This window comes from Phocaeicola oris (assembly GCF_021295095.1).
Taxonomy (GTDB): domain Bacteria; phylum Bacteroidota; class Bacteroidia; order Bacteroidales; family Bacteroidaceae; genus Phocaeicola; species Phocaeicola oris.
Genome location: NZ_JAJLQX010000018.1, coordinates 1 through 57,671, shown reverse-complemented (window position 1 = coordinate 57,671; position 57,671 = coordinate 1). Strand labels below are relative to the sequence as shown.

The 57,671-nt window shown below is 41.1% G+C and carries 56 protein-coding genes, 1 tRNA gene and 1 pseudogene (1 of these 58 running past the window's edge); 29 read left to right on the top strand and 29 right to left on the bottom strand.

Annotation, left to right across the window (positions count from 1 at the left end):
- The 3 genes from LO761_RS09715 to LO761_RS09705 all read left to right on the top strand — a co-directional run.
- Positions 1-148 carry the 3' portion of a DNA topoisomerase 3 gene (locus LO761_RS09715; RefSeq protein WP_272818089.1) on the top strand. The gene continues 1,985 nt to the left of window position 1, outside the view, so the window shows 148 of its 2,133 coding nt (coding positions 1,986-2,133); the start codon falls outside the window, past its left edge; its stop codon occupies positions 146-148.
- Between the two features lie 265 nt (positions 149-413).
- Complete coding sequence (locus LO761_RS09710) at positions 414-542, top strand: hypothetical protein (RefSeq protein ID WP_272818088.1); 129 nt, start codon at positions 414-416, stop codon at positions 540-542.
- A 26-nt stretch (positions 543-568) separates the two neighbouring features.
- Entirely contained in the window at positions 569-1,525 is a 957-nt protein-coding gene (locus LO761_RS09705) for a fimbrillin family protein (protein WP_272818087.1), read from the top strand.
- 52 nt (positions 1,526-1,577) lie between these two features.
- On the opposite strand, the gene LO761_RS09700 is transcribed toward LO761_RS09705, so the two are convergent.
- On the bottom strand, positions 1,578-2,984 hold the full coding sequence (locus tag LO761_RS09700; RefSeq protein WP_272818086.1) for a methyltransferase RsmF C-terminal domain-like protein: 1,407 nt from the start codon (positions 2,982-2,984) through the stop codon (positions 1,578-1,580).
- 423 nt (positions 2,985-3,407) lie between these two features.
- On the opposite strand from LO761_RS09700, the gene LO761_RS09695 reads away from it, so the two are divergent.
- Genes LO761_RS09695 through LO761_RS09685 form a run of 3 tightly spaced genes read left to right on the top strand, consistent with a single transcriptional unit; the run spans position 3,408 to position 6,045 of the window.
- Entirely contained in the window at positions 3,408-4,727 is a 1,320-nt protein-coding gene (locus LO761_RS09695) for an alpha-L-fucosidase (RefSeq protein WP_407951561.1), read from the top strand.
- 10 nt (positions 4,728-4,737) lie between these two features.
- The gene (locus LO761_RS09690) at positions 4,738-5,532 is read left to right on the top strand and encodes a thymidylate synthase (RefSeq protein WP_272818085.1); all 795 of its coding nucleotides are present in this window, start codon (positions 4,738-4,740) and stop codon (positions 5,530-5,532) included.
- Between the two features lie 15 nt (positions 5,533-5,547).
- Positions 5,548-6,045: a dihydrofolate reductase gene (locus LO761_RS09685; protein WP_272818084.1), complete on the top strand. Its 498-nt coding sequence runs from the start codon at positions 5,548-5,550 to the stop codon at positions 6,043-6,045.
- A gap of 49 nt (positions 6,046-6,094) precedes the next feature.
- Here the strand turns inward: LO761_RS09685 and LO761_RS09680 are convergent, their stop codons facing one another.
- Positions 6,095-6,568 (bottom strand): Lrp/AsnC family transcriptional regulator, encoded by a 474-nt coding sequence (locus LO761_RS09680; RefSeq protein ID WP_272818083.1) that lies wholly within the window; start codon positions 6,566-6,568, stop codon positions 6,095-6,097.
- 162 nt (positions 6,569-6,730) lie between these two features.
- Between LO761_RS09680 and LO761_RS09675 the strand changes: the two genes are divergently transcribed.
- Together LO761_RS09675 and LO761_RS09670 are read left to right on the top strand one after the other, a co-directional pair.
- Positions 6,731-8,020 carry a M64 family metallopeptidase gene (locus tag LO761_RS09675; RefSeq protein ID WP_272818082.1) on the top strand — a complete coding sequence of 430 codons (1,290 nt, stop codon included), beginning with the start codon at positions 6,731-6,733 and terminating at the stop codon, positions 8,018-8,020.
- A complete protein-coding gene (locus tag LO761_RS09670) occupies positions 8,020-8,547 on the top strand; it encodes a GNAT family N-acetyltransferase (protein ID WP_272818081.1) in 528 nt (175 codons plus the stop codon). The genes LO761_RS09675 and LO761_RS09670 overlap by 1 nt, the downstream gene beginning before the upstream one ends.
- 90 nt (positions 8,548-8,637) lie before the next feature.
- On the opposite strand, the gene LO761_RS09665 is transcribed toward LO761_RS09670, so the two are convergent.
- The 8 genes from LO761_RS09665 to LO761_RS09630 form a co-directional block, all read right to left on the bottom strand.
- Positions 8,638-9,102, bottom strand: coding sequence for an ExbD/TolR family protein (locus LO761_RS09665; RefSeq protein ID WP_272818080.1), 465 nt, complete (start codon positions 9,100-9,102; stop codon positions 8,638-8,640).
- A complete protein-coding gene (locus LO761_RS09660) occupies positions 9,102-9,698 on the bottom strand; it encodes an ExbD/TolR family protein (protein WP_272818079.1) in 597 nt (198 codons plus the stop codon). Before LO761_RS09660 ends, LO761_RS09665 begins: the two co-directional genes overlap by 1 nt.
- A gap of 20 nt (positions 9,699-9,718) precedes the next feature.
- Complete coding sequence (locus tag LO761_RS09655; protein ID WP_272818078.1) at positions 9,719-10,186, bottom strand: hypothetical protein; 468 nt, start codon at positions 10,184-10,186, stop codon at positions 9,719-9,721.
- A 9-nt stretch (positions 10,187-10,195) separates the two neighbouring features.
- Entirely contained in the window at positions 10,196-10,969 is a 774-nt protein-coding gene (locus LO761_RS09650; RefSeq protein WP_272818077.1) for a MotA/TolQ/ExbB proton channel family protein, read from the bottom strand.
- Positions 10,970-11,040: 71 nt separating this feature from the next.
- Positions 11,041-11,128: transfer RNA gene (locus LO761_RS09645), tRNA-Ser, on the bottom strand.
- Between the two features lie 176 nt (positions 11,129-11,304).
- Positions 11,305-12,078 carry a TatD family hydrolase gene (locus LO761_RS09640; RefSeq protein WP_272818076.1) on the bottom strand — a complete coding sequence of 258 codons (774 nt, stop codon included), beginning with the start codon at positions 12,076-12,078 and terminating at the stop codon, positions 11,305-11,307.
- Positions 12,078-13,055 (bottom strand): polyprenyl synthetase family protein, encoded by a 978-nt coding sequence (locus LO761_RS09635; protein ID WP_272818098.1) that lies wholly within the window; start codon positions 13,053-13,055, stop codon positions 12,078-12,080. Before LO761_RS09635 ends, LO761_RS09640 begins: the two co-directional genes overlap by 1 nt.
- Before the next feature lie 67 nt (positions 13,056-13,122).
- Positions 13,123-13,815 carry an energy transducer TonB gene (locus tag LO761_RS09630; protein WP_272818075.1) on the bottom strand — a complete coding sequence of 231 codons (693 nt, stop codon included), beginning with the start codon at positions 13,813-13,815 and terminating at the stop codon, positions 13,123-13,125.
- A 757-nt stretch (positions 13,816-14,572) separates the two neighbouring features.
- Here LO761_RS09630 and LO761_RS09625 point away from each other — a divergent pair.
- Genes LO761_RS09625 through LO761_RS09605 form a run of 5 tightly spaced genes read left to right on the top strand, consistent with a single transcriptional unit; the run spans position 14,573 to position 19,289 of the window.
- The gene (locus tag LO761_RS09625; protein WP_272818074.1) at positions 14,573-15,220 is read left to right on the top strand and encodes a carbohydrate-binding family 9-like protein; all 648 of its coding nucleotides are present in this window, start codon (positions 14,573-14,575) and stop codon (positions 15,218-15,220) included.
- 6 nt (positions 15,221-15,226) lie between these two features.
- On the top strand, positions 15,227-16,126 hold the full coding sequence (locus LO761_RS09620) for a glucosaminidase domain-containing protein (protein ID WP_272818073.1): 900 nt from the start codon (positions 15,227-15,229) through the stop codon (positions 16,124-16,126).
- 12 nt (positions 16,127-16,138) lie between these two features.
- On the top strand, positions 16,139-16,621 hold the full coding sequence (gene cdd, locus LO761_RS09615; RefSeq protein ID WP_272818072.1) for a cytidine deaminase: 483 nt from the start codon (positions 16,139-16,141) through the stop codon (positions 16,619-16,621).
- 50 nt (positions 16,622-16,671) lie between these two features.
- Positions 16,672-18,675 carry a tetratricopeptide repeat protein gene (locus LO761_RS09610; RefSeq protein ID WP_272818071.1) on the top strand — a complete coding sequence of 668 codons (2,004 nt, stop codon included), beginning with the start codon at positions 16,672-16,674 and terminating at the stop codon, positions 18,673-18,675.
- A 2-nt stretch (positions 18,676-18,677) separates the two neighbouring features.
- Positions 18,678-19,289 (top strand): L-threonylcarbamoyladenylate synthase, encoded by a 612-nt coding sequence (locus LO761_RS09605; protein ID WP_272818070.1) that lies wholly within the window; start codon positions 18,678-18,680, stop codon positions 19,287-19,289.
- Here the strand turns inward: LO761_RS09605 and LO761_RS09600 are convergent, their stop codons facing one another.
- The 5 genes from LO761_RS09600 to LO761_RS09580 all read right to left on the bottom strand — a co-directional run bounded on the left by LO761_RS09600 (position 19,290) and on the right by LO761_RS09580 (position 24,558).
- Positions 19,290-20,474, bottom strand: coding sequence for an FprA family A-type flavoprotein (locus LO761_RS09600; protein WP_272818069.1), 1,185 nt, complete (start codon positions 20,472-20,474; stop codon positions 19,290-19,292).
- Between the two features lie 38 nt (positions 20,475-20,512).
- Positions 20,513-21,145, bottom strand: a complete 633-nt coding sequence (locus tag LO761_RS09595; protein WP_272818068.1) for a cytidylate kinase-like family protein — start codon at positions 21,143-21,145, stop codon at positions 20,513-20,515.
- Positions 21,146-21,183: 38 nt separating this feature from the next.
- Entirely contained in the window at positions 21,184-21,759 is a 576-nt protein-coding gene (locus LO761_RS09590; RefSeq protein WP_272818067.1) for an HD domain-containing protein, read from the bottom strand.
- A 208-nt stretch (positions 21,760-21,967) separates the two neighbouring features.
- Complete coding sequence (locus tag LO761_RS09585; RefSeq protein WP_272818066.1) at positions 21,968-23,317, bottom strand: TIGR00341 family protein; 1,350 nt, start codon at positions 23,315-23,317, stop codon at positions 21,968-21,970.
- Between the two features lie 305 nt (positions 23,318-23,622).
- Positions 23,623-24,558 carry a TIGR01212 family radical SAM protein gene (locus tag LO761_RS09580; protein ID WP_272818065.1) on the bottom strand — a complete coding sequence of 312 codons (936 nt, stop codon included), beginning with the start codon at positions 24,556-24,558 and terminating at the stop codon, positions 23,623-23,625.
- A 78-nt stretch (positions 24,559-24,636) separates the two neighbouring features.
- On the opposite strand from LO761_RS09580, the gene LO761_RS09575 reads away from it, so the two are divergent.
- Together LO761_RS09575 and lipA are read left to right on the top strand one after the other, a co-directional pair.
- Complete coding sequence (locus LO761_RS09575) at positions 24,637-26,838, top strand: S9 family peptidase (RefSeq protein ID WP_272818064.1); 2,202 nt, start codon at positions 24,637-24,639, stop codon at positions 26,836-26,838.
- A gap of 5 nt (positions 26,839-26,843) precedes the next feature.
- The gene (gene lipA, locus LO761_RS09570; RefSeq protein WP_272818063.1) at positions 26,844-27,707 is read left to right on the top strand and encodes a lipoyl synthase; all 864 of its coding nucleotides are present in this window, start codon (positions 26,844-26,846) and stop codon (positions 27,705-27,707) included.
- On the opposite strand, the gene LO761_RS09565 is transcribed toward lipA, so the two are convergent.
- The 3 genes from LO761_RS09565 to LO761_RS09555 are packed head-to-tail and all read right to left on the bottom strand — an operon-like array spanning position 27,625 to position 30,064.
- A complete protein-coding gene (locus LO761_RS09565) occupies positions 27,625-28,344 on the bottom strand; it encodes a respiratory nitrate reductase subunit gamma (protein WP_272818062.1) in 720 nt (239 codons plus the stop codon). The two genes, lipA and LO761_RS09565, sit on opposite strands and share 83 nt — an antisense overlap.
- Positions 28,345-28,346: 2 nt before the next feature.
- Positions 28,347-29,051 (bottom strand): SAM-dependent methyltransferase, encoded by a 705-nt coding sequence (locus LO761_RS09560; protein WP_272818061.1) that lies wholly within the window; start codon positions 29,049-29,051, stop codon positions 28,347-28,349.
- Between the two features lie 14 nt (positions 29,052-29,065).
- Positions 29,066-30,064 carry a gliding motility protein GldB-related protein gene (locus LO761_RS09555; RefSeq protein WP_272818060.1) on the bottom strand — a complete coding sequence of 333 codons (999 nt, stop codon included), beginning with the start codon at positions 30,062-30,064 and terminating at the stop codon, positions 29,066-29,068.
- Between the two features lie 192 nt (positions 30,065-30,256).
- Here LO761_RS09555 and amrB point away from each other — a divergent pair, with 192 nt between their 5' ends.
- The 3 genes from amrB (at position 30,257) to LO761_RS09540 (ending at position 33,861) form a co-directional block, all read left to right on the top strand.
- A complete protein-coding gene (gene amrB, locus LO761_RS09550) occupies positions 30,257-31,735 on the top strand; it encodes an AmmeMemoRadiSam system protein B (RefSeq protein WP_272818059.1) in 1,479 nt (492 codons plus the stop codon).
- Positions 31,732-32,745, top strand: coding sequence for an AmmeMemoRadiSam system radical SAM enzyme (amrS, locus tag LO761_RS09545; RefSeq protein WP_272818058.1), 1,014 nt, complete (start codon positions 31,732-31,734; stop codon positions 32,743-32,745). Before amrB ends, amrS begins: the two co-directional genes overlap by 4 nt.
- Positions 32,746-32,925: 180 nt before the next feature.
- A complete protein-coding gene (locus tag LO761_RS09540; protein ID WP_272818057.1) occupies positions 32,926-33,861 on the top strand; it encodes a sugar phosphate isomerase/epimerase family protein in 936 nt (311 codons plus the stop codon).
- Positions 33,862-34,210: 349 nt separating this feature from the next.
- Here LO761_RS09540 and LO761_RS09535 read toward each other — a convergent pair whose 3' ends face one another.
- The 8 genes from LO761_RS09535 to LO761_RS09500 all read right to left on the bottom strand — a co-directional run bounded on the left by LO761_RS09535 (position 34,211) and on the right by LO761_RS09500 (position 41,817).
- The gene (locus LO761_RS09535; RefSeq protein WP_272818056.1) at positions 34,211-34,966 is read right to left on the bottom strand and encodes a type III pantothenate kinase; all 756 of its coding nucleotides are present in this window, start codon (positions 34,964-34,966) and stop codon (positions 34,211-34,213) included.
- A gap of 3 nt (positions 34,967-34,969) precedes the next feature.
- Complete coding sequence (coaBC, locus tag LO761_RS09530) at positions 34,970-36,169, bottom strand: bifunctional phosphopantothenoylcysteine decarboxylase/phosphopantothenate--cysteine ligase CoaBC (RefSeq protein ID WP_272818055.1); 1,200 nt, start codon at positions 36,167-36,169, stop codon at positions 34,970-34,972.
- Complete coding sequence (gene panD / locus LO761_RS09525) at positions 36,166-36,579, bottom strand: aspartate 1-decarboxylase (protein WP_272818054.1); 414 nt, start codon at positions 36,577-36,579, stop codon at positions 36,166-36,168. Before panD ends, coaBC begins: the two co-directional genes overlap by 4 nt.
- Positions 36,580-36,582: 3 nt before the next feature.
- Positions 36,583-37,437: a pantoate--beta-alanine ligase gene (panC, locus tag LO761_RS09520; RefSeq protein WP_272818053.1), complete on the bottom strand. Its 855-nt coding sequence runs from the start codon at positions 37,435-37,437 to the stop codon at positions 36,583-36,585.
- Between the two features lie 25 nt (positions 37,438-37,462).
- Positions 37,463-38,293: a 3-methyl-2-oxobutanoate hydroxymethyltransferase gene (gene panB, locus LO761_RS09515; protein ID WP_272818052.1), complete on the bottom strand. Its 831-nt coding sequence runs from the start codon at positions 38,291-38,293 to the stop codon at positions 37,463-37,465.
- Positions 38,293-39,132 carry a Rossmann-like and DUF2520 domain-containing protein gene (locus LO761_RS09510; RefSeq protein WP_272818051.1) on the bottom strand — a complete coding sequence of 280 codons (840 nt, stop codon included), beginning with the start codon at positions 39,130-39,132 and terminating at the stop codon, positions 38,293-38,295. Before LO761_RS09510 ends, panB begins: the two co-directional genes overlap by 1 nt.
- A 953-nt stretch (positions 39,133-40,085) precedes the next feature.
- Positions 40,086-41,651 carry a type I restriction enzyme HsdR N-terminal domain-containing protein gene (locus LO761_RS09505; protein WP_272818050.1) on the bottom strand — a complete coding sequence of 522 codons (1,566 nt, stop codon included), beginning with the start codon at positions 41,649-41,651 and terminating at the stop codon, positions 40,086-40,088.
- 10 nt (positions 41,652-41,661) lie between these two features.
- Positions 41,662-41,817, bottom strand: coding sequence for a hypothetical protein (locus LO761_RS09500; protein WP_272818049.1), 156 nt, complete (start codon positions 41,815-41,817; stop codon positions 41,662-41,664).
- Between the two features lie 270 nt (positions 41,818-42,087).
- Here LO761_RS09500 and LO761_RS09495 point away from each other — a divergent pair, with 270 nt between their 5' ends.
- The 11 genes and pseudogenes from LO761_RS09495 (at position 42,088) to LO761_RS09450 (ending at position 54,919) form a co-directional block, all read left to right on the top strand.
- On the top strand, positions 42,088-42,405 hold the full coding sequence (locus LO761_RS09495) for a helix-turn-helix domain-containing protein (RefSeq protein ID WP_272818048.1): 318 nt from the start codon (positions 42,088-42,090) through the stop codon (positions 42,403-42,405).
- A 258-nt stretch (positions 42,406-42,663) separates the two neighbouring features.
- Positions 42,664-43,212 carry a virulence RhuM family protein gene (locus LO761_RS12595; protein WP_407951560.1) on the top strand — a complete coding sequence of 183 codons (549 nt, stop codon included), beginning with the start codon at positions 42,664-42,666 and terminating at the stop codon, positions 43,210-43,212.
- Entirely contained in the window at positions 43,193-43,675 is a 483-nt protein-coding gene (locus tag LO761_RS12590; RefSeq protein ID WP_407951559.1) for a type II toxin-antitoxin system death-on-curing family toxin, read from the top strand. Before LO761_RS12595 ends, LO761_RS12590 begins: the two co-directional genes overlap by 20 nt.
- A gap of 81 nt (positions 43,676-43,756) precedes the next feature.
- A complete protein-coding gene (locus LO761_RS09485) occupies positions 43,757-44,287 on the top strand; it encodes a hypothetical protein (RefSeq protein ID WP_272818047.1) in 531 nt (176 codons plus the stop codon).
- A gap of 276 nt (positions 44,288-44,563) precedes the next feature.
- Positions 44,564-44,767, top strand: a pseudogene (locus LO761_RS09480) (helix-turn-helix transcriptional regulator).
- 21 nt (positions 44,768-44,788) lie between these two features.
- Complete coding sequence (locus LO761_RS09475; protein ID WP_272818046.1) at positions 44,789-47,671, top strand: type I restriction-modification system subunit M; 2,883 nt, start codon at positions 44,789-44,791, stop codon at positions 47,669-47,671.
- 1 nt (position 47,672) lies between these two features.
- Positions 47,673-48,887, top strand: a complete 1,215-nt coding sequence (locus LO761_RS09470) for a restriction endonuclease subunit S (RefSeq protein WP_272818045.1) — start codon at positions 47,673-47,675, stop codon at positions 48,885-48,887.
- A gap of 13 nt (positions 48,888-48,900) precedes the next feature.
- Positions 48,901-52,128 (top strand): type I restriction endonuclease subunit R, encoded by a 3,228-nt coding sequence (locus tag LO761_RS09465; RefSeq protein WP_272818044.1) that lies wholly within the window; start codon positions 48,901-48,903, stop codon positions 52,126-52,128.
- Positions 52,128-52,805, top strand: coding sequence for a M48 family metallopeptidase (locus tag LO761_RS09460; protein WP_272818043.1), 678 nt, complete (start codon positions 52,128-52,130; stop codon positions 52,803-52,805). The genes LO761_RS09465 and LO761_RS09460 overlap by 1 nt, the downstream gene beginning before the upstream one ends.
- Positions 52,806-52,813: 8 nt before the next feature.
- Positions 52,814-53,785, top strand: a complete 972-nt coding sequence (locus LO761_RS09455; RefSeq protein WP_272818042.1) for an AlbA family DNA-binding domain-containing protein — start codon at positions 52,814-52,816, stop codon at positions 53,783-53,785.
- A 153-nt stretch (positions 53,786-53,938) separates the two neighbouring features.
- Positions 53,939-54,919, top strand: a complete 981-nt coding sequence (locus LO761_RS09450) for a virulence RhuM family protein (RefSeq protein ID WP_272818041.1) — start codon at positions 53,939-53,941, stop codon at positions 54,917-54,919.
- Between the two features lie 121 nt (positions 54,920-55,040).
- Here LO761_RS09450 and LO761_RS09445 read toward each other — a convergent pair whose 3' ends face one another.
- The 3 genes from LO761_RS09445 to LO761_RS09435 are packed head-to-tail and all read right to left on the bottom strand — an operon-like array spanning position 55,041 to position 57,453.
- Positions 55,041-56,141 (bottom strand): hypothetical protein, encoded by a 1,101-nt coding sequence (locus LO761_RS09445; protein WP_272818040.1) that lies wholly within the window; start codon positions 56,139-56,141, stop codon positions 55,041-55,043.
- Positions 56,142-56,164: 23 nt separating this feature from the next.
- Positions 56,165-57,097 (bottom strand): relaxase/mobilization nuclease domain-containing protein, encoded by a 933-nt coding sequence (locus LO761_RS09440; protein ID WP_272818039.1) that lies wholly within the window; start codon positions 57,095-57,097, stop codon positions 56,165-56,167.
- A complete protein-coding gene (locus LO761_RS09435) occupies positions 57,094-57,453 on the bottom strand; it encodes a MobC family plasmid mobilization relaxosome protein (RefSeq protein WP_272818038.1) in 360 nt (119 codons plus the stop codon). The genes LO761_RS09440 and LO761_RS09435 overlap by 4 nt, the downstream gene beginning before the upstream one ends.
- Positions 57,454-57,671: the final 218 nt, after the last annotated feature.

The following is a 57,671-nucleotide window of genomic DNA, read 5'->3' as shown; positions in this document are numbered from 1 at the left end:
TAAAACTTCGAACGTTCCGGATAATCTTGATGACAATTGGATAGGGAAGCCGTGTCCGCTTTGCGGAAAGGGACATATTATAAAAGGCAATACGGCATACGGTTGTTCGGAATGGAAGAATGGTTGCACGTTCCGCAAGTCTTTCTAAAAGAAACTTCCCATATTTCTTATTATTCACTACGGTGTATTAACGGTTAAAAAGTATTTTACCCGTTATCTACACCTCTTATGTCCTGAATATAACCAATTATTATGCTATTAACATGATTTAACTATAGGGGGGGGTAATTTAAGATATATAAATTATATTTGTAAACGATGTAATACACTATCATCATTCCTTTGTTTAATGACATACCGATATAAATAAAGACAGAACATTTTAATTATTAACAAATAAAACCAATCGCAAGATGAAGAAAACAGTAAAAAGAAAAGGCGATTACGTATCGCCGCAGTGTGAAATCCACGACATGGAGTTGCAAAATCTTATTGCGACAAGTGTCGGTGATTATGGCCCCGGTGAAGAATTAAATCCGTAGTGTAACATGCTAAACAACCAATTGAAATGAGAACACAACTTTTTATAATGGCTTTGACAGCAGGGCTGTTAGGCTTTTCATCGTGTAATAACAACGATGAACCGGCGGTAAACGAAAATGTCCGGATGCGTCAGGTTACACTGACCGCAAGTATTGGCGGCGATGATGCTTCCACCCGTACTTCATACGAATATGACGCTACGAATAAAATACTGAAAGGTATGTGGGAAGCAGGCGATATGCTTTCTGTCATTACAATAGATGCCGAAGGCAAGGCCACCGGTGTGTATAACCTGACAAGCAATAATACCGCTCCGGCAGCTACCGCCGACTTTACCGGTACTATGCCGGCCAAAGGATCATACGCTTCTTTGCTCTGTGTTTATCCGGCTATCACAGAAAACATCACCGATGCAAGCGCCGATTGGAAAACCTCGGATGCTTTTATTTCTATTAGAGCTTCTAAGCGTAAGACATTGAGCATAAGGGGTCATACGCTTTACCAAACAGGAAACGATAATGTGGACCATATTAAGGCTAAAGATTTCATGATAGGAGTTCCAACCATCACAGCCTCCGGTTTAAATGTCACATTAAAAAAACAAATGTCCGTTTTAAGATTCGAACTGACACTCCCCACCGCTTTAGCGGGACAAACTATTAGCTACATCCAAATCGAGTCAGAGAAACAAATAGGGGATAATTCCTTTTGGTCTCATTTAAATTCACCAAAATGGTATAGCAGTGGACCCGTTAAATTTTCCAGAATTTATTTTTCTCCTGAAATCACTATTCCAAGTAAAGGAAAAGTAATAGCATATTCAATCGGATATTATTGTAAACAAAAAAGTGGTTTAAAACTCACAATTAATGCCAATAACAACAAATTTACCATTGCATCAAAAGAAATCACGCTTAGCAAGGACTTTAATATTGGCACACAGGGTAAAGTTCATCACATTACCGCTACATTAGAAGAGTAATAATAAGATATAACTATTAAAAGGGGGGGGCAATCTTACCACTCCTTTTGTTTTATATCACTTCCGTTTTTCGAATATAGGTTGACCGGATTCTCCACTCGTCAGGATAAAGATTATTCGCCCGATTGCCGATATTCTTTACAAAACCTAATGGAACGTGCTTATAAGTGAGCAATACATACCCATAAGGAACAGTACCATCCAACGTGATGGCTTCGGCCCGAAGATAAGCGATGGCTTGTTCATAATCGACTTCGGCTACAGGAAACGCCTGAGTATTCAGCATCGTACTCATAGCTAACGATTGAGAAGGGATAATGTCTTTACCTTTCAATGTACCTAACGTAATTCCCATTTGAAGTATACGCAATGCCTGCCGCAATTGTATCATATCGCCTGAAAATTGCTTGTGAACAGCAGAAACTATATTCTCATTCAAAGTAAAGTCGAACATATCGGAACCGTTCACCCACGCCTTCACTTCCTTTGGAATGAGCGGTACATTTCCCTTTTTACTTTTATCGTTCTTCCATCTTCTTTTCAAAACAGTCCGTTCATCCGACTCTTTCTTACGGAGAACAGCCATAAACAATCCTTCTCCTTTCGTTTTATAGGGTAGAAACCGATAAACAGGGAAATCATTCCGATCAAGATTCCCCGTTATGCCCCAACTTTCCTCCGTAGGAATACTCAATACCTCCGCTCCCAACTTATCTACCATCCACGCAACGTTCTCCTCGTTCTCCTCCTTATTAAAAGTACACGTACTGTACACAAGTAACCCGCCATCTTTAAGCGCAGGCCATACATCCGACAAAATACTACGTTGTCTCTTTTGGCAAATATTCACATTATCCACACTCCAATCGGCCACAGCCACCTCATCTTTTCGAAACATTCCCTCGCCGGAACAGGGGGCATCGGTCAACATCACATCGAAGAACGCAGGAAGAACGCTAAAATCATTCGGGGCATTACTCGATACAAGCATATCGGGGTGCCCCCATTTAACAAGATTTTCAGCAAGCACTCGCGAACGGTTACGCATCACCTCGTTAGCCACTAACAAACTTCCTTCGGGCAACACACTTAGTGCCACAGTCGATTTGCCCCCGGGTGCGGCACAGAGGTCGAGCATACGTACAGGCTCCTTAACAAAAGTCCTTAACACGTAAGCCAAAAACATGGACGAAGCCTCCTGAACATAGTAACATCCCGCATGAAACAGAGGATCGAACGTAAAAGCAGGACGAGATGTTAAATACCTACCTTCATGACACCAAGGAACGTGCTCATTCTCTGCAAGAAACTCATTATTCGGGCAGTAGTGCCGCCATTTCGCGCCATTCACCCGAATGCTCACAGGAGTTTCCTTCTGAAGTGCTTCCTTCAGTCGCCGGAAATCTGACTCCCCAAGAAGCTCAATCGTCCGTTTTTCAAAGTCTGCGGGCAGTTCCATACGTTCATTCTTTTAACGGCAAAGATACAAAGATTTATTGCTGAAAAAGACAGAGAAATGGAAAAAGTCATATTGTTCACTAAAGAATATTACTTTTTAGATAGATATACATCTTTGGAGAAAGCAATCATCAACAGCTACCACGCCGATGCGGATGAAAGTGAAAAATGACGCGGATGAGTTCGGCAACTCATGCGGATGAGTTGATCGATTCATCCGCATGAGTTGAACGATTGATGCGTATCACTTTGACGATTGATACGGATGAGTTTAAATCTTTATATTCATGAACAGTTTATGTGATGCCCATCGTATAAAAAAAAGAATAGAGGAAAACAAACAAACGCTTGTACGTTGCCAAAATTACTCTTATATTTGTTGATTAAGATAAGATATCAATTCAACAATCAATCTAATTAAATTATGATAACATTAAAGAAACACCTGTTGGCAGCAGCCTTATTAATGATTTCCGGCGCAGGATTCGCTCAGAGTTATACCACGAAATATGAGCCGACTAAAGAGAATTTAGAAGCCCGTAAAGAATTTCAGGATGAGAAATTCGGTATTTTCCTACATTGGGGAATTTACAGTATGACCGCTCAAGGCGAATGGTATATGAACGAGGGCAAAATAGACCGTAACGAATATGCCAAGCTCGCTTCCGGTTTCTATCCGTCAAAATTTAATGCAGCTGAATGGGTATCAGCTATCAAGGCTTCGGGCGCGAAGTATATCACTATCACTTCACGCCACCACGATGGATTCTCCATGTTCGGAACCAAACAATCCGATTATAATATAGTTGACGCTACCCCATTCCACCGCGACGTGCTGAAAGAATTAGCTGAAGAGTGTAAGAAACAAGGCATCAAGTTGCACTTCTATTATTCGCATTTAGATTGGAGAAGAGACGATTATCCGGAAGGAAGGACCGGTCATTTCTCAGGTCGCCCTGCCGGACACGGCGATTACAACAGTTACTTCAACTTTATGAATAATCAGTTGACAGAGTTATTGACCAACTACGGTCCCATCGGAGCTATCTGGTTTGATGGATTGTGGGACCATGACCAAGACTCCAACTTCAACTGGCGTTTGGACGAACAGTACGCATTGATTCACAAACTGCAACCGTCTTGTCTGGTTGGTAACAACCACCATCGTAATCCTTACTCCGGCGAAGACTTCCAAATGTTCGAGCGCGACCTGCCCGGTCAGAATGTCACAGGTTATTCTAAAGGCACGGATGTCAGTCAATTACCATTGGAAACATGTGAAACCATGAACGGGATGTGGGGTTACAAGATTCAAGACCAGAACTATAAGACTACGGAACAATTGATTCGTTATTTAGTAAAGGCTGCCGGAATGAATGCCAACCTGTTAATGAATATCGGACCGCAACCGAACGGTGAGCTGCCGGCCGTAGCCGTGCAACGTATGAAAGAAGTCGGCCAATGGATGAATTCATACGGTGAAACCATCTATGGAACCCGAGGTGGCGATGTTGCTCCTCATGATTGGGGTGTTTCAACTCGCAAAGGCGACAAGTTGTACATTCACATCATCCATTTGAAAGACAAGGCATTATATATCCCTTTGGAAGCGAAGATTAAGAGTGCCACTCGGTTCATTGACAAAAAGGCTATTTCGTTCAAGGCTCAGGATGGCGGTTATTTGTTGCAATTACCGGAAGTTCCGGCCGATGTAGACTATGTTGTTGAGTTGACTTTAAAATAAGAGATTTGAAATGAAACAATATCTGGACTTGTTAAACCGAATCCTTACCGAAGGCGTTGAGAAGACCGACCGCACCGGAACAGGAACCATCAGCATCTTCGGTAATCAGACGCGGTTTAACTTGGATAATGGATTTCCTTTGCTGACAACAAAGAAACTCCATTTAAAATCAATCATCTACGAACTGCTTTGGTTTTTGAAAGGTGATACGAACGTAAAGTATCTTCAAGAACACGGCGTGAGTATATGGAACGAATGGGCTGATGAGAATGGCGACTTAGGTCCTGTGTACGGTCATCAGTGGCGTGCATGGCCTGATTATAACGGAGGAGTGATAGACCAGATCTCGAATGTAGTAGATCTGATTAAGCATCATCCTGATTCGCGCCGTATGATAGTCAGCGCGTGGAATCCGGCAGAAGTGGATAAGATGGCTTTACCCCCTTGCCATACCATGTTCCAATTCTATGTAGCCAATGGCCGGTTAAGCCTGCAACTCTACCAGCGTAGCGCAGACACGTTCCTCGGTGTTCCGTTTAATATTGCGTCGTACGCTCTGTTATTGCTGATGATGGCTCAAGTTACCGGACTGAAAGCCGGCGACTTTATCCATACCACCGGCGATACGCATATCTATCTGAATCACGTAGATCAATGCAAGCTGCAGCTTACGCGCGAACCGCGTCCGTTACCAACAATGAAACTAAATCCGGATATAAAGAGTCTGTTCGACTTCAAATACGAAGACTTTAAATTAGAGAATTACAATCCATGGCCGCACATATCCGGCCAAGTTGCCGTATAATATAATAAAAATAGAATGCCACATATATCTATCATCGTCGCTATTGACAAGAACAACGCCATAGGTAAAGGTAATGACCTGCTGTATCACCTGCCGAACGACTTGAAACGCTTCAAGGCTTTAACTACCGGTAATACGGTTGTTATGGGACGCAAAACATTTGAGTCTCTTCCAAAAGGTGCGTTGCCCAATCGCAGAAATATAGTGTTAAGCCGTCAAAAAGGCATTACATTCCCCGGAGCTGAGCATTACATTTCACTGGAAGAAGCACTGAAACACTGTTCCGAGGATGAGAAAGTATTCATTATCGGCGGTGCGTCGGTTTACAAAGACGCGCTCCCTTTGGCAGACGAACTCAGGTTGACGAAGATTGACGATGCGGCATCAGAAGCCGATGCATACTTCCCCCCTATTCAATATAAATATTGGGAAGAAAAAAGTGAAGAAAAACATCCGGCCGACGAACGACATACACATTCATATATGTTTGTCGATTATATACGAAAGAAATAAGTTGCTCTAAAAACAAACGAAGAAAGCCGAAAGACTTTCCTCGTTTGTTTTATTCCGAACTCTCTTTAGGAATGGTAACCTGTCGATTAAACGCTTCTTTAAACGAAACGAGTGTTTCCGAACGTGCAATGTTCAATTTCTGCAGTTGCTCATGAATAATACTTAGCAAATGGTGATTACTTTTTGCATACACTTTAATCAACATATCATATTGTCCGGTAGTATAATGACATTCCGTCACTTCCGGTATCATTTGTAATTGCTTTACCACTTTCTCATGTTGCGTGGGGTCTTTCAAATAAAGTCCCACAAACGCACACGTTCCATATCCAACCTCTTCGGGATCAACTTCCCAATGTGTGCCTTTTAGCACTCCCATTCGCGTTAGTTTCTCCACACGCTGATGAATAGCCGCCCCCGAAACATTGCATAAACGAGCAATCTCAAGGAAAGGCATTCGCGCATTAGTAGCCAGCATATTAATAATTTCCCAGTCCAATTGATCAATTTGATGTCTCATCACACATATTTCTCATTAGTCGTATTGCAAAGATAAAGTTATTTTTGAAAATTGATATTAGCTATAAAAGATTTCTTTATAAAGGTGACCGAATTAAAATAAAGAATGTATCTTTGCCTAAAGCAGAACCTTACGAGGTGCTGTTAATCATTAATTCTCACTAATATGAAAAAGCTCTTTTTATTATTTGTCACGCTAATTGTCGCCATATCTATTCCGGCACAAGATTTTAATGCCTACTTTGAGAATCGTACACTTCGAATTGATTACCTTTTCTCCGGTAATTATGACAAGCAGTACATCAGTCTGGACGAACTTGTATCCCTACCCGGTTGGGCAGGTCGACACACCCATCTGTCAGAAATTCCCCTTGCAGGAAATGGTGAAGTAATTATGAGAGATAAAACAACGAGAAACATTATTTATAAGAATTCTTTTTCCTGTCTGTTTCAGGAATGGCTGGGCGAAGAAGAAGCCAAACATCTAAGCAAGGCATTCCAACACACCGTTCTTCTGCCTTTTCCAAAGCAAGAAGTGGAAATAACTGTTAATATTAAGAACGCACGCCACGAAGTAAGCGCAGAACTGACTCATACGGTAAAACCAACCGATATTCTGATTCACCGTATGGGAGAGAATAATGTTACTCCACATAAGTATCTGTTGCAAAACGGAAATGCCGAAGATTGTATTGATATAGCTATTATGGCTGAAGGCTATACTCAAGAACAGATGCCACTTTTCGAAGCGGATGCACAGAAAGCTGTTAATGCCATCTTTAACCACGAGCCGTTCAAGAAATTAAAAGAGCATTTCAATGTGGTACTTGTTCAAAGCACATCGGAAGACAGTGGCGTAAGTATTCCACGTAAAAACGAATGGAAGCGGACGGCTGTCAACTCACACTTCGATACTTTCTATTCCGATCGTTACTTAACAACTAATCAGGTTAAGAAGATACATAATTGGCTTGCCGGCATTCCATACGAGCATATCATTATCCTCGCTAACTCCGACACGTACGGAGGTGGAGGAATCTATAACGCATTTACGCTGACAACTTCTCATCACCGCATGTATGAGCCGGTTGTTGTCCACGAATTCGGGCACAGTTTCGGTGGTTTGGCCGACGAATACGCATACGAAGCGGCAGAGAGCCCGCTTTACCCAAAAGATGTTGAGCCATGGGAGCCCAATCTGACTACATTAGTTGACTTTGGAAGCAAATGGCAGGATATGCTACCGGAAGGAACTCCTATTCCAACTCCGGTGAAAACAAAAGAACCGGACATTTATACAGCAGTAGGCGTATACGAAGGTGGTGGCTATACACAACATGGAGGTGTTTACCGACCGGCAACAGAGTGCCGTATGAAGATTAACGAAGCTCCTGCTTTTTGTCCTGTTTGTCAACGGGCTTTAGAACGTCTGATAAAATTCTATATAGATAAATAATGAACATTCGGCCTATCACTACGGCTGATGAGATTTATCAGTTTGTAGAAGATCTTCTTGTAGAGGCATTTCCGGCAAATGAAAGACGGGATTTGTCTCTACAACGTAATAACACTGATTATGAACCTCTGTTCTGCTGCAATGTATTGGAAGATGATAAAAAAGCGATAGGATTGCTCAACTTCTGGGAATTCCCTGATATATATTACATAGAACACTTTGCCATAAGCAAACAAATTCGAAATAGAAGCTATGGCACTAAAATAATAGAGACACTTCTGAATAAAATAAAGAAACCTATCATCATTGAAGTTGAGCGTCCGGATGATGAACTCGCCAAACGCAGAATAAACTTCTACCTACGGGCCGGATTCAAATTAGATCATCACGATTATATGCAACCACCATATCGTCCAACAGACAAAGCTTATCCCATGTACATTATGAACTACGGAGATATAGACATGGAGCAAAACTACGAAAAGATAAAAAATACTCTATATAAAGAGGTATACGGAATGGTATAAACGTATATATCTATAAACACCATCTTCAAACAAATAAAGGGAGGTTTATCTAAACGACAACCTCCCTTTATTTCTATGTAGCATTAATAATTACTGACGCTGTACAGCAGAGTAGTTAATATTCAAGGCGTAAGCCTTACGAAGAGCCTGCTTAACATCTGTGATAATACCCATCTTAGTATCCCTATCGGCCTTGATGGAAACTGTCATAAATGGTTGGTCAGCCTCACTCATATTCTCACGTTCCTGATAAATATAATCACCTACTTCACTCGGTTCAGCAAACTTATCGTTCAACTGAATACGGCTCTCAGTACCAATCTTTCTTGCATATTCCTGAGTTGGTTTACCTATATAGATAAACGAAACCAAGGATTTCTTCTCCAACTTCTCAAGCTCAGTAGCAGCCGGTGCTTTGAATTGTACCTTCAAAGTAACTTCACGCATACTTGTTACCATCATAAAGAAGAATAAGATAGAGAAGACCAAGTCTGGCAATGAAGATGTATTCAATGCCGGCATTCCACGTTTTCCTGTTTTATTAAATCTTCCCATTATTTCTTTTCTCCATATTTTTTAGGTTCAGCTTCAGAAATCTTCTGAGGATAAAACTGTTTGATAGCCTCTTGCTGTTCCTTTGAACATTCATTAAATGCTTTACCAAATCTTTGTTTGCCTAACTCATCACGAAGTTCGTTGTAAGCAGCAACCAACTCGTTCTGAACTTCAATATATGCCTGATAACTGGTACCAACGTCATTCGTAACTGAAATGACATGGTTCTCTGTAATCTGACAATCACCTCCCAACAATGGAATATTCTTCGTATGCTTTTCCGGGAGTGATGGTTCATCATTCGGGTTAGCTATAAACTCTTTAGCCTTTGCTCTCAACTGGTTAACGTTAATCCAATCGGAACCACACATAAGTTGGTTATCCTTATTCAAACGAACCTGAAGAACATTACGCTCCTTTACGATAATATTATCATCCTTTTTAGCATTTGGATCTGGTGGTGGTGGTAAACGTCTTGCCAAACCACGGTCAGTATCCATTGATGTCGTAATAAGGAAGAAGATAAGTAAGATAAAGGCAATATCGGCTGTAGAGCTAGAGTTGACCTGAGGTACTTCTTTTTTCTTTCTTGCCATTTTATTACTCTTTTAAACTATTACTTAATCTTCTTAAATATACCGGAAAGGTTCAATAATAAACCAACAACTCCAACAATTAACAATATATAAAGTGAATTAAGCATACAGTCAGTAAGCTTAATCATTGAAGCATCTGAGAAAACCGAACCGTCTGTTAATGTCACAGGGTCAGTAGAACCAATTGCCCATGTAATCGCCAATAAAGCAATCAAAACAATATCAAATATCAAGAAACGAAGACCCTGCTTTGGTTCATTCTTCAATAAAGAAACCACGTGGGTAAACTTTCCGATAAAGAACATGACGAATGCAAAAATAGCCAAAGCATAGAGCAAGATAATCAATGTCTCCGTATGTTGAGGAGCATTGTATTCACCCATCGGATTATTATATCCTACAAAGTAGAATAATCCCAAAACAACTATAATAATTGCAAAGAGGACATAAAGAATTCGATAAGAGAATTTATAAGATAACTTTGCCATTATTCCTAATTATTTATTATATTTCAAATTATACTTTGTTACCATATCAAGTAATGTGATTGAAGAATCTTCCATATCGCTTGTAATTTCCTCAATCTTAGAAAGAATATAGTTATAGAAAACCTGAAGGATCAAAGCTGCGATCAAACCGAAGATAGTAGTGATCAAAGCAACCTTCATACCTCCTGCAACGACTGTTGGAGAAATATCACCAACTTTCTGGATATTATCGAATGCCTGAACCATACCAACAACAGTTCCCAAGAATCCTAATGACGGAGACATGGCGATGAACAATGTGATCCAAGAGCAACCTTTTTCAAGATAACCTGCCTGAACACCACCGTAGGATGTAATAGCACGCTCAACAACGTCAAGCCCTTGATCAACTCTCATCAAACCTTGATAGCAAATAGAAGCAACAGGACCACGAGTATCACGGCAAACGGTCTTAGCTCCTTCCAAATCACCTTTTTCAAGATTCTCTTCAACAGCTTTCATTAATCTCTTTGTATTAACCTGAGCCAAGCTTAAGTAAATAATACGTTCAATACAGAAAGCAAGACCAATTACCAATGCAATAGCAACCAATGACATGAAGCCTGCGCTACCTTCGATAAACTTAGTCTTAATTGCCTTGTGGATACTTCCACCTTCTTCAGCAGCAGGAACTGCCATTTCTTCTGTTTGAGCTGGGGCTGCAGCCTCATCCTGAGCCACTGCAGGTACTGTACCAAGGGTAAGAACTCCCATCACTGCAAGAATTGCAAATAACTTTTTCATTGTGTGTCTAATTTTTTAAGATTAATTAATTAATTATTGTTTAACATATATTTCCATGTTCTAATCAACTGCGGAGAAAGCGGGATTCGAACCCGCGAAACGCTTTAGACGTTTACACGCTTTCCAGGCGTGCCTCTTCAACCACTCGAGCATCTCTCCCTCACTGTCTCCATACAGCAATATCATCGTCTTTTTATAAATCGGGTGCAAATTACAAAGAAATTTGGTAATAGCAAGCAATTTTATCTACAAATGTATTGTTTTTTTTTAATGTAGCACCTTTTATAGGAAACAATTCTTCTTTTATCGCTACAAAATTAATAAACTTTAAAAACTTAAACGAACGAATTGAAGACTTTTAATGCATTTTTTGTTGTAATACGATCTATCTCCCCAAAACCAACACAATAAACCGACGAAAGCTTCATTGCCGTTTCTTTCACAAAACTACTCTCATTACGCCGCCCCCTATATGGTACCGGAGCCAAATACGGAGAATCTGTTTCCAAAACCAAGCGATCCAATGGAACAGTTGAAGCCAATACTTCGGACAGCGTGCTCTTCTTAAATGTTACTATTCCATTTATCCCCAGCATAAAGCCATCATAATCCAAAAGCTTGGATGCTTCTTCTTCTGTTCCGGAAAAGCTATGAAATACACCGGTCAACTGTCTTTTATATGGTTCCAATATTTCAAAAAGTTCGGAATAAGCCGATCGGCAATGAATCATGAGCGGAAGATGAAACTCCATAGCCCATTGTACTTGTATCTCCAAGACCTCTTGTTGTTCTTTCAAATAGGTTTTATCCCAATACAAATCCATGCCTATCTCTCCTATTCCTATATAAGGATTTTTATGTTGCAAAAGCTCTTTCATAGGTAGCAGACGCTTTTTAAAATCCTTATCTACACATTCCGGATGAAAGCCAATCATCGGATAACAAAACCCCGGATTAGCCTCACAAACGGTCAAAACAGCAGCCAACGTAGTTTCATCTTCATTGGGAAGGAATATACGCTCAACACCGACATCTTTTGCCCGCTGCATAACAGCGGTACGGTCGTCATCGAACTCTTTCCCATATAAATGCGCATGAGTGTCAATCATTACATATTCCTTTTCATTAAATGATTGGCAAACTTTTCAAGTTCGCTTTTATACGCTTCTCTTCCATTTACCGAACTTAGAATAGAGAGTCCCTCATTATATAATGTTTTAATTTTCTCTACAACCAAATCGCCAATACCTAATTGATTATAAATAGAAGTGATAACCGCTACCTTCTCTTTGGGATTAAACTCTTTAGCCCGAATCCACCGCATCATTTCCTGCTGTTGTTTTTCTTCCGACAGGTTTAACGCGGAGATCAACATAAATGTCTTTTTATTTTCCAAAATATCTCCTCCAATCGGTTTTCCAAACACCTTTGAATCGCCATAAACATCCAAATAATCATCCTGCAACTGAAATGCAAGACCTATTTTTATTCCAAAATCATATAACTTCTGTTGTTCTTCTTCCGAAGCATCGGCTAATATGGCTCCTATCTTCAATGCTCCTGCCAAAAGTACAGAAGTCTTTAAACGAATCATTTCAATATATTCTTCTATCGACACATTATCTCTGACCTCAAAATCCATGTCATACTGTTGCCCTTCACATATTTCCAAAGCCGTCTTACTGAACACGTCCAATACCTTATTTATATATGGGGCTTTACACTGACACATCAACTGATAGGCAAGAATAGTCATTGCGTCACCGGAAAGAACTGCTGTATTCTCATTCCAAACTTTATGAACGGTAGGCTTACCTCTGCGTAAAGCCGAATGATCCATCACATCGTCATGGAGCAAAGTAAAGTTATGATATATCTCTAATCCGGCGGCTTGAGGAAGCAGAACATCAACATCATCCTTATATAATAAATAAGCAAACATCATTAAAATAGGACGTAATCGTTTGCCTCCTAAAGAAAGCTCATAAATAATAGGTTCATATAGTCCTTTGGGATTCCGGTCTAAAGAAAGCCGGAGGAGATAAGCATTAAACTTATCAAGCAACTGAGAAGAAGAATAAATCATAGTTTGAATCCGATAGAAAAAAGAAGGCCTCCCGAAGGCGGCCTTCATAAAATTATGATAGTAAAAATTACTGTAATCTAAACGTTACAGGTACGGTATATTTTACACGAACCGGTTTACCGCGTTGTTTTCCAGGTTTCCATTTAGGCATGGATGATACCACACGTAATGCTTCTTTATCCAAATAAGGGTCAACGCCACGAACTACCTGAGGATCTACAATAGAACCGTCACGGTTAACAACAAACTGAATGATTACACGACCTTGTACACCATTTTCCTGAGAAATGGTAGGATATTTTATATTCTTACTTAAGAACTTCAAACATTCTGCCATACCACCGGGGAATTCAGGCATTTCCTCTACAACTTGGAAGATTTGTTCTTCTTCCGGTTCTTCCTCTTCAACAACCTGCTGTACAGGAGTATATTTAACTTCTACGGCTTTCTTCGTATCATCTGACGCTTGAATCGTAGATTCCTGAATATTGGCATCGTTCTTTACAATTTCCAAGACTTCCTCTGCCTTTGGAGCCTCTGGTGGAGGAGGAGCTTGTTTGGGTTGTTCCTGTTCTGTGATAGGAATAACCTCCTCTTCAAAATCAATATCGGCTACAGCAGCATTCAAGTCAACCTTCATATCGCGCTCACTCCATTCGAATGCGACAAAAGTAATGGCAAGAATGAAAATGTACCCAATAAGCAGCCAGGTACTTCTTTTACCTTCGAGATCTGCTTTCGGAGATTTTTTAATTTCCATATTACTTTTTTTTAATTTGTGCAACATTGCACGTCACAAATATAGTGCTTCCGTTTGAAAGAAAAAATTAATTGGCCATAAAATTTCGCAAAACCTGCTTATTTTTTGATGAGTTAAAGAGTCGACTAACAATTGAAATGTAGTAATAAAGAATGAAAGCTATTATTTGTGATCAGAAATGTTTAATTATTCCTCTCCCACTCTCCTAATTTAACGTGAGTTCAATGAAATAACAGAAAGGTCACGCAGAAACCTACAAGGGTAGAATATGGTCCATATAGCATGTTGGTAAGGTGTTTTTCCCCTTTTGTTTGATCCATTAAAATGGTCATAAAGAGACGGAGGAAAAGTCATACGCATGAATCGAGCAACTCATACGCATGAACCGACCAACTCATCCGCATGAACTTGTCAACTCATACGCATGAACTTGTTGACTCATCCGCGTCAGTTGAACAACTCATACACATCAAATCAGTAGCTTATATTGTTGATATTCTCTAAGCAGTGTATCTATTTAAAAAGGAACAATGACGCACTGTTCGTATTGTTTTAGAATCGTCGAAACTCACATTATTCATTTTACCCACACATTTTAATATTTTCATCTGTAATCACTACCTTCCCGTTAAAGTGGACTAATCGGTCTTTGAATGTTAAAACTCAGAAGACCATCTCGATTAATTCATTGTCGTCGTTCAGAATATAAAGAAATATACTATCTTTGCAATAATAACAGATTATAAATCCAAATATCATGAACGTAAAAAAGATTTCAAAAAAAATATCCAACGCTACTGCCATTCCTTCTATATTGGATAGCGCAGGCATAGAGTTTATTCCTATCAATACCGTTGACTGGGAAAAAGATTATCCATATAAACCGAAAGTTGAATTCCGTATTGCTCACACTAACGACGCAATCCTTATCCATTACCGTGTGGAAGAGAAAAGCAGTCGTGCCAAGTATGGTGAAGACGCCGGTCATGTATGGACAGATTCTTGTGTAGAATTTTTTTCTGCCCCCGGTGGCGACAACATCTATTACAATTTAGAATGTAACTGCATCGGAACCATTCTCTTAGAATGTGGTCCCAGCAGGCAAGGGCGTGAGATGGCTTCTCCGGAAATCATGAAAAAAGTACTCCGTTGGAGTTCACTCGGACATAAAACATTCGACGAAAAAATTGGCAAAAGTCGTTGGGAAGTAGCCTTAGTTATTCCTTACGAGGTATTCTACAAGCATCACATCACTTCACTCGACAACACCCTTATTCGTGCCAACTTCTACAAATGCGGAGATGAATTACAAACACCTCATTTCCTTTCATGGAACCCTATTAAGACTGATAGTCCGAATTTCCATTGTCCGGAATTCTTTGGAGAATTATACTTTGAATCGTAATAAATAATGAAGATAAAGAATATTGTTCTGTTGATACCACTGTTTCTGATATGTACTTTTCAAGCAAATGCGCAAAGTTGGAACCAATCGTACGATGATTACATCAAAAAGTACAAAGATATCGCCATTGATCAGATGGAGAAGTTTCATATTCCTGCCAGCATTACACTGGCTCAGGGGTTGCTTGAATCGGGAGCCGGAACCAGTACTCTGGCCCGTTACTCCAATAATCATTTTGGAATAAAATGTGGCAAGAGTTGGGAAGGCAAAACAGTTCTTCATGACGATGATGCTCGTAACGAATGTTTTCGTGCCTATAAAAAAGTAAAAGATTCGTATGAAGATCACGCTAAGTTTCTGAGAACAGGACGACGCTATGCATTTTTGTTTCAACTCAATCCGAAAGATTACAAGGGATGGGCTCGAGGACTGAAACGTGCAGGCTATGCCACTGATCCGACTTACGCCAATCGGTTAATTGGAATCATTGAAACATATAAACTATACCAATATGACAGAAAGGGTGCCAAGTACGAGCATCAGTGGGTCATGGAAAATCCAAATCCTCATCAACCATATCTTTCAAACGATTTACTTTATATCATTGCACGCCAAGGAGATACATGGAAATCTATCTCAAAAGAATTTGATATCTCACAAAAAAAGTTAATAAAGTACAATGACTTGTATAAAGGATACATTTTGCAGTCCGGAGACATCGTTTATTTGGAAAAGAAACATACACGCGCTGACGAGGATCATATCATCCATAAAGTCAAGCAAGGAGAGTCTATGCATTCTATCTCGCAAATGTATGGCATTCAGTTGAAGTATTTATATAAGATGAACCGAATGAAGCCGGATACTTCCACTTTGGAAGTAGACAACTATATCCGTCTCCGTTAAGAATAAAAACTCATGGAAAATTTGAAAATAGAGATTAATATAAAGGTAGTGAATTACGATGAGTTAAATGAGACCGAACGTATTCTGGTTAATGCCGCGAAAGATGCTACATCACGCAGCTATGCTCCCTACTCCCACTTCTCGGTTGGGGCGGCTGTACTGTTAAGCAATGGCAAGGTCATTACCGGAAGCAATCAGGAGAATGCAGCTTATCCGTCGGGAACCTGTGCAGAGCGCACAGCCATCTTTTATGCCAATGCTCAATACCCATTGGCTTCTGTAAAGATGCTGGCCATCGCAGCAAAAGATCAGCAAGACTTTACCGAAAATCCTTGTCCACCCTGTGGATCATGTCGCCAAGTACTGATGGAAACAGAGAAACGATATGGTAAACCTATTCAAATTCTACTATACAGTAAGAAGTATATTTATATTATAAATAGCGTAACGGATATTCTCCCACTCATCTTCACGAATGATTTCCTAAACAAATAAATAATCGACTAAACTTCCATCACTACTACCAATAAGTCGTTTGTTCACTCATGAAGATAGATACCGATAACACCGAATTTAAGAATGCGCTGAATCTCATTCAGTACACTCATCAGTCTGTCTTCCTCACCGGAAGGGCGGGGACTGGAAAGTCTACCTTTTTAAAATACGTATGCGAAGTGACGAAGAAAAAACATATCGTATTGGCACCTACAGGCATTGCAGCCATTAATGTCGGTGGAACCACTATCCACAGTTTCTTTCGGCTTCCTTTTTATCCGTTACTTCCAGATGACCCTAACTTCAGTCTGAAAGGTGGTAAGCTATACAGTTTCCTGAAATATTCTTCAGCCCACCGCAAACTCATTCAAGAAGTGGAATTGATCATCATTGATGAGATATCCATGGTCAGGGCTGATATCATCGACTTCATAGATAAAATATTACGTGTGTACGCCCATAATATGCGAGAGCCATTTGGTGGTAAGCAGATGCTCTTTGTTGGTGATGTATTCCAATTAGAACCGGTTATAAAAAATGATGAGCGAGAGATTTTGAGCCATTACTATCCCAACCAGTATTTCTTCTCAGCAAAAGTATTCAGTCAGATTGATTTAATAAGTATAGAGTTAAAAAAAATGTACCGTCAGACTGATAAAGTGTTTATCAGTGTACTCGATCATATCCGGAATAATCAAGCAGGAGCTGCCGATCTCCAACTGTTGAACATGCGTTACAATACTTCTATCGAGGAGAATAATAAGGATATGCATATCACATTGGCTACGCGAAGAGATACGGTAGATTTTATCAACGAAAAGAAATTAGAAGAGCTACCGGGGGAATCTGTCATCCTTAAAGGTGAAGTAAAAGGCGACTTTCCTGAAAATACATTACCAACACTGTTAGATTTGGAAGTAAAAATCGGCGCACAGATTATCTTCATCAAGAATGATCCCGACAAACGTTGGGTGAACGGAACCATTGGAGAAATATCCACCTTAGATGAGGAAGACGGTACTTTATGGGTCGTTACAGAAGATGGTATGGAATATGAAGTACAACAAGAAAAGTGGAGCAATATCCGCTACACTTATAATGAAAAGGAAAAGAAAATTGAAGAAGAAGAATTAGGCACATTCATTCAATACCCCATTCGTCTGGCTTGGGCTATCACGATTCATAAAAGTCAAGGATTGACATTTTCAAATGTGATTATAGATTTCTCCGGTGGTGTCTTTGCCGGAGGACAAGCGTATGTTGCACTGAGCCGTTGCACTTCGCTTAATGGCATCCAATTATGCCAGCCTATTACTCAAAGCGATATATTTATCCGTCCGGAAGTAAAGAACTTCGCTGCTCGTTTCAATGATCAACAGGCTGTGGATAAAGCACTAAAGCAGGCTCAAGCCGACATACAATATAGCGAAGCAGTAAAAGCATTCGATGAAGGAAACTTTGATGAAGCCCTTAAACAATTCTTCCTTGCCATCCATTCCCGTTACGATATAGAACGGCCTTTGGCAAAACGGTATATACGCCGTAAACTGAACATCATCAATCACCTAAAAGAGCAAAATCAAAATTTAAAGACCAGAATAACAGAACAGCAGAAAAGTCTGGAGAAATATGCGGAGGAATATTATCAGATGGGTAATGAATGCATCACACAGGCTCATGACGCAAAAGCTGCTTTAGCTAATTACAACAAGGCTTTGGAGATGAATCCAACCTATGTAAACGCACTGGTACGTAAGGGTATTACACTTTACGATGAGAAACTATCAGATGAAGCAGTGAAATGCCTGAACATGGCTGTAAAACTAAATCCTAAATCATTCAAAGCTATCTATAACCGGGGGAGAGTCCGGCTGGACATGAATGATTTTGATAGCGCGGCTGCCGACTTTGATAAGGCGATTTCGCTAAAACCTGATCATGCCAAAGCGCATGAGTTATTCGGTGATACTCTTTCCAGACAAGGTAAGGAAGAGGAAGCCGGAATTCATTGGGCGATTGCTCAAAAACTGAGAGAAAAGAAACAAAAGAAATAAATATGTTATTCAAATTATACGAAAAAAATAATAATCCAAAGGATATTGATAAGATAATCCAATTGCTAAATGACGGAGGAATTATTATCATTCCTACAGATACCGTGTACGCTATCAGTTGTAATGGAATGAAAAATCAGGCAGTAGAACGCATCTGCCGATTAAAAAAGATTGACCCGTCAAAACATCATCTGTCTATTATCTGCTCCGACTTAAGCCATATCAGTGAATATGCCAAAGTAAGTAACTCTACATTCAAATTAATGAAAAGGAATTTGCCCGGCCCGTTCACCTTTGTGCTTCCTGTCAGCAGTAATCTTCCCAAGGTCTTCCGAAATAGAAAAGAAGTAGGCATCCGCATTCCGGACAATAACATTGTAAAAGATATCTGCATGGCATTAAATGCCCCCCTCTTCTCCACGACGTTACCGCGTGAAGAAGATGAAGACATTGAATATATTACGGATCCCGAACTTATTGACGAGAAATTCGGCAATGATGTCGACTTAGTCATTAATGGAGGTATCGGAGGGATAAAACCATCCACCGTTATAGATTGCACTACAGACTATCCTGAAATTATTCGTCAAGGAAAGGGAGAACTAAACAGCTGATCACCGATCGGCTTTCAACCGGTCAGCCATAGCCTTTGCCAACGCACGACACTCTTTCTCTGTAACAGGTTTCATAGCCTGCCTCATTTCTACGGGTGTGCCAACTTGCTCGTATTTCAGTTTCTCATTATAGGCTCCTATCTTCTTAACAGCATTTCCTGCCCAACTAAATGAGCCAAACCAACCAAAGTAACGGTTTTTGATATCACGTGAAGCCAACTCTCCAAGCAATGCTTCCATCTCAGGATAGATATCCGTATTATAGGTAGGGCAGCCTAAAATCAGTCCCTTATAATTAAACACTTCCTGAATAATATACGAATGGTGCTTGCGTGAAACATTCTCCACAATAATGTTCTTAATGCCCTGTCTGTTCAGTTCTTCAGCAATGATTTCAGCCATCATTTCGGTGTTGCCATACATCGTACCATAAACGATAACCACACCTTCTTGAGCTTCATATTTGCTCATACGATCATAAATACCGATGACTTTCGGCAACTGCTCAGTCCAGACCGGTCCGTGTGTAGGACAAGCCATTTTAATTGGCAGACAACTCAACTTAGCTAAAGCTTTCTGTACAGGAATTCCATACTTGCCAACAATATTAGAATAGTAACGTTCCATCTCGCTCCAATAACCATCGGTATTAATTTGAGTATCAATAACGCCACCATTTAAAGCACCGAATGCACCCAAGGCATCACCGGTGAAGATAATGCCTTCAGTCATATCGAAAGTAACCATCGTCTCCGGCCAATGGACCATTGGAATCATGGCAAACTGCAACTTATGATGTCCCAAATCGAGTATATCACCTTCCTTTACCACTAACTGATTTCCTTGAACGCCATAATAGCCTTCTACCATAGTAAAGGTTTTCACATTGCCTACCAACGTAATATCCGGATAATATTTTTTTATCAAACCAATAGAACCGGAATGATCAGGCTCCATGTGATCTATAATAAGATAATCGATAGGCTTCTCTCCTATCACATTCTTAATCTTCTTGATGTACACTTCAAAGTAACGCACATCCACTGTTTCTATTAAAGCAATTTTATCATCAGCGATAAGGTATGAGTTATATGATACACCATTCGGTAATGGCCATAAATTCTCAAACAAATATTTCTGTCGGTCGTTCACACCGACATAATGAACATTTCCTTTTAATTCCATAATAATTTATTTATATGTCGAGTAAGCAGAAAAACAATCTATTTCTTCATCTCGATAAACTTCAAAATCAAATCAACAGCCTCATCCGTCGTCATATTTGCCACGTTGATAGCCAAATCATAATTACGAGTATCATAACGACTGGTCCCTGAGAATTTCTTTGTATAATTTTCACGACCTTCGTCCACTTTTTGTATAATCTTCTCAGCTTTATCACTTGAGACATTCCGTTTTTCCATAATATGTGCCAAACGTTTCTCTTTTGTACTCTGAATAAAAATCTTGACAGAGTTAGGCTCATCCCTGAAGATATAGAATCCTGAACGTCCGGCGATAACACATGATCCTTGCGCCGCAATCTCTCTTAATACCTGAGACTCTACTTTAAAGATATTCTCGGTAGTAGGCACAATAGTGTCAAGATCAAAACGTTCGCTCATATAGTAGCGGTTCACATAAGTATTGGCAACCTCATTCCACCAATTGAACTTCTCAGCCTTCAGTTTCTCGATTTCTTCTACAGAAAGATCAAACTTTTTTGTTAACGTTTCAACAATGGCCTTATCAACAAAATCAACGCCCAAACGTTTAGCCAATTCTCTACCGATGGAACCTCCACCAGAACCTATTTCACGATTAATCGTGATCACGAATTTCTTTGTAGTATCCATTTCCGTATTTTTTAAAGTTATTATATCTAAATCAACGATTATCCAAATACTTTCTTTACCAAAGAATCAAATTCCTGATAGGCCTCTGTATCGGCCAGCTCTTTCATAGCCTCTGCCAGTGCTTTATACCTCCACGCATGCACTGCTTTATCTTTTTCATGAAACAAATTCCAAAACGATTCTCCTTGCCTGCAATAGTCCCTGGCTATGGCTCGTATATTAGACAATTTATCACCCAGCGTAACAATTTTCTCTTCCCTTCCGGCCTGATTCAGCTTTTCAATAGCTATCATCTTACGTTCTTTCCACTCAACAAAATGCCCATCGGCTGTCTCACGTATATCGGTTTCAAATCCAACCAAATCGGCCACCTTTCCTCCGAACTCACGACGAATATCTCCAATGGTTAAGTCCGTATCTTCCACCGTATCATGAAGCACTGCAGCTGCTAACAAATGTTGATCATTAGTCATCGTGGCTACTATCTCCATCGCCTCCATGGGATGAACAATGTAAGGTATAGCTTTCCCTCTGCGTTCTGTACCATGATGCGCGTTCACCGCAAAAATAATGGCTTTATCAAGCAAATCGGTATTCAGTCCTGCATTCTTCATACACTGTCTGGGGCACTAATAACTATCTTGTTTGCAATATACAAAAATAATTTAATATAAAATAGAAACCAAAATAATTCAGCAACTTTCGATTCTTACGTTCAAAGAAATACAAATACCAGAGAGCACCGAAGTCTGTCGCAATGATAATAAGTAATATAAAATAATCTGTAGAGACAATAACGAGGCACACATAACGAAAGTGTTCCTATTGCGTAACCAATAGACGTAAACTGTCGGCCCGAGCACGTTCCTTCAACCAACTACGTAAACGTTCCCGTTCTACACTTTTTAATCCTTTCCGGCAATCTATCACTGCCAAAACGTATTGTAAAGTGGCAGAAGTATCTGTTTTTGCCTCCGTTATCTGTGAAAGGCTGATACTCTTCACTTCCGGACAGACTGCTTTCACCTCTTTACGAATATCCTTCCCCAATGTAGTATAACGAGTATAGTCAGCCAATTGCGCTTCCAACGTATGAATCCGGTTGTCTTGCTCCAATAACTTGCGGTTGGTTATCTCTTTATTTGTCGCGGCCGTGTTAAGTGCTTGATTCAGTAACAACAAACTGTCTGACTGTGAACCTTGAATAACGTTTAGTTCATAGTTGTCCAACCGATACCGATTCATTAACTCACGTGCCTTACCAATAGACTCCGGTGTAATGATACGACCAACAGCAACTACATTCAACGTTTTTAACTTTTCATCCCGACTTTGGGAAATAATCTGTGTCCCCTTGAAAGAAAGTTCGTTTTTGACGAATTTTCTCGTATTATTATCCAGCACACTTTGGCGAATAATCTGAACAGTCATATAGGTTGCAGGAATCATTGTCAGCACCACGATACCGATAATATACCTCTTAACCTTTGTCAATCGTGCCGGATCTATGAATGTTTTATACTTGAAATGTAGCATCCGAACTCCCAAAAAGGTTGACAACGCAATGAATACAGTATTGATAAAAAAAAGATAAAACGCTCCGAAGAAATAAGAAAAGTTACCTACAGCCAGCCCGTAACCTGCTGTACAAAGAGGAGGCATCAATGCCGTAGCAATAGCAACTCCCGGTATCACATTTCCTTTACCCCTTGTTGACAGAGCAAGAATACCTGCCGCGCCACCACATAGGGCAATCAACATATCGTAAAGTGTGGGCGATGTTCGGGCAAGTAACTCCGATTGCGCCTCATTCAGCGGTGTAATAAAGAAATAAAGTGTAGCCGTAAGAACACTGATAACCGTTGCCACAAGATAATTTTTAATAGAACGCTTCAGTAATTCCAAATCACTGATCCCAATGGCCAGTCCCATTCCGATGATAGGACCCATCAATGGAGATATAAGCATGGCACCGATAATAACCGCCGTAGAATTAACATTCAATCCGAGTGAGGCAATAAAAATAGCAAAAACCAATACCCAAAGATTAGCGCCGTGAAAAACAACACCGCTGCTTATCTGCTTTACCGTTTCTTCTTCATTCTCTTTATCGGGCAACGCATTGAAGTAGCCCTTCACAACTTGCCACAATGTTTTCTCTTTCTGTTCCATATCATTTTTTAATGACAAAGATACTGTTTTTGTTTATTCTGTCAGAATAAAATATAAAAAATCCGTAAGCTAAGAATAGTATCAGGTGTTCGTGCATACTTTTTATTTAGGCAGTTAAAGCATTCAGCATGAACAAATAGGATGACGGTCATCTCTTCCAAAACTGATACGTATGAGTTGACAAGTTCATGCGGATGAGTTGATCGGTTCATGCGGATGAGTTGGGAGATTCATACGTATCACTTCGCCCGATGATACATATCATATTGAATGATGAGCTTATAAAAAGCAAACTTCACAAATACTCAGCAGGATAAGGGATTGAATAATCTTCCCTGAAACGTATTCCGTTGTAACAAACATTTCTTTACTTTCTCGGTGAATTCAAAGTTCTTCAGTCCCCAATCAGGGGCAATGAGAAGATATTTCGGGGACTGGGAAACAAACCGATCAAGCACTATATCTGGACGAAGCCGTTCCAGAAAATCAACCACCAACTCCACATATTCATCTGCCGCATAAAGATGAAACCGTTCAGGATGTTCGGCATATTCTTTTGCCATACAAGTACCGCGAATCAATTGCAATTGATGCAACTTCAGTAAAATAACCGGTAATCGAGATACTTCTTCTGCCTCGTCTAAAATTTGTTCACGGCTTTCACCCGGCAAGCCTAAAATAAGATGTATTCCAACAAGAATACCTTTCTCTGTAGTCCGTTGAACAGCCTCTACAGCTGTCCGATAATCATGTCCGCGATTGATTCGCTTTAATGTTTCATCATTAGTACTCTCTACTCCATATTCTACAATAAGGAAAGTACGCCTATTCAACTCTGTCAAATAATTAAGTAATTCATCCGGCATACAATCGGGGCGCGTTCCTATCACCATCCCTACCACATCATCCACAGAAAGAGCCTCCTCGTACATACGCGCCAATCTGTCAAGCTCTCCGTAGGTATTGGTATAAGCTTGGAAATAGGCCAGATACTTCATATTCGGATATTTCCGAGCAAAAAATTGTTTACCTTCTTCCAACTGTTGGGCAACTATTTTTTCTGTCTTGCAATACTCCGGATTAAAAGTCTGATTATTACAATAAGTACAACCACCATACCCCACTGTTCCATCGCGATTAGGGCAAGTAAATCCTGCGTTGATGGAAATCTTTTGGACCTTAAACGGGAACTTCTCCGCAAAGAATCCTGACAAATCATGATATCTATTCGGCGTTTGCATCTTATATTTATCGTCAAAGATAGCCTTTTTTCAAACAAATAGTTTTAACTTTGCTACATAAACATAGAAAGTTTGATTATGAAGAAGCTTAGCATATTCTTATTCGTATTTTGTTGTGTACTCACGGCAGCAGCACAACATTTTTCCATCAACGACGTAGCTAATATAACATACCGTTCAAAGAGTATTCGCAGCGTGAAAGCTTGCAATGACGGAGAGACTTATACGCAAATAAGCGGCGATTACAAACGAATCATGAAATACTCATTCAAGACAGGCAAGGAGATTGAGACTGTGTTCGATACGAGTAAAGCCCGTGAATGTACATTCAAAACATTCGATGACTATATCATGTCGCCCGATGAGAGCTTGATACTGATTCAAACACAAACGAAGCATATCTACCGTCGTTCGTTCACGGCTGTATATTACATCTACAACGTAAAGAACAATAAACTGGAACCGTTGTCGGAAGGCGGTCCTCAACAAGTACCTCTGTTCTCTCCCGACGGGACACAAATTGCATTCGTCCGCGATAATAATATCTGGCTCATCAAATTGCTCTTCGGAAATGCAGAATCGCAAGTTACAAACGACGGAAAGTATAATGAAATCATCAATGGCATCCCCGATTGGGTGTACGAAGAAGAGTTCGAGTTCAATCGTGCTTTCGATTTCTCAGCCGACAGCAAGATGATTGCTTACATCCGTTTTGACGAAAGCAAAGTTCCTATGTTCAACATTCCTTATTATAAAGGTCTGGAACCTGAACACGAACAATACAAACAATACCCGGGATTCTACTCATATAAATATCCGTTGGCAGGTGTAGATAACTCAAAGGTTACCGTTCACACTTTCGACATCAAGAGCAAAGTCGACCGTACCCTTGATGTGCCATTGGATGCCGACGGATACATTCCCCGTATCAAGTTCACTGATGATCCGGAAAAGTTAGCTGTCATGACATTGAACCGTCAACAGAATCGTTACGACTTATACTTTGCCAACCCACGCAGTACGCTATGTAAACTCATTCTGCGCGATCAAGATGAGCGTTATGTAAAAGAAGGTGTATATAATGGCATTCAGTTCTATCCCACGCACTTTGTGGTTATGAGCGAGAAAGACGGCTATAATCATCTATACTTCTACACCATAGGCGGTAATTTGGTCAAACAGATTACAAAAGGAGACTTTGTAGTCAGCGATTTCATGGGATGGGACCAAGCAAAAAACGAATTTTATTATATCAGTAATGAAGGCAGTCCGTTACGTAGTAATGTATGGAAGGTAGATGCTAAAGGAAGAAAAACGAAACTGACCAATGACGAAGGTACCAACAGTGCTATATTCAGCAAGAATATGCATTACTTCATTAACACGTTTTCCAATGCTACCACACCTCCTGTCATCACGATTAAAGACAATACAGGAAAAACACTGTCCACACTGGAAGACAACAATACGCTAAAGAATGAGTTAGCTAATCTGCCAATGCCAAAGAAAGAATTCTTCACATTCAAAACCTCGCAAGGAACAGAACTGAATGGCTGGATGATGAAACCGGTCAACTTCGACCCTAATAAAAAATATCCGGTCATTATGCATCAGTATAGCGGACCGGGATCACAACAGGTTCTCGATCAATGGTATATCGGTGCTATGGGTAATGGTGGCATCTTTGAGGCCTACATGACAGAGCATGGATTCATTTGCGCTTGTGTTGACGGACGAGGTACGGGTGGTCGGGGAGCTGACTTTGAGAAATGTACGTATATGGCTATCGGTGTAAAAGAAGCACAAGATCAGGTTGAAGCCGCAAAATATTTGCAAAGCCTCCCTTATGTTGATGGACAAAATATCGGTATCTGGGGATGGAGCTATGGTGGCTATGAAACCATCATGGCTATGAGTGAAGGAACTCCGGTGTTCAAAGCCGGTGTTGCTATTGCCGCTCCTACCGACTGGCGTTTCTACGATTCCGTGTATACAGAACGTTTTATGCGTACTCCACAGGAAAATATTGGCGGATACGATGCTTCATCTTGTATGACAAGAATCAATAAGTTGCACGGAAAGCTGTTGTTGATTCAAGGAACAGCCGACGATAATGTACACTATCAGAATGACGCAGAGTACGCTGAAGCATTGGTACAAGCTGATAAGCAATTCGATCAACAGCTCTACACCAACCGCGACCACGGCATTTATGGAGGTAATACTCGTCGTCACCTGATGACCAAAGTAACGGAGTATTTTATTAACAATTTGAAGTAACAGACATGGAACATGTTCGTAAACCTTCATGGTTGAAAATTGACATAGGTGTAAATCCACGATACGCAGCGACAAAGCAAATTGTGGAATCGCACCATCTCCATACTATATGCAGCAGTGGACTCTGTCCTAATCGCAGCGAATGCTGGGGGAACGGTACAGCCACCTTTATGATTGGCGGAAATATTTGTACCCGCTGCTGTAAATTCTGTAACACATCTACAGGTAAACCTTTACCATTGAATCCTGATGAGCCTACACACGTAGCTGAAAGCATTCGATTAATGAAACTCGACCATGCAGTGATCACTTCTGTAGACAGAGACGATTTACCTGACTTAGGTGCTGCTCATTGGGTAAAAACCATTCAGGAGATAAAACGATTGAACCCGAACACTACATTCGAAGTCCTTATTCCAGATTTTCGTGGTCGGACTGAACTGATTCAACAGGTGATAGATGCCGGACCGAATATCATATCCCACAATATGGAAACCGTACGCCGGTTATCAGATACAGTACGCAGCGTGGCCAAATACGACACCAGCCTCCAAGTATTGAAACAGATTGCAGAAAATGGTATCACAGCGAAAAGCGGTATCATGGTAGGACTCGGAGAAACTCCTGAAGAGGTAGAAGAACTGATGGACGACCTGTTGGCAATAGGCTGTTCTGTCCTTACTATCGGACAATATTTACAGCCTACACACAAGCATTACCATGTACATGAATATATTACTCCCGATCAATTCAGAAAATACCATGAAATAGGAATAGAAAAAGGCTTTAAGGCTGTGGAGAGTGCTCCTCTGGTACGGTCGTCATATCATGCGAAGAAACATGTTTGCTTTGCCAAACCAAAGCAATAGCCAGATGCAGCAACTTAAACGGATAGATAAGAAACATCATGATCCCTATCACCATGTGAAACAATATAAGCGGATGTACCTTTGCTAAATAGTACCAAGAATCCGGCTTGAAGATGACCAATCCCTGAGCCCATTGATGAATGCTCATATAATTCTTTGTTGATGAAGTGAATGATATCACCTCGCCTAACAATCCTGTGACTATCTGAACAAAAAGAAGCGCCACCAACCATTTATCTGCTGTACGCAACTGTACATTCTCATACCTGTGAGCTATTACAAGAATCAAACCAAAAAGAGCAATTACTCCACTGACAGCACCTGCAGCTAAGCTGACTTGCTCACGCACTTCATTCTTGGCAAAACTTTCATAAGCAACCTGAGGCAACAGTAATCCTATGATATGTCCCATAAATAAAAGAAAAAAGCCGAAGTAAAAAAGCCCCTTACCAAACTTGAACAACCGCCCTTCCCCATCCAAAGCAATGAAACGCATTTTTGCATAATACTGTTCATCCTTCCGCCTATAAATCAATCCACCTAATATGATTCCTACAATAAGATAAGGTAGAAAACAAAATACAAGATTCATAAGATAAGCCTCGATAGGCATCTGGTTGATGATGAACTTAAACATGATTACTTATATATAAGAAAGATACACGGTATTTTAGACAAGTCAGGGAGCTTTGCTTTCCATTCCTTTATGGTTTTAGTTTTAATAAATTCATCAGGGCGAGTGATATTAGCCGCTACACATAGATGTGTCTGCGATTTACAGACACGCGTCAGATCCTCTAACATCTTTCCGTTGCGATATGGAGTCTCTATAAAGAGCTGCGTCTGATTCTCAGTATAAGCACGCTGCTCCAAGTCCTTTATCTTCTTCGTACGCTCTCCCGGTTCAATAGGCAGATAACCATTGAAAGCAAAACTCTGTCCGTTGAATCCGGATCCCATGACCGAAAGGATGATAGATGAAGGACCAACCAACGGAATCACTTTCAAACTCTTCCGTTGAGCCATAGCCACTACATCAGCACCGGGATCAGCAATAGCCGGACAACCGGCTTCGGATATTACCCCCATCGCATTACCTGCAATCAAAGGATTGAGATAATCACCTATTGCCTTCAGATCAGTATGCTGATTGAGTTCATAAAATGTAAGGGAATCAATATCAATTCTACTGTCTACCTTCTTTAAGAAACGACGAGCAGAACGGATATTCTCGACAATAAAATATCTTATTTGAGAAATAATTTCCTTATTGAAAGTCGGCAATACACGTTCTATCGCAGTATCGCCTAAGGTAACAGGAATTAAGTATAATGCCGTTTCCATGTTAATAAGATAAATCAAAAACTAACTTTGGTATCCTGTAACATCTTTCGATAATCAGTACGCTCCATTAATTCCTTGACAGATACATTCCGATGGGAGTTCATAAACTGATCAATCAACTGATATCCTAAATAAATCCCTATACCATAAGGAGTATTTTCATCATTTATAATAGTAAAATAAGGATAATTCATATAGCTGCGGACTATCATAGGGTCGGTCGCATTCAAATGATCATGCTCCTGAACAAACTTCCAAAGTGCCCTTTTATTCTTCTTACACCACTTTTCTTCCTCTTTATTATAACCAAGCTCTTCTTCAATAGAATCATAATCCAGTGCCTTTTTTATAAGCCAATGCACCTTTCCACGATGCATAATTACATCGAGTAAAGTTCGTCCAAAATTGAATGGCAGCTCATACTGACTGAGAAGATAGTAATAAAAGAAATCGGGGACAATACGCTTCGAATCCATGAAACGACTTTGCATATCGTAGTAATAACGTTTGTAAAGTGGATAATCGATACCCATATACTTATCAAGACTAATTCCAACCAGACTGTCGCCAACCACGATCGACTGATTAAGACCGGATATTTGCGTATAGATACGAGGTATAGGAAAGAAATTTAAATCCTTACGTATGTTCAAAAAACCTTTAGATAGTTCCTTTTCTATTCCGCTAACATCTTGATACTTATTTTCAACATCGTTCATTAATTTACGCGCTATAGTATCCGAGAAGAAAGATAATAATTCATTGTCTATCTCCGGATCACTCACATCACCGATGCCGAGCACATCCTCAATAAGTAATTTGGTAGCTTGTGGGTAATCAGTATTCATTTTCTGAAGCGAAGCGACATTGTTCATTGTCACCGATTCAAACTGCAAACGGTCATAGCGCTCTATGGTGACTTTAGAATTATTCTCATGCCCATTCGTTCTTCCACTCCAATCGCATGAAGTAAAAACAAATACAGACAATATGAGAATAAGCATCTTACGCATCCAGATTATATTTTTATTATCAAGAACCGTTACCTTGCAAAGATACGAAAAAATAAATGAATAATTTTCATCATCCAATGAAAAGTTTCATCCAATATCCGGAATTGAGCATAGAAAAAGCCAAAAAGCAATAACTATGTTAAATCCCAAAAAATAAAACTATCTGTTTCTAAAAATGATTAAATTAGGACGATGAATAAACTAATTGCCATATTAATATTCCTAACTATGCTTGGATTGAATAAAATGAGCAGCCAATCGAATATTCGGCCGATGGCTGTCGCAGGTTCTTTCTACCCTACGTCAAAAAAGAATGTAGAAGCTACTTTATCTGAATACCTTAACCATTACAAAAACACAAAGACACGTGAAGACATTACTGCTATCATTGTTCCTCATGCCGGATGGATCTATTCGGGGGCAGTGGCTGCAGCAGCAGTCGCACAGATCAATCCGAAACATGTGTATGAGCATATTTTCCTAATCGGACCAAGTCATCAAATCTACTTCAACGGAGCATCTGTGAATACGGTAAACGACTATTATGCTACTCCTTTGGGCAATATAAAAGTAGCTAAGGATATCTGCTCTGCCATTGCCAAACATGCTCTTTTCACGTATAAGTTTCAAGCGCATGCCAAAGAACATTGCATAGAGGTACAACTGCCTTTACTACAATATCATTTAAAAAAGATGCCGGATATTATACCGATTATCATAAGCACACAAAACGATAACCGTATCTGTCAGATAGCCGAAGTATTGAAACCATATTTCAATAAAAAGAACCTGTTCGTTATCAGCAGCGATTTTTCTCATTATCCTTGCTATGAGGATGCGAATAAAGTGGATAAGCGCACAGAAGAAGCGATTCTATCGGGCGATATAAACAAATTCTATCAGGCTATTCAAACCAACGAACAAGGGAACTATCAAAATTTGGTAACCAGTGCTTGTGGACAGTGTGCCATCGCTACCTTATTATATATGATGAAAGATAGACCGATGAATATTCATCATTTGCTTTACAAAAATTCGGGTGATGTAGCGTATGCGGAGAAAGACAGGGTAGTGGGATATCATGCTTTCATTATCACCGACACAACCACCCAACTGTTTTCTCTGAATAATGAGGAGAGACAAACGCTGCTGAAGATTGCCCGTCAGAGCATAAAAAACAAATTGAACCAATCAGCTGAAAAACCTTATAAGGAAACTGATATTACTCCTGCGCTAAAAGAGAAATGCGGAGCGTTTGTATCACTATACATCGAAAACCAATTACGTGGGTGCATCGGGCACTTTGGAAGTAACACTCCGCTTTACGGAGTTGTTGAGGAGATGGCTCAAGAAGCAGCATTCGAAGATCCCAGATTCAATGAAGTAACCATCAATGAACTATCGGAAATAAACATAGAAATATCAGTTCTCACCCCATTAAAGAAAATTCACTCAGTGGAAGAATTTCAATATGGAAAGCAGGGCATTTATATAAAAAAAGGCTTCCGCAGCGGTACTTTCTTACCTCAAGTAGCTAACGAAGTAAACTGGACCAAGGAAGAATTTCTGGGACACTGTGCCAGAGACAAGGCGGGGATAGGATGGGACGAATGGAAAGATGCCGACCTCTATACCTACGAAGCTATTATTTTTAAGGAGAACAAAAAATGAACAACGATATAGGAAAAGAAGCAACTTATTATCACCCGACAGAACGGGGTGTACAATGCGACTTATGTCCTAATCAATGCGATTTAAAAGATAGACAATACGGATTATGTCACAGCCGAGTGAATTACCACGGAAAGCTCTACTCCGTAGTATATGGGAAACCTTGTGCCATAGCTGTCGACCCAATTGAAAAGAAGCCCTTGCTACACTTCTATCCGGGCTCCGACTGTCTTTCTGTTGCTTGCACAGGCTGTAACCTTGCATGCAAAAATTGTCAGAACTGGGAAATATCACAAGCTGATCCTACAGAAATCCGTCACATAAATGCATCCCCCGAAAAGATAATCGAACAGTGTAAAAAGCTGCAAATAAACACACTTGCCTTCACATACACCGAGCCGCTCACCTATTTCGAATATGTATACGACACCTTTGTTTTAGCAAAACAAAACAACATAAAAACAGTACTCGTATCTGCAGGTTATGTCAACAGGGAACCTATGAAGAAAATAACCACAGTACTTGACGCAGCAAATATCGACTTAAAATCGTTTAGCGATGAGCTGTATTGGAAGATAAACCGCGGACATTTGCAAACCGTTCTCAATACCTTATTAATATGTAAAGAAGCCAACGTATGGCTGGAAATAACAAATCTGCTCATTCCAAATATAAATACCAATGAAACATTGATTCGCAATATGTGTCACTGGCTTGTAGAATATGGATTTGCCGACTTCCCATTACATTTCAGCCGATTCTTTCCACAATATCAGATGGGAAATACCTTTCCAACTCCTATTCACGATATGTTGAAAGCAAAGGAAATAGCAGAAAAAGAAGGTATGCGCTATGTTTATCTCGGAAATGTAAATAAGACAGACGGAGAGAACACATACTGCGCACATTGTCATCAACTATTAATAAAGCGGAAAGGTTATAGCATTGAGAAGAATATACCGACAGATAAATGCCTGCTCTGTGGAAATAAAATTCCGGGGAGATTTTAGCCTTTCGACTTCAACAACAAATAAATGTTAATTTTATTCTTTTAGAATGACAACCTAAAAAGGATTTTATTTATCTTTGTATGAGATGAATTATGTTCCAGTAAGCTAATAAACTTTACTGCATCCAACCTACACTGTCTTTGTTAATGAATAATACATGAATCATAAAAATTACATATTATGGTAAATAGAAGAACATTTTTGAAAGGTATGTCAGCACTCGCAATGAGTGGCTTGGCAGTAAAAGCAGACGCTGCGAAGCATTTCTTCTCAGCAGATTCCATCCATGCTGTTAAAGATCAGAAACACATAGGTTTGCAGACCTATTCGTTAGCCGGCAAATTGGAAAAAGATCTTTCGACCGGAATGGATCGCATTGCAAAAATGGGTTACACCGAGTTAGAAATCTGTGGCTATAGAGGTGACACCGGAGATTTCGGCGGCTTTACTGCTCAAGAATACCGTACAGCTGCCGAGAATGCAGGCTTGAAAATTACAGGTTCTCACCTGAACCCACCTGTACGTAAATATACCCGCGAAAACCTTTCTCAAATTTCCGATTTCTGGAAAAAGGCTGTTGAAATGCACCATGAGTTAGGAGTTCGCAACATGGTTCAACCGGGCTTGCCTCAGATTGAAACAGAAGACGATGCCAAGTTGGTTGCAGAGGTTTATAACAATGCCGGTGAAATTTCTAATGTTGCCGGAATCCTTTGGGGATACCACAACCACAGCGGTGAGTTCCGTAAAGTTGCCAATGCCGGTGTTGATGCTCAAAAAGAGGGTAAGTATATCGAAGAAATCTTCTTGAAGAACACAGATCCTGAGAAAGTAATATTTGAGCTGGATTGCTATTGGGCTGTTATGGGGCAGCAGGATCCTTGCGAATGGTTGGAAGATTATTCCGGTCGTTACAAACTACTTCACATCAAAGACCGCTGGATTCTTGGCGACTCAGGTATGATGAACTTCGAAAAGATTTTCAACGTAGCTTATAAGAACGGGCTGATAGGTTTCTATGTAGAATTGGAAAGAGATCGCCGTTTCAATCGTGATCAATGGGATGGTGTTGAAGCCAGTGCCAAGTACTTGTTATCGAAAGATTTTGTCAAGTAAGATTCCAACTCAGAATAAATAGATGATAGGGTTCAGGGATCATAACGCTGAGCCCTATTTTTATATACCACTCTCTATAGACTTCTTATTAAACGAATCGGCTATCAGCTATAAGATACAACATGCGTATGAAGATAAAAAGTGATGCGGATGAGTTGATCGGTTCATGCGGATGAGTTGAATGATTCATGCGGATCACTTTATTCGGCTATATGCATCACCTTCCGCCTCCTTACGCAACGGAACAGTAACCGATTAGGATGGACTTTTAATCTGAACTAAAGAACCCCAATTTATATCTCTGTTCGGAATAAGAAAGAGCATAACGAACGAGATGTTTTTTGATTATCTATACCTCTTTAGAAGCAGCCTGATAGTCTTCATACATCGCGTAAATACCTCGCAAAATGAGGGTGTCATCCACATGCGTCGCCCGCCGACAGAAAGGTTGGACAGTTGATGCCATGCCTCCTGTAAGAATGACATTATAAGTCTCGTGGGTCTCCTCCTCGATGCGTGCCACCATACCGTCAATCATGGCTGCATGTCCCACGATAATGCCACTGCCGATACAGCCGTGGGTATTAGTAGCGACCACGTGCGTCGGTACTTCGAGCTTGTAGCCTTTAAGCTGTGCCGCCTTGTCTGTCAGCGTACGAAAGGAAGTGACAATCCCCGGACAGATGGCACCGCCCAGAAACACGCCTTGTCTGTCCATCACCGAGAATGTGGTGGCTGTGCCCAAGTCAATTACTATCAATGGTAAATCGTAATCGCGCATAGCCGCCGTAGTGTCGGCAATACGATCGGCCCCCAAAGTCGAAGGAGAATCTAATACCGTCGGAAACATTGGTTTTAGCTCACGCTTGACAAGCAAAGGCGACAAACCGGTCAACCGACGCGTAGCATCAATCATCGCGGTCGTCTCAAGTGGGACAACGGAGGAGACTGCCACTGCTTCTACCTGCCGTTCACCCATAAATACTTTCAGGTTGTCTATATAGGCTTGAGCGTCTCGCGCAATATGGGTACTGTCCACCACACACCCGACATCCATCAAACCTACATATACGGTACTATTGCCTATGTCTACACAGAGTATCATACTTCAAGGCTTAATGCGTAATGCCAACAAAGCGTCGAGCACCCGATGCGCCACCACCTCTTTAGACAAGAGTGGCAACTGACGCACATCGTTCTTGCTTATAAGGGTAACAACATTAGTATCTGCTCCAAAGCCCGCACCTTCCTGCTTGAGACTGTTAGCCACGATAAGGTCAAGTCCTTTACTTAGAAGCTTACGTCGCGAGTTTTCAACAAGGTTCTCAGTCTCCATAGAGAACCCACATACCTGCTGTCCATCGCGCTTTTGCTTAGCGGCACTGCCCAATATGTCAACGGTACGTTTGAGCCTCAGCTCCATATCGCCCCTCCCCTTTTTTATCTTCTCAGGGTTGTAGTCAATCGGGGTATAGTCAGCTACCGCGGCAGCCTTGACTAACAAATCACAGTTGACAAACCGTTGCAATACCTCGTCAGCCATCTCTTCTGCCGATCTCACCATAACGGTATTGATCGCCACAGGAGATATCAAAGACGTCGGACCACTGACAAGTGTCACTTCCGCTCCGCGCTCCATAGCAGCCTGTGCTATCGCATACCCCATCTTACCTGTAGAATGATTCGTAAGATAGCGCACCGGATCGATGGCCTCGCACGTAGGACCGGCAGTAACCAGCACACGCAACCCATTCATGTCTTTAGCATACGCTATGCTTTTGCGAAGATAAGCCATCAGTACTGATTCGTCAGGCAATTTCCCCACGCCCACATCAGCGCAAGCTAACCTACCCTCCTGCGGAGGTATGACTATCATTCCGTGCTGCTCAAGTCGTTTCAGGTTTTCTTGCACAATTGAATTAAGATACATGCGGGTGTTCATGGCCGGAGCAATGATAATAGGACATGTCGATGCAAGGATCAATGTGGTAAGCATATCGTCGGCAATACCGGCAGCCATTTTACCAATGATGTCTGCTGTAGCGGGAGCCACCAATACGGCATCCAACCTCTTAGCCAATGCCACATGAGTGACGTGAAACTCAAAGTTGCGATCAAAAGTGTCCACGTGACATTTGTTGCCCGTAATGGTCTCAAAAGTAATGGGAGTGATAAAATTGGTGGCGTGAGCAGTCATCACCACATGCACTTCGCACCCCTCCTTAACCAGCCAACTGGCCAAGGAAGCAATCTTATAAGCTGCTATGCTGCCGGTCACACCGAGCACAATCACCTTGCCTTTCATCATTTGTTATCGATATTTGGATTAGACTGATCACTGAAGAGTCCATGCTTCTCGTAATTGACAACCCGAGTCGTCTTATTGTTATCGTCAACAAATACCACTCTGGGATCAAAGCCCTCCAGCTCGCGATCCTCCATCATTACATAGGCCATGATAATCACCTTGTCTCCCACATTGACCAGACGAGCTGCTGCTCCGTTAAGACAGATGATGCCACTTCCACGCTCACCCATAATGACATAGGTCTCCAAGCGCTGACCATTGTTGACATCAGCCACCTGTACACGTTCATATTCACGAATACCAGCGGCATCGAGCAGAGCTTCGTCGATGGTAATGCTTCCCACATAATCGGTTTCGGCTTGCGTAACTGTGGCACGATGTATCTTCGACTTCAATAAATATGTCCACATGGCTTATTTGTCTATATTAACGATAAAATTATCTATCAAGCGCGTCTTCCCTATGTAGACAGCCATCGCAAAGAGTACTTCGTGACGAATGGTATCTATCTTCTGAATGGAGTGAAAATCAACAGCCTCCACGTAATCAATCTCAGCCAAAGGCTCCGCCTCGATGCATCTTTTCATAACTTCAACCACTTTATGTGCGTTGCGCTGACCATCAGCGACGAGTTGCTGTCCCAAACGTATGGCCTTGGACAACACCAAAGCGGCTTGACGCTCCTCTGTACTCAAATAAGTGTTACGTGAGCTAAGTGCCAAACCGTCATTTTCACGTACGATAGGGCAAGGTACTATCTCGACAGGAATGTTGAGATCAGTCACCATGCGGTGAATGACTGCCAGCTGCTGTGCATCCTTCTGGCCAAAATAAGCCCTATCGGGACGTACAATATTAAACAACTTGTTCACCACAGTACAAACACCTCTGAAATGTCCAGGGCGTGACTTGCCACAAAGTTCCGAGGTAGGTCCGATCATGTCAACAAACGAACAAAAGCCATCTGCATACATCTCCTCGGGAGCGGGATTAAAGATGAGATGGGCACCGCTGTCTTGACACAATCTCGTGTCAGCCTCTAAATCGCGGGGATAACGAGCCAAATCCTCATTGGGACCAAACTGAATTGGATTAACAAACACACTGACCACCACACGGTCGTTATCACTCACCGCACGATCAATCAAACTTTTGTGTCCGGCGTGCAGGAATCCCATGGTAGGTACCAAACCAACCGTGTACCCATCTTGACGCCATTGCTCCACAATTTCCCTTACTTTCGTTATTTCATGCACTACTTGAATCATCTTGATAAGAAATGTTTAAAAACGTTTAATATAATCCTTCTATAGCCTCGTCATCAACGGCAAAACCATGCTGCTCCTCTGGAAACTCGCAAGACTCAACAGCCTGAACATAGTCGGCCACAGCTTTACGCATGGCATCACCCACGGGAGCAAACACTTTAACAAACTTCGGAGTGAAATCTGTGCTCATACCCATCATATCCTGTGTGACAAGTACTTGTCCGTCGCACCCGTTTCCCGATCCTATTCCTATAACCGGTATATCCAGTCTTCGGGCGATGAGCGAAGCCAGTCGAACAGGTACGCATTCGAGTACTAATGAGAATGCACCAGCGTCTTGTACCGCCAGTGATTCTTCAAGCAGCAACTCGGCCTTACCCTTGGTACGACCCGCCACTCTGTATCCGCCAATGGCGTTGACCGACTGCGGAGTCAGCCCCAGATGAGCCATAACGGGAATACCCGCCTGCACCATAGCCTTAATCTGTGGGCACACTCTGTGCCCACCTTCCAACTTCACTGCGTTAACCCGACCTTCTTTCATGAGACGACCGGCATTACGCAGAGCTTCTTCTACAGAGGTCTGAAATGACATGAACGGCATATCACCCACTACCAACGCATGAGAGGTTGCGCGCGACACGGCTGCGCAGTGATGCACCATGTCATCCATCGTAACCGACACTGTGTCGGCATAACCCAGCATTACATTACCTAATGAATCGCCAACTAATATGGCATCCACTTGTCCGGCGTCGATTATCCTTGCCATAGTATAATCGTAGGCCGTAAGCATTGTCAGTTTCTTTCCTTCCCGCTTTTTCTTACGGAAAGTTAATATGGTATTCTTCGTCATTACTTTAACAATTTCAATATATTATCATAATCTCTATCAGGGTGCCTGTGCAAGGCCATATCAACCAATCGCAATGAGAGCAATCGATAAACCTCCCTGTTGTCACCCTCCAAAACTTCTAAATGGCGTGCGATAGTACTTGCGTCGCCACGCTCCATAGGTCCGGTCAAAGCAGATATACAACCCTTTTCAACAATATTCTGTATATTGCCAAGCATCAAGGGAACAAGGATCCTGTGAGCGGCCTCCTCGTCAAAACCACAGTCGGACATCAATTGTTCACTCATCTGAGCTAAGGCACAAAAAAGGTTACTGGAGATAGTAGCCGCAGCATGATACTTAGCCTTATCAACTGCCTGTATAATCCGAAGAGGGTTGTGCGTCTTGATTGTCATGGCTCTGCACAGACTCAATCCCAACTCGTCTCCCTCGGCCACCACAAACTTGCCTTCGAAAGCCTTGCTGTCATCGCGGCTTCTCACCGCACATACAGGATGGGCAGAGCATGCATAGGCTCCCAACTCATGACAGCCTTCAAAAACTGTCGAACTCAACACCCCACTGCAATGAAAGAAATATTTCCCCTTGATATCAAACAGACGGCATTGCTCCCACACGTGGGCTATCATACCATCGGGTACTGTAAAAAACACCACGTCGCTAAAGTCAACAAGCCGATGGATTTCAGCAAAGCACTCGGTATGTGTCAATCGGGATGCATAAGTGACCGACTCCAAATCTCTATCATGAAATCCGGATAGAGAAAGACCGTTGATTTGGAAATAACGCCCCAACGAAACACCGACCTTCCCTGCGCCAATTATACCAATTTTATTCATTGTGGTAATCAAAAACGATGCAAAATTAAATATTTTTTCGGAATGCCGTGTCATTTTATCGGCTTAATTCGGTTTTTATCCACAAAGCAAGTCAAACAGGAAGCACTTTCAAAGACTTCTGAATAGAAAGATGTGGTTATTTCTATGTCTACATCAATATAGAAATTGAGATGCCACCAGATTGATACACAACCTTTTGAAAGCTAATCGAAACCGGTTACTACATATATATGTAAGAACGCAGAAAGAAATATGTATGAATTCTCGTATTCATCAGAAGAATTTGCTCGTTCATGAGGGTGTGTCAAATTGCTCACATCCTCTTTTTATTTATGATAATTTATATATTGCTGTCCGGTAAAACTTATGAAGTCAAGGAATAACTCACAAAATGAGCCAAAATGTGAAGAAATAAGCCGCATTTATGGTCTAATCAGTAAGAAAAGAATGGGTAATAGGGATTTATGTAACATGCAGAAAAAGTAAGCCCCTATATCCCAATCTCCCTGCAAATACGAGATAATTAGCGACTTGCGCCGCTTGTCTACTTTTTTACCGGACAGCAATAATAATTATATTAAACCCAAATCGGTCATTAGGCATATTTCTAATGACCGATTTGGGTTTAATACTTTTAAGTCGACTTTAGTCGCTTCTTTACGACTTTTTTGTTGCAATACAGATTTGGTACAAATATGGAATAGAAATTGATAACTATCACCAGGCCCCTTAAAATGGGAAATCCGTGTAACTCGTTGAGCTACACGGATTTGGTTTCCGATAATTTTGGATTTTTATCTCAGTTTATTTCAACCTCCTCGAATCTTACTATCTCTGATAATCAACAAGTTACAGTATTGTGTCGCAATAAACAAAGTGCCTGCCAACAGATAATGCCACGTGGAGATAAATGACCATAACATGGAAGGAGGCATTTAGGAAGTTTAACATCTTTATAAAGCGCTACATTTCTCTTTTATTACTTCAGCTCCAATCAATTGATTCAACTTCGCACCAATGATTTCATCAGAATAGATAGCTTGCCAATGGTTATCAAACAAAGGCCTTTCTATATTACAACTACCAGAAGTATCAAGAGCATAAATCACAAGACGCTCCTTGTCACAAATTCCCATTAGCTTGGAACGAAGCAAACGTGCGTATGAGAGTGCTTGGCGAAATGCTTTTTGTTCTTCAACCATTGAGGACATATCTAGTTTTGCCTCTATCACTAAAGGTGCACTTTCAAAGTGAGTAGCACCTTGTGGGAAAAACACGAAATCAGGTATTGCCTTCTCTTTTCGCCCAGCTTTTAATTGAAGTTGTCTCGTCCAGTCAGAATCATTGTAACCTATTCGTTTCAATAAAGGAATGAGAATGCTTTCTTCTACATCCTTTTCAAGTCTGATTTCTCCGAAATCCACTGTTCCACCAATATATAGTTGAGGGTAGTCAGTAGTATTGCCACCCTTTCTTTTTGCTAATTTCAATAATTCAGAGTAATCTTTGGCAGATAATTCTATACCATTCACCCCTTGCAAATTCCGCCGTACAATAGGCAGTTGTGAAAAATAAGAATCATCTTTTAAATCCGAAAAACTAATTTGAGGAAGTCTAACCCCATCACGGACGGTAGTACGGCAATGATAATAATCAAAGGGGTTGAAAATACCAGTTGAATCAGCTCTCCAGATAGAATGAAGGTAACTTCGGGGTGAGGTGCAATACACGATTATCAAATCCCCCTTACGTGTCCTTTCATTACAGGCCCAAATAGAAGTTTTAGAATCTTGTTGTTTGCCTAAAGAGTCAAGAAAATCAAAATCTCCTTTACCTGATGCACCTGTCAACCATACATTAGTGGGCTGTGGTAGTTCACCTTCAACATGACTTTTGTCATCTAACAGGACCCTTGCTCCATAATCATATAGACAAGCGCAGAGTTCTGCATCCGTCAATTCATTTTCTTGTTGGAATTCATTCAGCACACCACATATATCATAATAATACATTAAGAACTCTTTGTAATCCTTTGTATGAGGAATAGCTGGCAGCTCTATTCCAAGAACGTCACAACTCCTTTGAATAATATCGAAACGTCGTGGAAGAAGAATGGGTTTGAAATAAGAGTCGCAATAATACAAATACATGGAAAGTGCATCTACAGTTGCTGCCTTTTGTCGGAATTTATCTACAGGGATGAAATAACGATCTTCTGACCAAATTATATTTTCTCCCTGCAGGTCAAATTCCTTTAGATCATAAGTCTCAACAAAAGTTTCAAAAGTGTTACGGCTGGAAGGCTCTCCATTTAAGAGATGGCGTTCTGCTATGTTAACCTCATATATAAACAAGCCATCACCAAGGTGGTGTGGATCTATGTCTTTATCCCAGTTTTTCAAAAATTCTGCAATACGTTCAACAGCTTGATAAGCATCATCAGGTTCGGGTTTGAACAAGTCTATCGCCTTTTTCCCATCGACCGATTGCTTATAGTAATTCCATAAAGTCTTATTCATTATCATGAGTTTATGATTGTTTTAAGATTATCCATTTACCAGACTTGGTTAGTTCTTTATGTCTGATAATTCCAAGAGTTGCAACTGCCTCAATGTCAATGGCAATGTCATTCCCATCGGCGTTGGCCATCGTCACAAACATCACAGCCAAAGCCTTTGCGTCCATCTTGACACTTTTGTGGTCGAGAGTCAGCCCTTCCGGCTTCGTCCGCAATGCTTCTATTCTCTTGTTCTCCTCTATCGCAAAACAAATATACGATTTTCTTCAAAAAGAAGCTTGCTTTTATGGGTGATTTATGAAAATAATGGGTGTATTTTCTAATCCATTATCCAGACTTTACAGCTTCTTTATATCTAATTAAGTTGAATGAATCTCTACCATAAAGTATCATTCATCAGATATTATTATGTATATTCGCAATATAAAAGATACATTATGACAAAATTCACGAAATCTAATTGGATGACCAGAGGATTACAAGAGAAGTTGAATATAGTAGGTGAACAGTTTCGACTGGCAAGACTTCGCAGGAACCTAACGATGGATCAGGTGGCACAGCGTGCGCAATGCAGCAGACTGACGCTTGCACGTTTGGAGAAAGGTTCTTCCACGGTCTCCTTTGGTACTGTTGCGAGAGTGCTTTATGCCCTACAACTTGAAAACGACCTCCTTGAACTCGCCAAAGATGATGTGCTTGGGCACATGATGCAAGACCTGGAAGTGAAAAACAGGAAAAGAGCTTCAAGAAAGTAGAATATGGTGGTATGATAACTGTACCAATAAGTGGATATTTATCCTATTTGCCTTCTAAAAAGACTCTGTGCAGGACATTTTTTACAAGAGAATGACACAGAGTATCTTATAAGAAATCATACCTATATGACTGATACATAGCTACTAACGCTACATAATCACGACATATTATCCCAAATAAAAAGACAAATAAAATAAGAAAAGCATAAGATATTTTTTTGTAACTTTGCCAATATATCAATAGTAAATCATAAGTAAATGGTAGAACCGCTGAATCTTAATAATGAAATCGTCATCTACGAGAGTGAAGATGGCAGAACCCAACTTGATGTGAAGTTGGAAGGTGAAACCGTGTGGCTTAGCCAAGCCCAAATGAGTGAACTTTTTGGAAAAGACAGAACTGTGATTGGTCGGCACATCCGCAATATCTTCAAAGAGGGTGAATTGGACGAAAAAGTGGTATGTGCAAAAAATACACATACCACTCAGCACGGTGCTATCGCAGATAAAAAGCAGATACAAGAGTATACAGTTTATAATCTGGACGTGATTATATCCGTTGGCTATCGGGTACATAGTCAAAGAGGGGTACGTTTCCGTCAATGGGCGACTTCTGTCTTGAAGCAATACCTCATCAAAGGCTATGCCGTGAACGAGCGCATACGCAAACAGCAGATTGCCGAACTGCGCCAACTGGTGCAGGTGGTGAGCAGAGCCATTCAGCAGCAACCTGTCCCAATAACTGATGAGAGCAATGCCTTGTTTGATGTGGTGGTGGACTATACTTATGCCCTTCGATACGCTTGATGACTACGACTACCAACGGCTCAATATCATTAAAACAACCAAGGAAGAGTCTTTTCACGCCACCTACGAGAATGCCATGCACGAGATAAATATGCTCCGTGATAAGTTTGGCGGCTCCGCTCTCTTTGGCAACGAAAAGGATAATTCCTTCAAAAGCTCTATCGGACAAATATACCAGACCTTTGGAGGCATAGAACTTTATCCCAGCGTAGAGGAGAAAGCAGCAATGCTTCTCTATCTTGTTACCAAGAACCATTCATTCAGTGACGGAAACAAACGTATTGCCGCCACACTCTTTCTTTGGTTTATGAACAACAACCATATTCTCTATCGTGAGGATGGCTCCAAGCGTATAGCCGACAACACCCTCGTAGCCCTTACGCTGATGATAGCGGAGAACCGGACGGAAGAGAAGGACGTGATGGTGAAAGTGGTGGTAAATCTTATCAATAAGAGCAACTAAAAGAGTAAGCTGATGTTGTTTGATCATCTTTGAGTACCATCCCTTTTTATAGTTCTGCTTGTTCCCGTGATATTGGTGGCGATGTCTTTCTTTGAGCGGCGCACAAGAATATGGGTGTACTATGTTGCAGCTATCCTCATGGGTACTTTTGCCATTTACCAACTTTACGCAAATCTATCGGCACGTTGGGATTTCATCAGTTCTGCTGCCTGTCTTGTTGTAGACTTTATTGCAGCAGCAGTTTGTGTAGGGGGTGCTGTATTGGAACGTCAAAAATCAATTGAAGAGGCACAGGTTCAGCAACAGGATGTTCCTTCCAAAGAGGGAGAAGAGGCAGAAACTCTACCTATAAACCAAATAAAGACAGCGGAAGATTTAGCAACTATAAGAGACATAGAAAATAAAATTGCAGAAAAAGATGCAAAACTACAACAGGAGCAAAATGCAAAGAATGAAGAAGTTCTGGAATGGTTCAACGATCAGATAGTATTTTTTGACGCAACCACCCAACTTGCCTTGCGTAATTGTGCTAAATTGTTTGTGCAGACTGGAGAAATCGTAATAGAGCAGAAAAAATCCCTCCACACATTAGAAAATATAATCAAGGAATAGTCTTTCAGATTTCCAGCATATTTCTGCTTGCAGGAAGAAGCCGTGAACAATGTATCTATTTTGTCCACAAAGTATTTGCCAACGATTTTCGTAGGTCTAACCCTGAAGAGTTTAAAATAAGAATGATAAAAAGAATAAAGGGTCCAAAAACCATGTTGGAAATAATGAAGGAATCAAAAACATCATAATGAACTTTATAGAAACTTTTCCTTGCATTCTTTGCCGTTCCCACAAATTTTGATATATTTGCATTAAATTTCGATTAATGCAATTTATATGGCTAATATAAACCGATTAAAAGTTGTTCTTGTAGAACAGAACAAAACAGGGAAATGGCTTGCCCAAGAGCTCGGCAAGTCTGCAACCACTGTAAGTAAGTAGTGCCAAAACTCCATTCAGCCAGATCTGAATACAATAGATAAAATAGCCAAACTTCTTAATATAGATAAGCGTGAGTTGCTTACGCCAGGGAATGAATAGCCTTTTAAGAAACGGGAAATAATGAAAGATAAAATCAAACTTAGCGGATTGGAATCATTCCTCATGCGTATTGCAGATTATCTGCGCAAGAACATGGAGGAATCAGAATACAGGGAGTACATATTTGGCATGCTCTTCTTAAAGCGCATGTCAGATGTGTTTGAGGAGAAAAGAGAGCAGCTAAAGAAAGATTATCAGCATTTTCCTGACAAAACACTCGAAATATTATTAGAGGACCCGATCACATACGGCGACACCTTTTTTATCCCGAAACGTGCCAGATGGAATGAAGGCTGGTATGACGAGGAGAATGAAACCGAGATTCCTTCCTTGCGCGATCTCAAGACAGATATTGGATCGATGCTGAACAAGGCATTGGCTGCCATTGAGGATGCCAATAAAAATGTGTTACAGGGCATTCTCATAGACCGTATTGACTTTAACAAGAAAAACGGTGACGGCACGCCCTTCATAAAAAATAGCGATCTTCGCAAGATGATAGAGGAGTTCAATAACTTTCCTCCACTGTTGAACAAAAATTTTGAGTTTCCTGACTTATTGGGTGCTGCATACGAATTTATCCTGAAATATTTTGCTGATAGTGCCGGTAAGAAAGGTGGCGAATTCTATACGCCCAGTACGGTTGTACGCCTGTTGGTGAAACTGTTGCAGGTGGATGAGGGTATGTCTGTTTATGACCCAACTGTTGGCTCAGGAGGTATGCTTATTCAGGCGTACCAGTATATTGAAGATGAAGGCAAAAACCCGAAGAATTTGGCACTTTATGGTCAAGACAACAAAGATGGGGTTGTAGCCATTTGTAAGATGAACATGATTTTCCATGACATCACTGATTCTCACATCAAATTAGGCGATGTACTCGAACACCCTCAACACACGAAGAATGGCAAAATTATGAAATTTGACCGTGTGATTGCCAATCCACCATTTTCTCAGAAGTATTCTACTGAGGAAATGCAGTACAAAGACCGTTTCATCTATGGCTTCACGCCAGAGGATGCCAAACAGGCAGACCTTATGTTTGTTCAACACATGCTGGCCAGCTGTGATGAAAGAAAGGGTGGTCGTGTGGTGGTAGTCATGCCTCATGGCGTGTTGTTCAGAGGCAGAAAAGAAAAGGAAATCCGTACTGCCATGCTTCAACGTGACGCTGACGTGCTCGAAGGTGTGATAGGGCTTCCACCGCAGTTGTTCTATGGCACTGGCATTCCTGCATGCGTAATGATATTTTCAAAACGCAAGTCTGAAGATATGAAGGGCAAGGTGTTTTTTATCAATGCCGATAGAGAATACAAAGAGGGTAAAAAGCAAAATACTCTTCGCCCAGAAGACATAGAAAAGATTTCTTACGTGTATCTAAACAAGATGGAAGTACCAAACTATTCACGTTTGGTTGACTTGTCAGAGATTGAGCAAAACGACTACACTCTAAATATCCGCAAGTATGTAGACAACACTCCTGCACCCGAGCACCATGACGTTCATGCCCATCTGGTGGGTGGTGTCCCTACTTCCGAGATTGAGGAAATCAATAATACTCTTTCCTCAAAGATACATTTTGACACCTTTACCCTTTTCGAGGACGGCAATGACACCTATCGTCAATTTTCGGTAAACAATCGCGATGAGATTAAAAAGGCTGTTGAAGAAAGCGGTGAGGTAAACGCTATAGTGTCGCAGCTGCATAACCACCTTTCTGCATGGTGGGGAACTGCTAGCGAAGAGTTTGCCTCTATTGCGGGACATCGCGACGCACTGCTCCCGAAAGTCCGCAACAGTTTGATGCACTCCATGCGTCAGGCTCTTGAACCTATAGGTATGCTCGACCAACATCAGGTGGCTGGAATCTTTGTCAACTGGTGGGACGGGGTCAAGTATGACCTGAAGAGCATCATGCAACGCAAATGGGATATTGACCTTATCTATCCCGAATATAACGATCTTGTTACTGCCATGTTTTTTTCCGGTGAGCAGCAAGCTATTGACAAGAAACGAGAAGAAATTACAAACTGCGAAGTCAAGTTGGAAGATGTTGTCGAGCAAGTGCTTGAAGCTGTTGAGTATGAGCCCGAGGAACCTACCGAAGATGAAGACGCGAAAGACGTAAAGCACACGCCCAAACTGGCATACGAGCAACTTGCGATAGCACTAAAGGATTGTGAAGATGGAACTGAGGAAGCCAGCGATTTAGAGGTGTATTCGGCAAAGCTCAAAGCATGTGAGGAAGCACTAAAGACTGCAAAATCAGAGTATGACCAGTTGCAAAAAACTCTCGACTTGCACTTGGAATTGAAGTGTCTTGGCGCGGAATCTAAAAAGCAATATGCTGAAAGATTGTTGAATCAAGCAAACAATGAGATTGGAGAAATAACCCTACACGCCACTGGTTTCCTTGAACAGACGGGATTGCAATTCTGTATTCCCGCAGAAGATGTTTCTATAGAATCCATTCTTGCCTCATTAGACGAGATAAAAAAGTCGGTACCCTCAAGCAAAAACAAGAGGACTGCCGAACAGAACGCTTTACTAACAAAAGTAGCTCAGGCTAAAAATATACTCAAAGAGCCGAAGAAGAAGTTTACTAAACTTCAGAAGGAAGTTGTGAAGATACAACAACTGCTCAGCGGCTATGATGCGGCCATGCTATCTATTGGCGGCCAAATAACCGAAGAGGAAACGCGCACCTTGATATTGCAGAAGCATTACAATATCATTGCCGACCAGCTTAATCGCTACATCGAGCAGGCGTGGAGAGAAGTAATTGAAGCCAGTGAACATCTGTATGACAAGTATGCCGTATCGGCAAAGCAGATCACAGCAGATCGCGACAGTGTGATGCACGAACTGAACGATATCCTCAAAAAACTCAAATACGTTGACTGATATGGAGAAGGAAAAAATCATTATTCCAAAAGGTTGGCGTAAGATTACTATCGGTGAGTGTGTCGTTGAACGTGGAAAGTCGCCCATAAAGGTGGACGATGCTGCAAACTATGGTTGGTACCCCTTCTTCACAAGTGGCGAGGCTGTTCTGCAACACGATTGTAAACTTGTGGATGGCGAGAACATATATCTGGCTACAGGTGGAATGGCAAATGTAAAATACTTCAATGGTGAAGCAGCCTATTCCACCGATACCTACGTGCTTGGAGCTAAAGAAGACATCTGTCCCAAATTTATGTTCTATATACTGCTATTTCTGAAGCAATACATTGACATCAATTATTTTCAAGGAAGCGGTTTAAAACATCTTCAAAAGAAGGACTTTAAGCGGCACGAGATAATCATTCCCAAATCGAAAGATGAGCAACAACGTATCGCCGACGCATTATCCAAACTTGATGATACGCTTTTGCAAACGCAATCGCTCATTGATAAATACGAACTGATAAAGCGAGGCTTGATGCAAGACTTGCTCTCCCGAGGTATTGACAGCCACGGCAATGTACGGCGCGAGAAAACTCATAAATTCAAGGATTCACCGCTGGGAAGAATACCTGAGGAATGGGAATGTAAAACTATCAAAGAGATTTATTCATCCATAAAATCAGGTATTACTCCCTCGCGAAGTGTATCACGATTTTTCGAGTCGGGAATTTACCCTTGGACAAAAACTTTAGATTTGAATGAGGGTGAAATCTATAAGACAGATGAATATATTTCGGAATTTTGTATGCAAAACACGCCTCTTAAATTGCAACCGGAAGGTTCTGTTTTGATAGCCATGTATGGTGGGTGGATCCAAATAGGAAGGACAGCAATTCTAAAAATGAAGTCTGGAATAAACCAAGCAATTTGTGCCTTATCATCTCCGCGATTTGATATAAATCCATACTATACTCTTTATTATCTCCAACAAAACAGACTTCGATGGAGGAGGAATGCAGTCAGTATAAGGAAAGACCCCAATATAACGAAAAAAAATGTTGAGGAATTTTATATCTCCTTTCCATCGTCATCGGAAGAACAACATTTAATTGTAGAAGCAATTCAAGATATTATTACCTTTAAAAACAAACATTCAGAGCAAATAAAATCACTGCAAAATCAAAAGCAAGGTCTCCTTTCAGACCTTATCACAGGCAGAGTAAGAATCTAAAAAATATTGGTTTATGATACTGACCAACGACAATACATATGAAACATCTCGTCGGCAACAACTGAAAATCGATGAGTATATCAGCGTGGAACACCCTTTCATGGAACAGTTGAAAGAGTTGGGCTGGAAAAATGGTGCTAACGAGGTGATAGAGCTCAAGATGCAACAACAGCCATCTGAGAGCTACCGCACATCGTTCTCCGAAGTAGTGCTGATGCCTAAACTCAGAAAGGCATTGAAGCAAATCAATGCGTTCTTGACAGACAGCCAGATAGACGAAGTGACCAACAGCATTACCACTTATGAAAAAGGTAGTACCCTACTCGAAAACAATGAGCGCATATTCAATCTCATGGTTGGAGGAACGTCGGTGGCACGAAACGAGCAGACGGGCGAACAGTCGCCGTCAGTTCGATATATAGACTTCGACCATCCAGAGAACAATATCTTCACTGCCATATCGCAGTTCAAGGTGGCTATTCCCGGTACAGATCATCACATTATTCCAGACATTGTTTTGTTCCTAAATGGTCTGCCGATTGTTGTTGTGGAGGCTAAATCGCCAAAAGTATCAGAACCATTGCCCGAAGCCATTGACCAATTGATGAGCTACTCGGAGCAACGTGGTGACACAGGCGAGGGGAATCCTGCTCTGTTCCAATATAACCAGTTCTTAATAGTAACTTGTCGGAATGAAGCGAAGGCAGGAACCGTCACCACCCAGCGTGAAAAGTATTTCTATCGTTGGACCGACCCATACCCCATGACGTTGAACGACCTGAAACACGGGCTGAGTGCACCCAATGACCAACAGCGGCTGGTGGCAGGTATGCTTTCACACCAAAACCTCCTCGACATCATCCGCGTGTTCTCGGTCTTCTCTATCAACGACAAGGGCAAGAAAATAAGGATAGTTTGTCGCTATCAGCAGTTCCGTGCTGTTAAGAAAATGGTGGAACGCCTGCAAAATGGCAAGACAAAAGAAGAGCGTGGCGGCATACTGTGGCATACGCAAGGTTCTGGAAAATCGCTCACCATGATGTTCCTGGTGCGCCAAATGCAACTTATACCCGCTTTGCAGTCGTGGAAGGTGGTATTTGTCACTGACCGCACACAGCTTGAAGAGCAATTAGGCGACACCGGTGGCGGCGTAGGTTTTAACCTCAAGAAAGCAGAGTTTATCAATCCAAGGAAAGACAAGCCTATGTGCAGTCTGAAGGAACTTCTGAGTACCAACACTTCCGACCTTGTGATGGCCATGATACATAAGTTCCAGGAATCGGGCGAGTTGGATGATATACAGATTTTCCCTGTCTTGAATGAAAGTCCGAAGGTGCTTATTCTCACCGACGAGGCTCATCGCTCACAATACTCATTGCTGGGCGCCAACCTTGAGCGTGCCCTGCCTAACGCCACTCGCATAGGTTTTACGGGTACACCTACCCCCAAAACCGAACGCTTATACCGAGACTATATAGACAGCTACACCATGCGCCAAAGCATTGACGACGGCGTTACACTTGAAATCATCTATCAGGGCTTTACCCACAATGCTGAAGTAGAAGACAAAGTGGGTATGGACAAAAAGTTTGAAGATGTATTCAGCGACTATAACATACAGGAACGTTTGCAAATTTTGGGCTTTGGTTCTCGCGACGCATACCTTGACAGCGAAAACACTATAAGGGAGAAGGCAAAGTATATGGTAGACCATTATGTTTCGCAAATTTTCCCAGGTGGTTTTAAGGCTCAGGTCATTGCCAATTCCAGAATTGCCGCTGTAAGGTATAAACGCATGATAGAAGAAGCGCTAAAAGCTAAGATTGAGGAACTTGAAAACGACAATCCTCTAAGCATCGATATAGAAAGATTGAAAAAGGTACGTGCAGCTGTAGTAATTTCAGGTGATCGCAACGATGAACTGGAGATAAAGCAATACACAGACTCTACCTATCATAAACGCAGCATCAAGGCTTTCAAACTGCCCTACGATGGTGAGGACGAAGAAGACCCGACAATCAAAGGCGATGTGGGCATCATCATCGTCAACAATATGCTCACTACAGGTTTTGATGCTCCAATAGAGCAGGTGCTCTACCTTGACCGTGTACTTGTGGCTCACAATCTGCTTCAAGCCATCACCCGTCCTAACCGTGTGGGTGGGGATGGCAAAGATTACGGCTTTGTTGTGGATTACGTTGGTATAGGCCATCATCTCAAAAAAGCCATTGATTACTACGATGAGAAGCAAGGTAAAATTGATTCAGATGAAACCGATGAAACACTTACTTGCATAGTCGATGAGGAGGAGTTGCTACAACAACTAAAAGAAACGCATGCTGCCATTTGGAGTTTCTTGAAGGAACAAGGATTGACTGATCTCACAGACGAGGATGCTTTCTTTGATCTCTTCTATGACGAAGAAGCACGTGCAAAATGGCTGGAGCTATATGGAGATTTCACCTGGGCGTTTAATGCAGTCCTACCCAAGAAAGAGGCTTTGGATTATCTGATGGACTGGAAATCGTTTACAGAGATAAACGCTTTGGCATTAAAGCATCTTCGGGATGGTCGATTCAGCATGAAAGGCATCCCGCAAAAGCTACGTGCCATCGCTGACGAGTATCTCAAATCCAAGGGTATCGAAGAAAAGATAGCGCCCATCTCTATTATTAGCGACAAATTTACCGAGGAAGTCAAGAAGCGCAAGTCTGAAAAGACAAAGGCGGCAGCCACAGAACATGCCATCAGAAATTACATAGAAGTGAATATTGATGAAGACCCTGAACTTTTTGCATCTTTCTCTAAAGCTCTGGAAGAGATTCTGAAGGACTTTATGGGTAATTGGAAAAAGATATACGAAGAGCTGGAGAAACTGCGTCAGCGCATACGCGACCGTGAAAAGGAAAACACCTATGGGCTTGATCGTAAGCGGCAGATGACATTCTTCCGTATTTTCAAGTCAGAATTATACAACGACGAAGAACTTACGGAAGATCAGGTAAGTAAGTGTGTCGCCTTGACCATCAACATCGTTGAGAAGTTGCAAACCGAACTTCGCCTTCGCGGTTTCTGGAACAGTACACCGGCTCAAAATCAGCTGAAAAGTGAACTACAGAAAATTCTTCTCTCTCCTGATTTTTGCTCAATGCCGGGTATTGTCGCCAAACGGCAGCAGATCATTACCAGGATTATGGAAGTGGCGAAAACCAAACATACAACTATAATTTCTGATTTATAATGCTATACGAAATCGAATACAGTAATCGAAGAAAAACTATCGGTATTGTCGTGGAACGGGACCGACGGGTGATTGTGAAGGCCCCTGAAGGCCTCGCTGCTTCGCGTATTCAAGAAATAGTTGAAAAGAAAAAAAAGTGGATAGAAGAGAAAGTCAATGACACTTACAAATATCCGACAGAGCCAACCAAGAAGGAATTTGTATCAGGCGAAAGCATGATGTTAATGGGCAGAAACTGTTCCCTACTTGTGGTTGATGAAAATATAAGAGGCATTCAATACGATGGTTTCTCTTTTCGCATCTCAAAAAACAATCAGGGAAGGGCGCATGAACTTTTCGTGGCGTGGTATAAGAAATACGCACTTACAAAAATTGAACCAATGGCAAAGTCGTATGCCCAAAAGTTAGGTGTTAACTATAATAGTTGTTCTGTTACTGATACAATGAAATACAGATGGGGGGCGTGTACTCCTAAGGGGAATGTCTATTTCAATTGGCGCATCATCAAGGCTCCTATATTTGTCATTGAGTACTTGATTGTGCATGAATTAGCTCATCTTCGAGTTTCTGACCATTCTTCGGAGTTTTGGAATATAGTATCAATTCAAATTCCATCATACGAAAACGCGAAGATCTGGCTTAGGGACAATGGTAATGTTTTAGAAGTAGATTTTTAATGGTGTTTATGAGTATAAAGACAATAGAAGACATTCGTTTGCTGATTAGCAATGCTGTTGAAGAATCAACGGAAATGGAATATAAACGCTCGTTTGCTGATGACAAACAAAAGCGTCGAGAAGATATTGCAAAAGATATTAGTGCCATGGCAAATGCAAATGGTGGAATTATTATCTATGGGTTAAATCAAAAGGAAACCACAAAAGAACATGCTATACCAGAAGAAATTAAGCCAATTCCTTCTGATAGTATGTCCAAAGATCAACTTGCCCAAATTATTTCATCAAACATATCTCCACGCATTAAGGATATTGAGATAACATATATCCCATACAATCAAGAAGGCGGAATCTTTGTAGTCGAGGTGCCTAAAAGTCAAACAGCTCATCAAAATCTGACCAATCACTTATACCATATAAGGCGAAATGCAACCATTGAAATAATGGAAGATTTTGAAATCCGCGATATAATGAACAGACAAGCTAATCCTCCTTTGTCGATTGACGGTTGCGGGCTATATAAGATGAAGAGTACTGAAACAAAGGATGAATACGAGTTTATGGCTAAAATAACAAATGATGGATATTCAGTTTGTCAAACATATAAACTAAATATTTATCTAAACAAGGTTGTTGCGTATTGCCATATTAAGTTTCCAGTTCATGAGGGCTTTTCTTACACTGCATTAGATGAAAAGAGGCTTAAAATTTCATGCAATTGTATGGAACCAATATTCCCTAATGAAACTCTAGAGATGGGGCATTTCAATTTGATAATTCCGCATGACAAAGAAAAAGAGTATTTGACTGGACTCATTATTGATATGATTTTATTTTATCCTGGCGGCACAAATGATGTTGCATATATTCCAAATGAAAAGAGATATGTAATAGGAAGGAATAAAATAGATACACTATTGGGAAGGGACAAGATAATAGATTATCCAATGCTTGAAGTTAGGCAATCTAAGAGAGATTAGGCTTGTATTCTAAGCTTGAAGCGAGCCAGCTCTCATCTTCTCCTACATTTGAATTATGTCTCTACTAAATTGCTTAATACAGCAGACAAACGTGATTATACCATGATGGCAGAGGCCCTATAAAATAAAAAGTTGACATAGATGTTATAATAAATGGAAGAAAAAAACAAGATTATCATATACACAGATGAAAGCGGGCGGACCCAAATAGATGTGAAGCTCGAAGATGAAACATTGTGGCTAACGCAGGCACAGATGTGTGTATTGTATCAGACCAGCAAATCTAATGTAAGTGAGCATATCAAGCATATCTTTGAGGAGGGTGAATTGCAGGAAGCTTCAGTTGTTCGGAAATTCCGAACAACTGCTGCGGACGGCAAGTCATACCTAACTACTTATTATAATCTGGATATGATTATCGCTCTTGGCTATCGGATACGTAGTATCATAGCAACACGTTTCCGTCAGTGGGCAACCATACGGCTGAAAGAGTATATTGTCAAGGGCTTTACACTGGATGATGAACGCTTGAAGAAGTTAGGTGGCGGAGGTTATTGGAAGGAACTTTTGGAACGTATTCGGGATATTCGTGCCACTGAGAAGGTGTTGTATCGTCAAGTATTGGAGATTTACGCCACAAGTATCGATTATGATCCTCGTGCGTCGGTATCGCAGAAATTCTTCCAGAAGGTGCAAAACAAAATTCATTATGCCATCCATGGGCATACTGCTGCAGAACTCATTGTGGAACGTGCAGACGCAGAAAAGGACTTTATGGGATTGCTTACTTTCAAGGGCAATCAGCCCACACTGATGGAGGCTCGCACGGCAAAGAACTATCTCAACGAGAAAGAACTTCACGCCATGGGACAATTAGTATCCGGATATTTGGATTTTGCGGAGCGTCAGGCAGAGAGGGAACACCCGATGACTATGAATGATTGGGCCAACTACCTTGACCGACTTCTCACCATGTCAGGCGAACAACTCTTGCAAGATGCTGGAAGCGTGTCGCATGAGGAAGCTATGGAGCATGCCACAAACGAATATCGGAAATACAAACAGCGTACCATCAGTGATGTTGAACGAGATTATCTCAATGCTATCAAACGGTTGGGAAAAGGCGGGGATTAAAGTTTAGTCAACCACAATAACCAGCGTAAATTCCTGCTACTCCCCCTAGGAGCAAAAAGCCACAAGAAAGGCTTGCAAGAATCGAAAGTGCGTCAGTCTCTAATGAAATCACTATTCCTCATCACTTCCACTTTTCTTTTCGCTGCAAATCCTCACGAATGCGCTTGTTGATGGCTTCTTTCTGTGCAGTTTGGTAATTGGCGACATACTCCTTTATCCGTTTAATCGCTTCTGGTAAACGATGGGTAACGAAGATAGAATCCAGTTTTAAGAGTGTTGCAGGTGTTGCTTGGCCAACCGCTTGGATATAATCGAATTGTAATGCTTTGTCGGCATTGTACCCCAATATGCTTTCGTATCTGTTGATGATGTTCGTCTTTTCTCCATTTGCAAATCCCAGGCAGACAATAAACAGCAGCAAGAAAGTGATAAAGATATACAGACACCGAACTTCATTGTTGAGATATAGCTGTGTCCATCGTTTCTTGCCTAACTGCGGCGCTTTATTCTGTGGCTTGGACAGTAGTCGCCCTTCATTAGCCATTTTCTTGTTGTTCGACAACTGAGTATTGATGACTTTAGATATATTCTCAGTAACCTGATCCGCAACTTTCGTAGCAATTCTACCTGTAGTTTTCTCCAGCACCATTTGGGAAACTGTTTCGGCAAACTGTTTTTTAGCGGCATCGTTCATCTTGTATGTCAACATATCCAGTCTATTGCTGCCCTTGCGTAATTCGTAATCCATTCTGAGAAGAAACTCGGCTGGTCGTTCTTTGAAGTTCTCGAAAACAGTAATCGGCTCCCCATCAATATCTCTGATTTGTTGGTTTACCTCAAATTCGAGTACCTCGGCATTCCACATGGCTATCAGGTCGGATTTAGTGAGGGGGAGGTTCCCATTTTCTGAGTTTTCTCTTGGTCTGTTCTGCAACTGCACTGTAGCAACATCTACAAGCCTTATCGTATCATCAACAGGCGAGAGTAATGTCTGAAAGAATATTTTGATACGTTCTGCCCATCCCTCCACAGAGGATTGAGACGGTTCTTCGTCTAACAACTTCTGTACATCTCCTGATAGGGAAGGGACCGACTTCGTTTCTTTATCAATCAGTAGGTTCAATTCTACGACTTTTCCATACAACTCTATCAGTTTCTTTGCTAACAGTTTGCCCTGTTTCATTTTATCAGTGAAAAGGACATTTATAATCTTTATATCCATATTTCTATTGTATTTATGATCTGCTAAAGTTTTAGCCCATTTCTGCGTTTAAAGTTTTCCTCATTATCCACATCGTCATAGCCACCCACTTCGTTCTCCGCATTGCGGGAGTTGGTATTGGCGTTCTGATTCACTATATTGGTGAGAGAATGATGAGAGGTGTGAACTTGCGATATACCTACAGAATTGGCGACATGAGGGGAAACGGCAGATGCTAAGCGTTTTTGTCGTTCTGCTGCCAATTGATTCAGCCGTAGAGACTTGCTTATCTTGGAATAACTGTACCGACGGTCGATCTTTGATCCTGTGAAACGATACCCATTTAAGATGAAGACAACGCCCTGAATAGCTCCTGTTTGACCTCTATAAACAAACTCGCATGAAATATCCTGCTCGGCAAGTGTACTCTGTAAATCCTTCCAACTCGTACATTGTGGCAATAGAATTTTAAGAGCATCGTAAATGACATATCTTGATTTGTCAGGTTGCCGCAATCGGTCTCTGTTTACCTGCTCTTTTCCTGTAGCCATGTATAAGCCATATTTCATGGTTAGTTCCTTACACACTTTCCGATTACGGTCACGCTGATGACTGTCAGAAATGGTTTTCCCATCGTTGTTGATGCGATTATAGATCAGATGGACGTGTGGATGTTCATGGTCGTAATGTCGCACAATGATGTATTGAGTATTGCCGATACCCATGCGCTGCATATACTCCTGTGCAACCCTTACCATAAATTCATTGGTACAACGGTCTCGGTCTTCGGGCGAGAAGCTAAGGGCAATGTGCCCTACTTTGTTGGTTACTTGTGGTCGCATTTGTGCCTGAATTTCGAAGCTCTCGGCGATGGAGGCATTATCTTTTGTGCGAACACCTTCTGAATCGATCAATTCAGCATCCTTCTTCATGTCTATGGCATAATCTACAACACGTCTGAAGTTTGTTCTAATCATGATTTTTCCGAACATTTTTTGATACGCTTAATAAGTTCATCTATAAGTACAGCCATTTGCTCCCACTCTTTGGTCACCGTAAAATATCCCTCGGCATTTGCCTTGTGTGCCAGTTGATTAACATTGTTTGCCATACCGCATAATTGACGGATGAGCCACGCTTCATCTTTTGATAGTCGTGGTATGACATTCACTTTGAATATCGTTACACGGACAAACTCGGGTATGGTCATTCCGGCACTTTGAGCTTTGGCCTTTAATGTATAATACTGTTCCGTGTTCATTTTTACAGAAACACGGTAGTTCATTTTTTCTTCTATTTTTAGAGGAGGTCGTCCTCCGGAATTTCTTGTCATATCATTATCTGTTTTCTGAATCATAGACCAACGGGATGCTTCGTCACGCAGAGCTGGGACGAGGTTATGGGGCACCCATAACACAAACTTACTGTTACTTTGCAGAATCAAAGAGCTGTTGCTCCAAAAATAATTTTAATAACAATATTTTTTCTTATGATTTAGACTTATCTTTAATCTGCAGCTACGGGGTGAACATAACACCTTGCTAAGCTTAA

Coding starts and splice junctions, on each gene's coding strand:
- LO761_RS09655 (WP_272818078.1), bottom strand. CDS start 10,186: ATGGCAAAGTTATCTTATAAATTCTCTTATCGAATTCTTTATGTCCTC.
- LO761_RS09640 (WP_272818076.1), bottom strand. CDS start 12,078: ATGATTGACACTCATGCGCATTTATATGGGAAAGAGTTCGATGACGAC.
- amrS (WP_272818058.1), top strand. CDS start 31,732: ATGAACAACGATATAGGAAAAGAAGCAACTTATTATCACCCGACAGAA.
- cdd (WP_272818072.1), top strand. CDS start 16,139: ATGGAAAATTTGAAAATAGAGATTAATATAAAGGTAGTGAATTACGAT.
- LO761_RS09590 (WP_272818067.1), bottom strand. CDS start 21,759: ATGAAGAATGCAGGACTGAATACCGATTTGCTTGATAAAGCCATTATT.
- LO761_RS09605 (WP_272818070.1), top strand. CDS start 18,678: ATGTTATTCAAATTATACGAAAAAAATAATAATCCAAAGGATATTGAT.
- LO761_RS09445 (WP_272818040.1), bottom strand. CDS start 56,141: ATGGATATAAAGATTATAAATGTCCTTTTCACTGATAAAATGAAACAG.
- LO761_RS09540 (WP_272818057.1), top strand. CDS start 32,926: ATGGTAAATAGAAGAACATTTTTGAAAGGTATGTCAGCACTCGCAATG.
- LO761_RS09630 (WP_272818075.1), bottom strand. CDS start 13,815: ATGGAAATTAAAAAATCTCCGAAAGCAGATCTCGAAGGTAAAAGAAGT.
- LO761_RS09600 (WP_272818069.1), bottom strand. CDS start 20,474: ATGGAATTAAAAGGAAATGTTCATTATGTCGGTGTGAACGACCGACAG.
- LO761_RS09660 (WP_272818079.1), bottom strand. CDS start 9,698: ATGGCAAGAAAGAAAAAAGAAGTACCTCAGGTCAACTCTAGCTCTACA.
- LO761_RS09705 (WP_272818087.1), top strand. CDS start 569: ATGAGAACACAACTTTTTATAATGGCTTTGACAGCAGGGCTGTTAGGC.
- LO761_RS09670 (WP_272818081.1), top strand. CDS start 8,020: ATGAACATTCGGCCTATCACTACGGCTGATGAGATTTATCAGTTTGTA.
- LO761_RS09505 (WP_272818050.1), bottom strand. CDS start 41,651: ATGAATAAGACTTTATGGAATTACTATAAGCAATCGGTCGATGGGAAA.
- LO761_RS09440 (WP_272818039.1), bottom strand. CDS start 57,097: ATGATTAGAACAAACTTCAGACGTGTTGTAGATTATGCCATAGACATG.
- LO761_RS12595 (WP_407951560.1), top strand. CDS start 42,664: ATGGTAGAACCGCTGAATCTTAATAATGAAATCGTCATCTACGAGAGT.
- panB (WP_272818052.1), bottom strand. CDS start 38,293: ATGACGAAGAATACCATATTAACTTTCCGTAAGAAAAAGCGGGAAGGA.
- LO761_RS09500 (WP_272818049.1), bottom strand. CDS start 41,817: ATGGACGCAAAGGCTTTGGCTGTGATGTTTGTGACGATGGCCAACGCC.
- LO761_RS09455 (WP_272818042.1), top strand. CDS start 52,814: ATGAGTATAAAGACAATAGAAGACATTCGTTTGCTGATTAGCAATGCT.
- coaBC (WP_272818055.1), bottom strand. CDS start 36,169: ATGATGAAAGGCAAGGTGATTGTGCTCGGTGTGACCGGCAGCATAGCA.
- LO761_RS09460 (WP_272818043.1), top strand. CDS start 52,128: ATGCTATACGAAATCGAATACAGTAATCGAAGAAAAACTATCGGTATT.
- LO761_RS09710 (WP_272818088.1), top strand. CDS start 414: ATGAAGAAAACAGTAAAAAGAAAAGGCGATTACGTATCGCCGCAGTGT.
- LO761_RS09685 (WP_272818084.1), top strand. CDS start 5,548: ATGCCACATATATCTATCATCGTCGCTATTGACAAGAACAACGCCATA.
- LO761_RS09510 (WP_272818051.1), bottom strand. CDS start 39,132: ATGAATAAAATTGGTATAATTGGCGCAGGGAAGGTCGGTGTTTCGTTG.
- amrB (WP_272818059.1), top strand. CDS start 30,257: ATGAATAAACTAATTGCCATATTAATATTCCTAACTATGCTTGGATTG.
- LO761_RS09575 (WP_272818064.1), top strand. CDS start 24,637: ATGAAGAAGCTTAGCATATTCTTATTCGTATTTTGTTGTGTACTCACG.
- LO761_RS09535 (WP_272818056.1), bottom strand. CDS start 34,966: ATGATACTCTGTGTAGACATAGGCAATAGTACCGTATATGTAGGTTTG.
- LO761_RS09485 (WP_272818047.1), top strand. CDS start 43,757: ATGTCTTTCTTTGAGCGGCGCACAAGAATATGGGTGTACTATGTTGCA.
- LO761_RS12590 (WP_407951559.1), top strand. CDS start 43,193: ATGCCCTTCGATACGCTTGATGACTACGACTACCAACGGCTCAATATC.
- LO761_RS09470 (WP_272818045.1), top strand. CDS start 47,673: ATGGAGAAGGAAAAAATCATTATTCCAAAAGGTTGGCGTAAGATTACT.
- LO761_RS09580 (WP_272818065.1), bottom strand. CDS start 24,558: ATGCAAACGCCGAATAGATATCATGATTTGTCAGGATTCTTTGCGGAG.
- LO761_RS09555 (WP_272818060.1), bottom strand. CDS start 30,064: ATGCGTAAGATGCTTATTCTCATATTGTCTGTATTTGTTTTTACTTCA.
- LO761_RS09610 (WP_272818071.1), top strand. CDS start 16,672: ATGAAGATAGATACCGATAACACCGAATTTAAGAATGCGCTGAATCTC.
- LO761_RS09665 (WP_272818080.1), bottom strand. CDS start 9,102: ATGGGAAGATTTAATAAAACAGGAAAACGTGGAATGCCGGCATTGAAT.
- LO761_RS09435 (WP_272818038.1), bottom strand. CDS start 57,453: ATGACAAGAAATTCCGGAGGACGACCTCCTCTAAAAATAGAAGAAAAA.
- panD (WP_272818054.1), bottom strand. CDS start 36,579: ATGTGGACATATTTATTGAAGTCGAAGATACATCGTGCCACAGTTACG.
- LO761_RS09635 (WP_272818098.1), bottom strand. CDS start 13,055: ATGATTTATTCTTCTTCTCAGTTGCTTGATAAGTTTAATGCTTATCTC.
- LO761_RS09595 (WP_272818068.1), bottom strand. CDS start 21,145: ATGGATACTACAAAGAAATTCGTGATCACGATTAATCGTGAAATAGGT.
- LO761_RS09475 (WP_272818046.1), top strand. CDS start 44,789: ATGAAAGATAAAATCAAACTTAGCGGATTGGAATCATTCCTCATGCGT.
- LO761_RS09700 (WP_272818086.1), bottom strand. CDS start 2,984: ATGGAACTGCCCGCAGACTTTGAAAAACGGACGATTGAGCTTCTTGGG.
- LO761_RS09560 (WP_272818061.1), bottom strand. CDS start 29,051: ATGGAAACGGCATTATACTTAATTCCTGTTACCTTAGGCGATACTGCG.
- LO761_RS09450 (WP_272818041.1), top strand. CDS start 53,939: ATGGAAGAAAAAAACAAGATTATCATATACACAGATGAAAGCGGGCGG.
- LO761_RS09625 (WP_272818074.1), top strand. CDS start 14,573: ATGAACGTAAAAAAGATTTCAAAAAAAATATCCAACGCTACTGCCATT.
- lipA (WP_272818063.1), top strand. CDS start 26,844: ATGGAACATGTTCGTAAACCTTCATGGTTGAAAATTGACATAGGTGTA.
- LO761_RS09695 (WP_407951561.1), top strand. CDS start 3,408: ATGATAACATTAAAGAAACACCTGTTGGCAGCAGCCTTATTAATGATT.
- LO761_RS09675 (WP_272818082.1), top strand. CDS start 6,731: ATGAAAAAGCTCTTTTTATTATTTGTCACGCTAATTGTCGCCATATCT.
- LO761_RS09690 (WP_272818085.1), top strand. CDS start 4,738: ATGAAACAATATCTGGACTTGTTAAACCGAATCCTTACCGAAGGCGTT.
- LO761_RS09495 (WP_272818048.1), top strand. CDS start 42,088: ATGACAAAATTCACGAAATCTAATTGGATGACCAGAGGATTACAAGAG.
- LO761_RS09620 (WP_272818073.1), top strand. CDS start 15,227: ATGAAGATAAAGAATATTGTTCTGTTGATACCACTGTTTCTGATATGT.
- LO761_RS09585 (WP_272818066.1), bottom strand. CDS start 23,317: ATGGAACAGAAAGAGAAAACATTGTGGCAAGTTGTGAAGGGCTACTTC.
- LO761_RS09465 (WP_272818044.1), top strand. CDS start 48,901: ATGATACTGACCAACGACAATACATATGAAACATCTCGTCGGCAACAA.
- LO761_RS09565 (WP_272818062.1), bottom strand. CDS start 28,344: ATGTTTAAGTTCATCATCAACCAGATGCCTATCGAGGCTTATCTTATG.
- LO761_RS09650 (WP_272818077.1), bottom strand. CDS start 10,969: ATGAAAAAGTTATTTGCAATTCTTGCAGTGATGGGAGTTCTTACCCTT.
- panC (WP_272818053.1), bottom strand. CDS start 37,437: ATGATTCAAGTAGTGCATGAAATAACGAAAGTAAGGGAAATTGTGGAG.